Source organism: Tropicimonas aquimaris, from assembly GCF_042676185.1.
Classification (GTDB): domain Bacteria; phylum Pseudomonadota; class Alphaproteobacteria; order Rhodobacterales; family Rhodobacteraceae; genus Tropicimonas; species Tropicimonas aquimaris.
Window position 1 is genome coordinate 504365 of sequence record NZ_JBHTJT010000008.1, and the last position, 56178, is coordinate 560542.

General features: G+C 67.1%; 48 protein-coding genes (1 of these 48 running past the window's edge). 21 read left to right on the plus strand and 27 right to left on the minus strand.

Going from position 1 to position 56178, the window contains the following annotated elements; translation table 11 throughout:
- Positions 1–460: the 3' end of an NAD(P)H-hydrate dehydratase gene (locus tag ACFQ2S_RS08845; RefSeq protein ID WP_386074077.1), read on the plus strand. Its footprint begins 1160 nt before the window's first position; the window shows 460 of its 1620 coding nt (coding positions 1161–1620); the start codon falls outside the window, past its left edge; the stop codon is at positions 458–460.
- 94 nt (positions 461–554) lie between these two features.
- Here ACFQ2S_RS08845 and mazG read toward each other — a convergent pair whose 3' ends face one another.
- Positions 555–1373, minus strand: a complete 819-nt coding sequence (mazG, locus tag ACFQ2S_RS08850; RefSeq protein WP_386074078.1) for a nucleoside triphosphate pyrophosphohydrolase — start codon at positions 1371–1373, stop codon at positions 555–557.
- Positions 1374–1436: 63 nt separating this feature from the next.
- On the opposite strand from mazG, the gene ACFQ2S_RS08855 reads away from it, so the two are divergent.
- A complete protein-coding gene (locus tag ACFQ2S_RS08855) occupies positions 1437–2600 on the plus strand; it encodes a M20 aminoacylase family protein (RefSeq protein ID WP_386074079.1) in 1164 nt (387 codons plus the stop codon).
- Between the two features lie 9 nt (positions 2601–2609).
- Here ACFQ2S_RS08855 and ACFQ2S_RS08860 read toward each other — a convergent pair whose 3' ends face one another.
- Positions 2610–2888, minus strand: coding sequence for a hypothetical protein (locus ACFQ2S_RS08860; protein WP_386074080.1), 279 nt, complete (start codon positions 2886–2888; stop codon positions 2610–2612).
- Between the two features lie 63 nt (positions 2889–2951).
- Here ACFQ2S_RS08860 and prfA point away from each other — a divergent pair, with 63 nt between their 5' ends.
- The 3 genes from prfA to ACFQ2S_RS08875 all read left to right on the plus strand — a co-directional run bounded on the left by prfA (position 2952) and on the right by ACFQ2S_RS08875 (position 5760).
- Positions 2952–4007: a peptide chain release factor 1 gene (gene prfA / locus ACFQ2S_RS08865; protein WP_386074081.1), complete on the plus strand. Its 1056-nt coding sequence runs from the start codon at positions 2952–2954 to the stop codon at positions 4005–4007.
- A complete protein-coding gene (gene prmC / locus ACFQ2S_RS08870) occupies positions 4004–4834 on the plus strand; it encodes a peptide chain release factor N(5)-glutamine methyltransferase (protein ID WP_386074082.1) in 831 nt (276 codons plus the stop codon). The genes prfA and prmC overlap by 4 nt, the downstream gene beginning before the upstream one ends.
- 227 nt (positions 4835–5061) lie before the next feature.
- On the plus strand, positions 5062–5760 hold the full coding sequence (locus ACFQ2S_RS08875; RefSeq protein ID WP_386074083.1) for a DUF4167 domain-containing protein: 699 nt from the start codon (positions 5062–5064) through the stop codon (positions 5758–5760).
- A gap of 55 nt (positions 5761–5815) precedes the next feature.
- Here ACFQ2S_RS08875 and rsmA read toward each other — a convergent pair whose 3' ends face one another.
- The 7 genes from rsmA to ACFQ2S_RS08910 form a co-directional block, all read right to left on the minus strand.
- On the minus strand, positions 5816–6667 hold the full coding sequence (rsmA, locus tag ACFQ2S_RS08880) for a 16S rRNA (adenine(1518)-N(6)/adenine(1519)-N(6))-dimethyltransferase RsmA (protein ID WP_386074084.1): 852 nt from the start codon (positions 6665–6667) through the stop codon (positions 5816–5818).
- Positions 6668–6755: 88 nt separating this feature from the next.
- The gene (gene pdxA / locus ACFQ2S_RS08885; protein ID WP_386074085.1) at positions 6756–7751 is read right to left on the minus strand and encodes a 4-hydroxythreonine-4-phosphate dehydrogenase PdxA; all 996 of its coding nucleotides are present in this window, start codon (positions 7749–7751) and stop codon (positions 6756–6758) included.
- A complete protein-coding gene (locus tag ACFQ2S_RS08890) occupies positions 7751–8971 on the minus strand; it encodes a peptidylprolyl isomerase (RefSeq protein WP_386074086.1) in 1221 nt (406 codons plus the stop codon). The genes pdxA and ACFQ2S_RS08890 overlap by 1 nt, the downstream gene beginning before the upstream one ends.
- A 95-nt stretch (positions 8972–9066) precedes the next feature.
- Positions 9067–11193 carry an LPS-assembly protein LptD gene (locus ACFQ2S_RS08895; protein ID WP_386074087.1) on the minus strand — a complete coding sequence of 709 codons (2127 nt, stop codon included), beginning with the start codon at positions 11191–11193 and terminating at the stop codon, positions 9067–9069.
- A complete protein-coding gene (gene lptG, locus ACFQ2S_RS08900; protein ID WP_386074088.1) occupies positions 11190–12296 on the minus strand; it encodes an LPS export ABC transporter permease LptG in 1107 nt (368 codons plus the stop codon). Before lptG ends, ACFQ2S_RS08895 begins: the two co-directional genes overlap by 4 nt.
- Positions 12293–13423: an LPS export ABC transporter permease LptF gene (lptF, locus tag ACFQ2S_RS08905; protein ID WP_386074089.1), complete on the minus strand. Its 1131-nt coding sequence runs from the start codon at positions 13421–13423 to the stop codon at positions 12293–12295. Before lptF ends, lptG begins: the two co-directional genes overlap by 4 nt.
- A gap of 319 nt (positions 13424–13742) precedes the next feature.
- Entirely contained in the window at positions 13743–14417 is a 675-nt protein-coding gene (locus ACFQ2S_RS08910) for a DUF2270 domain-containing protein (RefSeq protein ID WP_386074090.1), read from the minus strand.
- A gap of 222 nt (positions 14418–14639) precedes the next feature.
- On the opposite strand from ACFQ2S_RS08910, the gene ACFQ2S_RS08915 reads away from it, so the two are divergent.
- Positions 14640–16115, plus strand: a complete 1476-nt coding sequence (locus ACFQ2S_RS08915) for a leucyl aminopeptidase (protein ID WP_386074091.1) — start codon at positions 14640–14642, stop codon at positions 16113–16115.
- A 4-nt stretch (positions 16116–16119) separates the two neighbouring features.
- On the plus strand, positions 16120–16578 hold the full coding sequence (locus ACFQ2S_RS08920; protein WP_386074092.1) for a DNA polymerase III subunit chi: 459 nt from the start codon (positions 16120–16122) through the stop codon (positions 16576–16578).
- Between the two features lie 126 nt (positions 16579–16704).
- Here ACFQ2S_RS08920 and ACFQ2S_RS08925 read toward each other — a convergent pair whose 3' ends face one another.
- The 4 genes from ACFQ2S_RS08925 to ACFQ2S_RS08940 form a co-directional block, all read right to left on the minus strand.
- Complete coding sequence (locus ACFQ2S_RS08925; protein WP_386074093.1) at positions 16705–17184, minus strand: c-type cytochrome; 480 nt, start codon at positions 17182–17184, stop codon at positions 16705–16707.
- A gap of 141 nt (positions 17185–17325) precedes the next feature.
- Positions 17326–17907 (minus strand): retropepsin-like aspartic protease family protein, encoded by a 582-nt coding sequence (locus ACFQ2S_RS08930; protein WP_089231896.1) that lies wholly within the window; start codon positions 17905–17907, stop codon positions 17326–17328.
- Positions 17908–17985: 78 nt separating this feature from the next.
- Complete coding sequence (locus ACFQ2S_RS08935; protein ID WP_386074094.1) at positions 17986–18606, minus strand: MarC family protein; 621 nt, start codon at positions 18604–18606, stop codon at positions 17986–17988.
- Positions 18607–18656: 50 nt separating this feature from the next.
- Positions 18657–20510: an ABC-F family ATP-binding cassette domain-containing protein gene (locus ACFQ2S_RS08940; protein WP_386074095.1), complete on the minus strand. Its 1854-nt coding sequence runs from the start codon at positions 20508–20510 to the stop codon at positions 18657–18659.
- Between the two features lie 185 nt (positions 20511–20695).
- Between ACFQ2S_RS08940 and ndk the strand changes: the two genes are divergently transcribed.
- Positions 20696–21118, plus strand: a complete 423-nt coding sequence (gene ndk / locus ACFQ2S_RS08945; protein WP_089231892.1) for a nucleoside-diphosphate kinase — start codon at positions 20696–20698, stop codon at positions 21116–21118.
- 79 nt (positions 21119–21197) lie between these two features.
- On the opposite strand, the gene ACFQ2S_RS08950 is transcribed toward ndk, so the two are convergent.
- The 4 genes from ACFQ2S_RS08950 to putA all read right to left on the minus strand — a co-directional run bounded on the left by ACFQ2S_RS08950 (position 21198) and on the right by putA (position 26563).
- Entirely contained in the window at positions 21198–21527 is a 330-nt protein-coding gene (locus ACFQ2S_RS08950; RefSeq protein ID WP_386074096.1) for a TfoX/Sxy family DNA transformation protein, read from the minus strand.
- Between the two features lie 65 nt (positions 21528–21592).
- Positions 21593–21745, minus strand: coding sequence for a hypothetical protein (locus tag ACFQ2S_RS08955; RefSeq protein WP_176442777.1), 153 nt, complete (start codon positions 21743–21745; stop codon positions 21593–21595).
- A 150-nt stretch (positions 21746–21895) separates the two neighbouring features.
- Positions 21896–22975: an AbrB family transcriptional regulator gene (locus tag ACFQ2S_RS08960; protein ID WP_386074097.1), complete on the minus strand. Its 1080-nt coding sequence runs from the start codon at positions 22973–22975 to the stop codon at positions 21896–21898.
- A 132-nt stretch (positions 22976–23107) separates the two neighbouring features.
- Positions 23108–26563 carry a bifunctional proline dehydrogenase/L-glutamate gamma-semialdehyde dehydrogenase PutA gene (gene putA, locus ACFQ2S_RS08965; RefSeq protein ID WP_386074098.1) on the minus strand — a complete coding sequence of 1152 codons (3456 nt, stop codon included), beginning with the start codon at positions 26561–26563 and terminating at the stop codon, positions 23108–23110.
- A gap of 124 nt (positions 26564–26687) precedes the next feature.
- On the opposite strand from putA, the gene ACFQ2S_RS08970 reads away from it, so the two are divergent.
- Complete coding sequence (locus ACFQ2S_RS08970) at positions 26688–27152, plus strand: Lrp/AsnC family transcriptional regulator (RefSeq protein ID WP_089231887.1); 465 nt, start codon at positions 26688–26690, stop codon at positions 27150–27152.
- 16 nt (positions 27153–27168) lie between these two features.
- Here ACFQ2S_RS08970 and ACFQ2S_RS08975 read toward each other — a convergent pair whose 3' ends face one another.
- Positions 27169–27519, minus strand: coding sequence for a hypothetical protein (locus tag ACFQ2S_RS08975; RefSeq protein WP_386074099.1), 351 nt, complete (start codon positions 27517–27519; stop codon positions 27169–27171).
- A gap of 407 nt (positions 27520–27926) precedes the next feature.
- On the opposite strand from ACFQ2S_RS08975, the gene ACFQ2S_RS08980 reads away from it, so the two are divergent.
- A complete protein-coding gene (locus ACFQ2S_RS08980) occupies positions 27927–30626 on the plus strand; it encodes a calcium-binding protein (RefSeq protein ID WP_386074100.1) in 2700 nt (899 codons plus the stop codon).
- 10 nt (positions 30627–30636) lie between these two features.
- Here the strand turns inward: ACFQ2S_RS08980 and ACFQ2S_RS08985 are convergent, their stop codons facing one another.
- On the minus strand, positions 30637–31641 hold the full coding sequence (locus tag ACFQ2S_RS08985; RefSeq protein ID WP_386074101.1) for a LacI family DNA-binding transcriptional regulator: 1005 nt from the start codon (positions 31639–31641) through the stop codon (positions 30637–30639).
- A gap of 214 nt (positions 31642–31855) precedes the next feature.
- Here ACFQ2S_RS08985 and ACFQ2S_RS08990 point away from each other — a divergent pair, with 214 nt between their 5' ends.
- The 6 genes from ACFQ2S_RS08990 to ACFQ2S_RS09015 all read left to right on the plus strand — a co-directional run bounded on the left by ACFQ2S_RS08990 (position 31856) and on the right by ACFQ2S_RS09015 (position 37362).
- Positions 31856–32842 carry a tripartite tricarboxylate transporter substrate binding protein gene (locus ACFQ2S_RS08990; protein WP_386074102.1) on the plus strand — a complete coding sequence of 329 codons (987 nt, stop codon included), beginning with the start codon at positions 31856–31858 and terminating at the stop codon, positions 32840–32842.
- Between the two features lie 108 nt (positions 32843–32950).
- On the plus strand, positions 32951–33424 hold the full coding sequence (locus ACFQ2S_RS08995; protein WP_386074103.1) for a tripartite tricarboxylate transporter TctB family protein: 474 nt from the start codon (positions 32951–32953) through the stop codon (positions 33422–33424).
- Positions 33425–33431: 7 nt separating this feature from the next.
- Positions 33432–34946: a tripartite tricarboxylate transporter permease gene (locus tag ACFQ2S_RS09000; protein ID WP_386074104.1), complete on the plus strand. Its 1515-nt coding sequence runs from the start codon at positions 33432–33434 to the stop codon at positions 34944–34946.
- Positions 34943–35734: an HpcH/HpaI aldolase family protein gene (locus tag ACFQ2S_RS09005; protein WP_386074105.1), complete on the plus strand. Its 792-nt coding sequence runs from the start codon at positions 34943–34945 to the stop codon at positions 35732–35734. Before ACFQ2S_RS09000 ends, ACFQ2S_RS09005 begins: the two co-directional genes overlap by 4 nt.
- 27 nt (positions 35735–35761) lie before the next feature.
- Positions 35762–36757, plus strand: a complete 996-nt coding sequence (locus ACFQ2S_RS09010; protein ID WP_386074106.1) for a dihydroxyacetone kinase subunit DhaK — start codon at positions 35762–35764, stop codon at positions 36755–36757.
- Positions 36757–37362, plus strand: a complete 606-nt coding sequence (locus ACFQ2S_RS09015; RefSeq protein ID WP_386074107.1) for a dihydroxyacetone kinase subunit L — start codon at positions 36757–36759, stop codon at positions 37360–37362. Before ACFQ2S_RS09010 ends, ACFQ2S_RS09015 begins: the two co-directional genes overlap by 1 nt.
- Positions 37363–37522: 160 nt before the next feature.
- Here ACFQ2S_RS09015 and ACFQ2S_RS09020 read toward each other — a convergent pair whose 3' ends face one another.
- From ACFQ2S_RS09020 to ACFQ2S_RS09035, 4 genes are all read right to left on the minus strand, one after another.
- Positions 37523–38344 (minus strand): sulfotransferase, encoded by an 822-nt coding sequence (locus tag ACFQ2S_RS09020; protein WP_386074108.1) that lies wholly within the window; start codon positions 38342–38344, stop codon positions 37523–37525.
- Positions 38345–38442: 98 nt separating this feature from the next.
- Positions 38443–41097, minus strand: a complete 2655-nt coding sequence (locus tag ACFQ2S_RS09025) for a glycosyltransferase (RefSeq protein WP_386074109.1) — start codon at positions 41095–41097, stop codon at positions 38443–38445.
- A 16-nt stretch (positions 41098–41113) separates the two neighbouring features.
- Positions 41114–42541 carry a DUF6212 domain-containing protein gene (locus tag ACFQ2S_RS09030; protein WP_386074110.1) on the minus strand — a complete coding sequence of 476 codons (1428 nt, stop codon included), beginning with the start codon at positions 42539–42541 and terminating at the stop codon, positions 41114–41116.
- Between the two features lie 444 nt (positions 42542–42985).
- Positions 42986–43561, minus strand: a complete 576-nt coding sequence (locus tag ACFQ2S_RS09035) for a YcbK family protein (protein ID WP_386074111.1) — start codon at positions 43559–43561, stop codon at positions 42986–42988.
- Positions 43562–43920: 359 nt separating this feature from the next.
- On the opposite strand from ACFQ2S_RS09035, the gene ACFQ2S_RS09040 reads away from it, so the two are divergent.
- The 4 genes from ACFQ2S_RS09040 (at position 43921) to ACFQ2S_RS09055 (ending at position 48245) form a co-directional block, all read left to right on the plus strand.
- Positions 43921–45525, plus strand: a complete 1605-nt coding sequence (locus ACFQ2S_RS09040) for a L,D-transpeptidase family protein (RefSeq protein ID WP_386074112.1) — start codon at positions 43921–43923, stop codon at positions 45523–45525.
- Between the two features lie 119 nt (positions 45526–45644).
- Positions 45645–46736 carry a UDP-3-O-(3-hydroxymyristoyl)glucosamine N-acyltransferase gene (locus tag ACFQ2S_RS09045; protein ID WP_386074113.1) on the plus strand — a complete coding sequence of 364 codons (1092 nt, stop codon included), beginning with the start codon at positions 45645–45647 and terminating at the stop codon, positions 46734–46736.
- Positions 46737–46770: 34 nt separating this feature from the next.
- The gene (locus ACFQ2S_RS09050) at positions 46771–47040 is read left to right on the plus strand and encodes an acyl carrier protein (protein ID WP_386074114.1); all 270 of its coding nucleotides are present in this window, start codon (positions 46771–46773) and stop codon (positions 47038–47040) included.
- On the plus strand, positions 47037–48245 hold the full coding sequence (locus ACFQ2S_RS09055; RefSeq protein WP_386074115.1) for a beta-ketoacyl-[acyl-carrier-protein] synthase family protein: 1209 nt from the start codon (positions 47037–47039) through the stop codon (positions 48243–48245). Before ACFQ2S_RS09050 ends, ACFQ2S_RS09055 begins: the two co-directional genes overlap by 4 nt.
- A gap of 102 nt (positions 48246–48347) precedes the next feature.
- Here ACFQ2S_RS09055 and ACFQ2S_RS09060 read toward each other — a convergent pair whose 3' ends face one another.
- Entirely contained in the window at positions 48348–49046 is a 699-nt protein-coding gene (locus ACFQ2S_RS09060; protein WP_386074116.1) for an invasion associated locus B family protein, read from the minus strand.
- A gap of 519 nt (positions 49047–49565) precedes the next feature.
- On the opposite strand from ACFQ2S_RS09060, the gene ACFQ2S_RS09065 reads away from it, so the two are divergent.
- Positions 49566–51113: a helicase HerA-like domain-containing protein gene (locus tag ACFQ2S_RS09065; RefSeq protein WP_386074117.1), complete on the plus strand. Its 1548-nt coding sequence runs from the start codon at positions 49566–49568 to the stop codon at positions 51111–51113.
- Positions 51114–51659: 546 nt separating this feature from the next.
- Here ACFQ2S_RS09065 and ACFQ2S_RS09070 read toward each other — a convergent pair.
- The 3 genes from ACFQ2S_RS09070 to ACFQ2S_RS09080 all read right to left on the minus strand — a co-directional run bounded on the left by ACFQ2S_RS09070 (position 51660) and on the right by ACFQ2S_RS09080 (position 56110).
- On the minus strand, positions 51660–53300 hold the full coding sequence (locus ACFQ2S_RS09070) for a hypothetical protein (RefSeq protein ID WP_386074118.1): 1641 nt from the start codon (positions 53298–53300) through the stop codon (positions 51660–51662).
- A gap of 186 nt (positions 53301–53486) precedes the next feature.
- Positions 53487–54767 carry a DegT/DnrJ/EryC1/StrS family aminotransferase gene (locus ACFQ2S_RS09075; RefSeq protein WP_386074119.1) on the minus strand — a complete coding sequence of 427 codons (1281 nt, stop codon included), beginning with the start codon at positions 54765–54767 and terminating at the stop codon, positions 53487–53489.
- Between the two features lie 11 nt (positions 54768–54778).
- Positions 54779–56110 carry an ATP-grasp domain-containing protein gene (locus ACFQ2S_RS09080; RefSeq protein ID WP_386074120.1) on the minus strand — a complete coding sequence of 444 codons (1332 nt, stop codon included), beginning with the start codon at positions 56108–56110 and terminating at the stop codon, positions 54779–54781.
- Between the last annotated feature and the right edge of the window lie 68 nt (positions 56111–56178).

Sequence of the window (56178 nt, forward strand, 5' to 3'; positions counted from 1 at the left end):
TGCGCCCTCGCTCTTCGCGCATCTGCACTCACGGGTGATCCTGACCCCGCACACCGGCGAGTTCGCGCGGCTGTTCCCCGATATCTGGGCCAAGCTGACCGAGCCTGCCCTGCACGGCCCGGCCTATTCCAAGGTCGAAGCGACACAGGAGGCGGCGGCGCGGGCGGGCTGCATCGTGCTGCTCAAGGGGCCTGACACCGTCATCGCCGAGCCAGGAGGGCGCACGGTTGTCAGCGCGGCGAGCTATGACCGCGCGGCGCCCTGGCTGGCGACGGCCGGCGCCGGGGACGTGCTGTCGGGCATGATCACCGGGCTGCTGGCGCGGGGAATCTGGCCGGTGACGGCGGCAGAGATTGCGACCTGGCTTCACGTGGAGGCGGCGCGGCGCTTCGGCCCCGGCCTGATCGCGGCAGACTTGCCGGACCTGCTGCCCGCCGTGTTCAGGGACATCGGCGTCTGAAGGGAACCGGAGAGCCGCTTGCCAGATTGCGCGCCTGCGGCGCATTCCTCCCGAGCGCTTCGCGCGGTCTGGCTCCGGTCGAGACCCTTGCGGTTCAGCCCCGGCCGGGCTCGCTCTTTTTTGCCGCGTTCCAGAGCGCGTCCATCTCATCGAGCGTCGCATCGGCCGGCGATGAGCCGGATGCGTGAAGCACGTCCTCCAGGGCATTGAAACGGCGGACGAACTTTTCATTCGTGCGTCGCAGGGCTTGCTCCGGGTCGACGCCCAGATGCCGCGCGAGGTTGGCCAGAACGAACAGCATGTCGCCCATCTCGTCCTCGATCCGGTCGTGCGGCCCGGACGCGGCGGCCTCGGCAAGCTCTTCGGCTTCCTCGCGGATCTTGTCGAGCACCATATCCGCATTGTCCCAATCGAATCCGACCCTTGCGGCGCGTTTTTGAAGCTTGAAGGCGCGCAGGAGCGCCGGCAACCCGAGCGCCACCCCGTCGAGCACACGCGCCTCGCCCTTCTCCTGCCGCTCCCGCGCCTTCTGCACTTCCCAGTCGCGGGTCTGCTGCTCGGCCGACTTGTCCCGGCTCTCATCGCCGAAGACATGCGGGTGGCGGTCGACCATCTTGTCGGAAATGCCGTCGGCGATCTCGGCAAAGGTGAAGCGGCCTTCTTCGGTGCCCATCTGGGCGAAATAGACCACCTGCAGCAGCAGGTCGCCCAGCTCGCCCTTGAGCTCGTCCCAAGCCTCGCGCTCGATCGCGTCGGCGACCTCGTAGGCTTCCTCGATCGTGTAGGGGGCGATGGTCTGCCAGGTCTGTTCGATATCCCAGGGGCAGCCGTTTTCGGGATCGCGCAGGCGCTCCATGATCTCCAGCAGGCGTGGCATTCCGCCCTTGGGGTCGTTGATCAGGGAATCGTGCATGGTCGCGGCTCCTGTCCTGGACTAGGGTCGCCGCGAATTAGGGTGGTTTCGGGAGACATGTCCATGCCGGTTCTCAATCGCATCGCCGGCTATGCCGACGAGATGCAATCCTGGCGGCGCTGGCTGCACCGGAACCCGGAGCTGGGCTTCGAGCTGCCGAAGACCGCGGCATTCGTCGCCGAGCGGCTGCGCGAGATCGGGGTGGACGAGCTGCACGAGGGCATTGCCGGCACCGGCATGGTGGCGTTGATCAAGGGGCAGGGCGATGGCCCGGTTGTCGGGCTCAGAGCCGACATGGACGCGCTTCCGATCGAAGAGGAGACGGGGGCGGAGCATGCCAGCGAGAGCCCGGGGCGGATGCATGCCTGCGGCCATGACGGGCATACGACGATGCTGCTCGGCGCGGCGAAGTACCTTGCCGAGACCCGGCGTTTCGCGGGCACGGTGGCGCTGATCTTTCAGCCGGCCGAAGAGGATGGCGGCGGCGGCCGGGAGATGTGCCGCGAGGGGATCATGGAGCGCTTCGGGATCGGCGAGGTCTATGCGCTGCACACCGCACCCGACATGGAGGCCGGCCGCTTCGCGACGCGCCCGGGGCCGCTGATGGCGGCGGTGGACGATTTCGAGATCACGGTGCGGGGCGTCGGCGGGCACGCCGCCTGGCCGCAGCAGTCGGTGGACCCGGTGGCGGCCTCGGTGCAACTCGTCTCGGCCTTCGACACGATCCTCTCCCGCAACGTTGCGCCGTTGGATACGGTGGTGCTGTCGGTGACCCGGATCAACGCGGGATCGGCCAACAACGTAATCCCCGCACAGGCGGTGATCGGCGGCACGGTGCGCAGCTTTCGCCCGGAGGCGCAGCAGATGGTGCGCCGGCGGATGGAGGAGATCTGCGCCGGGATCGGCGCCGCGATGGGGGTGGAGATCGCGCTCGACTATCGCCCGGAATACCCGGCGACGGTCAACCACGCGGCGCAGACGGAGTTCGCCGCCGAGGTGGCGCGCGAGATTGCCGGCGAGGGCAGGGTGGAGATGACGCGCAACCCCGAGATGGGGGCGGAGGATTTCTCGTTCATGCTGCTTGAGCGGCCCGGCGCGTTCCTGTTCATCGGGCAAGGCGAGGGGCCGATGTGCCACCACCCGGCCTTCGATTTCAACGACGAGATCGCGCCGGTCGGGGCAAGCTTCTTTGCGCGGCTGGTGGAGCGGGCGCTGCCGCTCGAGTGACCGGGGGCCTCATGCCGGGCTTTTGGAGAGCAGCGCGCGGCCAGGGTCGCGCTGTGAGCTGACGCAGCCGTCGCCGGTCTCGCGCCACATCGGGGTGTTGAGAGACATCTCGCAACGGGCGAGAAAGGCGCGGCCGTCGACCGTCAGACAGATGGTCTCGCCCAGCTCCACGCGGGCGCCCTGCCGGTCCGTGCAGTAGCAGTCGATGCCCGTGCCGGCCTCTCCCGGGCCCTCTGCGAGAGCGGGGCCGGCGGCGAGCAGAAGGGGCAGGAGCGGCAGGCTGCGCATCCCGGGATCATACCATATCGCGGCCCCTTGACCAAAGCCGCACAATCCTGCACGCAGCCCGGCATGGTTCCCGAGGAAAGACTTCAAGAGATCACGGCGCGCTTCGAGTTCCTGGAAGCGAAGATGGCCGGGGGTGCCGGGGCGGGCGAGATCGCGCGCCTCGCAAAGGAATATTCCGACCTCAAGCCCGTGGTGGCCGAGATCGCCGCCTGGCGCCAGTGCCGGGCCGATATCGCCGAGGCTGAGGCGATGCTCGCGGACCCCGAGATGAAGGATTTGGCGGAGGAGGAGCTGCCGACCCTGCGCGCCCGCCTGCCGGAGCACGAGAAGGCGCTGCAACTGGCGCTGCTGCCCAAGGACGCCGCCGATGCCCGCCCGGCAATGATCGAGATCCGCCCCGGAACAGGCGGCGAGGAGGCGGCGCTCTTTGCCGGGGACCTGCTTCGGATGTACCAGCGCTTTGCCGAGGCCGAGGGCTGGAAGTTCGAGCTGATCGAGGCGCAGGAGAGCGAACTTGGCGGCATCAAGGAGGCCGTGGCCCATGTGCAGGGCGACGGCGTCTTCGCCCGGCTCAAGTACGAATCCGGCGTCCACCGGGTGCAGCGCGTGCCGGAGACCGAGAGCGGCGGGCGCATCCACACGTCGGCCGCCACCGTGGCGGTACTGCCCGAGGCCGAGGAGGTCGACATCGCTATCCCGGCGAGCGATCTCAGGATCGACACGATGCGCGCCAGCGGCGCCGGCGGCCAGCACGTGAACACCACCGATTCCGCGGTGCGGATCACCCACCTGCCGACCGGCATCGTCGTAACGAGTTCGGAGAAATCCCAGCACCGCAACCGCGAGATCGCCATGCAGGTGCTGCGGGCACGACTCTACGATATGGAGCGCCAGAAGGCCGCCGACGAGCGCGCCGCCGACCGGCGCAGCCAGGTTGGCACGGGTGACCGCTCGGAACGGATTCGCACCTACAACTTCCCGCAGGGCCGCATGACCGATCACCGCATCAACCTGACGCTCTACAAGCTCGACCAGGTGATGCAGGGCGATCTCGGGGACGTGATCGACGCGCTCATCGCCGACGACCAGGCCCGCAAGCTGGCCGAGATGGGCGCGTGAGCGCCACCTTCGCGGAAGTGATCGCGGCGGCAACGGCGCGCCTGCGGGCGGCCGGGGTCGAGACGCCCGAACGCGATGCCCGCAGGCTGGTGGCCTTTGCCGCCGGGATCGGCGCCGACCGTGTGAGCTTGCACCTGCGCGACGCCTTCGAGGCTGGGAAGGAGCTGGAAGCCGCGCTCGCGGCCCGAGAAGAGCGCCGGCCGGTGTCCCACATCGTCGGCGAGCGGCTGTTCTACGGGCGTCCCTTCCGCGTCACCGCCGACGTGCTCGACCCGCGCCCGGAGACCGAGACGCTGGTCGCCGCGGCGCTGGAGGAACCTTTTCATCACGTCCTAGATCTTGGTTCAGGAACCGGCTGTATCCTTCTGACATTGCTTGCGGAACGCCTCGGTTCAACTGGTCTCGGCGTGGATGCCTCGCCGGCCGCGCTCGATGTCGCCCGCAGCAATGCCGCGGCGCTCGGCATCGACGCCGAGTTCCGCCAGTCGGACTGGTTCGGCGCAGTTACCGGGCAATTCGACCTGATCGTCTCCAACCCGCCCTACATCGCCGCGGCGGAGGTGGCGGGCCTTGCACCCGAAACCCGGCTCTGGGAGCCGCGGATGGCGCTGACCGACGAGGCCGACGGCCTTACCGCCTACCGCGCCATCGCTGCCGGAGCGCCGCGGCACCTGAGCCCCGGTGGACGGCTCATGGTCGAGGTCGGCGGCAACCAGGCCGAGGCCGTTGCGGAGATTTTTGGTGCCTTAGGTCTTGAAGACATCGGTTTCCGTGCCGATCTCGATGGACGCGGCAGGGTGGTCATCGGACACGCGGAACGCCCATGAACGTGCCCCAAACGGCACGTTCGGACCCGCAATCGACGCTTTCCGGCTCATCGAGCGGTTTTTGACTTGTCACGGCTTCCGTCGCATGATTAGCAGAATAGGCACGGAACGGCGGCTGACGGCCCCCCGCGCACGAAAGCCATAACAACTCGGACCGACGCGCGGGCGATGAGCCTGCAGCAAGCAACACAAGGTCCGCCCCCGCAACAAGGCGGAACTAGATACACATGAGATCATCCAAGTCACGTTCGCGTTCGAAGTCGAACCGCTCGCGCTCGATGGGAAATATCGTCAACCGGGTCTTCGATTCGTCGGGTCCGGAAGGCAAGGTGCGGGGCACCCCGCAGCAGATCATCGACAAGTACACCCAGCTGGCGCGCGACGCGACGCTGGGCAACGACCGGGTTGCGGCGGAGAACTTCCAGCAGCACGCCGAGCATTACACCCGCATGCTGGGCGAGGCGCAGCGCGAACAGGATGCCCGCCGCGAACAGCAAGAGCAGTCCAACCGCGACCGCCAACGCAACGACGGAAACAATGGAAATGGCGGTGGTGACGGCGGAAACAACGCCGGCAGCCAGCGCCGAGAGGATTCCCGCCCCGACGCGTTCCAGTCCATTGACCAGCCCGATACTGGCGGACCCGACGTGATCGAGGACGAGAGCCAGGGCGCCCCGCAGCCCGATCTCGTGGTGGATGTGCCGCCGGCCAGGAAAGCCGATGCCGCGGTGTTCGATGCCTCGGCCGAAGGCGACGAGGGCAACACGCTCGTCGATACGCCCGAGGCCAAGGCGAAGCCCAAGTCGAAGCCGCGCGCCCCGCGTCCCCGCAAGCGCAAGACCGATGCCCCGGAAGCCGTCTCGTCTCAGGAAGCCCCGGCAGAGGCTCCCGGCGGGCAGGAAAGCTCGACCGAAACCGCGAAGTAAAAGCTCGGCGGCTCGCTATGGGCCGTCGATCGCCGGGCCAGTGTTTCGCTCGGCGTCAGCTTGAGGTGCGCGCGGCCACGCCCCGCGCCAGGGCGGCGAACTGCTCGATCGCGACCTGCTCGGCCCGCTCCGTGGGAGCGATGCCTGCGGCCGCCAGCAACGCCTCCACATCGCCGCCCAGGCCCTTCAGCGAGGACCGCAGCATCTTGCGCCGCTGATTGAATGCCATGCCCACCACACTGGAGAGAACGTCCGGGTCCGCTGGCCAGCGTGGCTCTGGTAGCGGGCGCAGGTGGACGACGGCGGAACTCACCTTGGGGGGCGGGGTGAACGCTTCTGGCGGCAGGCGGAGCGCGATGCGCGCCTCGCAGCGCCACTGCGCCAGCACTGCCAGCCGACCATAGGCCTTGCCGCCGGGCTGCGCCACGATCCGCTCCGCCACTTCCTGCTGGAACATCAGCGTGAGCGAGGCCCAGTAGGGCGGCCATTCCGGCGGCGACAGCCAGCGCGTGAGCAACTCGGTGCCGACATTGTAGGGCAGGTTGGCCACCACGTGGATCGGCGGCGCGAGATGCGCCAGCGCGTCCACCTCCAGCGCATCGCCCTCGATCACCTCGAGCCTCCCGGGATAGGCCGCTGCGACCTCGGCCAGCGCCGGAAGGCAGCGCGCGTCCTTCTCGATCGCCAGAACCCGCCCCGCGCCCTCGGCCAGCAGGCCTCTCGTTAGCCCGCCGGGACCAGGGCCGACTTCCAGAACCGACGCCCCGGACAGATCGCCCGGTATCCGCGCAATCCGCGCGGTCAGGTTGAGATCGAGCAGGAAGTTCTGCCCCAGCGACTTCTTCGCCGCCAGGCCGTGAGTCCGGATCACCTCGCGCAGCGGCGGCAGGCCGTCGAACGCACTCATGGCTGCGGCCCTCTCATATGATTGGAAACAAGCGCGCGGGGCGCAGGCGCTTCCCCCCCGCCGGCCCGGCTGGACTTGGCAGGAATGGTCATGCCTGCGCCCGTGTGCGCGCCATGCGCCCGGCGAGCCGCAGCGCCTCGACGGTGGAGCGGATATCGGCCACGCCCTTGCCGGCGATGTCGAAAGCGGTGCCGTGGTCGGGGGAGGTGCGGATGAAGGGCAGGCCGAGGGTCACGTTCACGCCGCGCGCGAAATCCAGCGTCTTGATCGGGATCAGCGCCTGGTCGTGATACATGCAGATGGCCGCGTCGTACCGCGCCCGGGCCTCGGGGTGGAACATGGTGTCGGCGGGCAGCGGGCCAGCGAGCGAGAGGCCGTCGGACCGCATGTCCTCCAGCATCGGGGCGATCCAGTCGGTCTCCTCGCGGCCCATCGCGCCGCCTTCGCCGGCATGCGGGTTGAGCCCGGCCACCGCCAGACGCGGCGATGCGATTCCGAAATCCCGGCGCAGCGCCGCCTCGGTGATCAGGATCGTCTCGGCCAGCAATTCCGGCGTCAGCTCCCGCGGCACAGCGGAGAGGGGAATGTGGATCGTGGTCGGGACCACCCTCAGAGCCTCGCAGGCCAGCATCATCACCACGCGCTCGACCCCGGCGAGGGCGGCAAGAAACTCGGTATGACCCGGATAGGCAAAGCCGGCGCCGTCCTTGAGCGCCTTCTTGTTGATCGGAGCTGTCACGACGCCGCCCGCTTCACCGGCCTGGGCCAGTTCCACCGCGCGGGCGATCACCGCGATCACCTCGGTGGCATTGGTCGGGTCCGGGCATCCGGGCAGTGCGGCGCCGGGGAAAGGGTGGGGCAACACCGGCAGGGCCTCCGCGGCCACGTCAGCGGCCTCGGCTGGCGTTTCGATCTCGCGCACCGGTGTGCCGGCGGGCAGATGGGCGGGATCGCCGATCCAGGCAAAGGGAAGTTCGGCGCGCAGGCTGTCCCAGGCGCGGGCCGCGATCTCGGGTCCAACGCCGGCGGGCTCGCCGCAGGTCATCACCGGCGGCAGGCCGGCGGAGGCGGCCGGGACCGCCATCACGGGTAGAGAATGATCGCGTCGGCCCGCAATTCGGCCAGGTACCCGTCGCCATAGGCGGCGAGGCGCTGGTTGATCAGCTGGTTGCGCACCCGTTCGCGGTCCGGCTGCTCCTCGAAGACGGGGGTGCGGGCGCAGAGCATGAGCATCGCGAGATTGCCGCCACGGATCAGTGCGGCTGAGGTCTCGCCCGGATCGAGCTTGGCCAGCTCCAGCGCGATGTCGCGGGGAACCTCGCTGGCGGGCAGCGTTTCGAAGGTCAGCCGCTCGGGCGGCTGGCCGAGGTTGATGCCATGGAGGTCGTCGCAGGTGTCGGTGCTGGCGGCGACCCGCGCGGCTTCGGCAAGAGCCGCTTCGGTGAGGCCGCCGGGGATCAAGTAGGTCGCGTATTCCAGGGTCACGTCCTGCGCCTCGGCAACGCCGGTCTCGCGCAGTTCAATCAGCTGGAACAGCGCGATGGCATTGGGCACGTTGATCGGCGTCGTCACTCCGCCCGGCGCAAGGGTCAGGATCTCGCCACGGATTGCCGGCGGCATCTCGGAGAGCGGCATGGCGCGGGGCAGTCGGCCGCCGTTTTCGCGGGTGCGCGAGGCAGAGTATTGGCGCGCTGCAGCGGCGAAGCCACCGATCGATGTGGCATTCTGATAGATGTCGTTGGCAATCTGCTCCGACGTCGCCAGCTCCTCGGGCGTGCGGGCGGGCAGGATGATCTCGGCCAGCGTCGCCTCGGCGCCGCCGCTCTGCGAGGTCAGGGCCAGCGCCCGGTCGATCTCGGCGTCGGTGATCTGGGCGCGCGGGCCAAAGCGCGTGCGCACGACCTCGCGCCAGAGCACGCCGGCGTTCACGAAATCGCGGAACGTCTGCATGTCGACGCCGTTGGCGGCCAGCGAGGACAGGAAGGTCTCGGTGTCCATGTTGGTCCGCTGGGCGAACTCGGCCATGCCCTCTTCGGTCTGTTCGGGTGCGATGGTGATGCCGAGACGGTTTGCGGCATCGGTCCGCAGACGGTCGTCGATCAGGTCGTTGCGGGCGCGTTCGTCGATATCGCCGGTGGCGCGGAACAGCGACAGGATTCGCCTGCGCTGCTCCAGCTCGAAATGCGTGATCGGGCGCTCGTTGACGATGATGACCGGCGAGAACGGGTTGCTGGACTGTGCCTCAGATTGCAACGGGACAAGTGCCAAGCCCGTCACCAAGATCGACCGAAGAATCCGGATCATCGTCCTGCGCTCCCGTTGCTGCCCGCCCGGGTCGCTCTCGAATGCCCGGGTGTCCTTCGCGTTCTATGACAGCGCCACCGCTGCGACAAGCCGATCTAGCCCCGGCAGGCGGAACGCGACGCGCTCGAACGGCCGTCGCCGCTGGTGCCGAAACCGGCCAGCTGGACCTCGAAGGTGTAGTCGGTCGAGGGGTTGAGCTGCTCGGTCGAGGTGAAACGGCGGCGGACCGACAAGTCGAAGGTGGCGCATTCGGTGCTGTAGACGATCCCGACCCGTGCAGAGGCCGAACGGTCCAGTTCGAGGTCGTAGCGGACGTCGGCGGAACTGCTCCAGCGATCGTTGATCTGCCAGTCGCCGTCGATCCGCCATTCGTGGGTGATGTCGTCGCGATCCTCGGCTTCGCTGGGCTCCATCCAGACATAGGTGCTGGCGAAGTCGAGCATGTCGCCGTCCCAGGAGAGGCGAAGCTTGTTCTTGGTGACGTCGTAATCGTCCCCCAGCAGCGCCCGGTTGATCAGGGTCATCCGGTTCGGCAGTTCCAGCCGCACCGCGGTCAGCAGGTCGGACTCGATGCCGTCGAAGGTCTCGTAGCCGCTGAACTGGCCCAGGTCCTCCTGGCGGTAGATGCGGCCGACCGTGGCGCCCAGAGTCCAGCCGGCCTCGTCGTAGCGGGTCCAGCTGATGCCGACGTTGGCCCGCAGGCCGCGCTCCTGCACGTCGTCGGCGGGGAAGCGGGAGAAGGAAAGGAGGTTGCCCTCGTCGAATTCGAGCTGCGTGCTCTCGTCCTGCGGTGTGTCTTCGCCGTCGTCGGGGCTCCAGACAAGCTGAACCACCGGCTCGATCACCTGGCTGGAATGCGCGTCCTGCCGGACCCAGGGCCAGCGCACCTCGACCGCGCCATAGGGCGTCGTCTGGTTGATCGTATCGGGGTAGTTGCTGTCGTCATTGACGATCGTGCGGTCGAAGAAGAGCCGCGCGTCGGCGGTGAACAGCATGCCCACCGGGCCGGACCAGGCGCGGGTCCAGTCGAGCAGGCCGGCGACCCTGCCGACGTCGCGGCCCTCCACATCCACCGATGACCGCCGCTGGTGGCCATGCGCCTCGAGCTGGAAACTGCCGGTACCGCCGACCACCGGAACGTCGTAACGGCGCGTCCAGGTGGCGTCGCCCACAAGGAACGGCTGTGTTTCGTTGTCCTCCGATGAGCGCAGCGAGCGGTAGGCCACCGCCTCGGCCTCGAACAGCCGGTCGCGCCCGACCCTCGACAAGGTCAGCGCGCTGTCGAGCCGGTCCTTGTCGGAATAATCGTAGTCGAGCAGATAGGTGTCGTCGGAGACTGTCTCGATGTCGAACTCGAGTGTGTAGTCATCCGGCAGAGAGAACGCGCCGTCGGCGAACAGATAGGCCCGCCGGCCTTCGGGGCGGATGTCGTCGCGGCTGACCGCGCCGTTCATCTCGATCTCGCCGTTGCGGAAGGCCTGACGGTAGCGCAGCTCCAGCGTTCTGGTCCGGTTTGCCGAGACATAGGGCGTCACGGTCAGGTCCTTGTGGTCGCCGATCCGGAAGAAATAGGGGATCTTGACGCCGAAGCCGAGTTCGTCGGTGGTGCGCAGGCTCGGGGTGAGAAACCCGCTCGCCCGCTCGACCGTCGGATCGGGCAGGCGCAGTTGCGGCAGGTACATCACCGGCACGCCGACAACCTCGAAGACCGCGTCGTCGAAGTAGAGCTGCTTCTCCAGGTCGTCATGCACCACCCGGCGGGCACGGATCTGCCAGAGCGGTACGGGATGCGCGGCGCAGACTTCGCAGGACGAGGCGACGGTCCGGTACAGCTGGGTGTAACGGCCATCCACACGGTCGATCTCGGCGGCGGCGAGCTGCAACTGCTGATCCATGACCACACGCGCCGAGCGCAGCAGGCCGTTGCTCAGGTCGGGCGAAAGCGCGGCGCTGTCGGCCAGTACGATGGTGTTCTCGCCCTGGGTCAGCACGATCGGACCCTCGATCTCCAGCAGGTCGGCGTCCTGGTCATAGATGATCCGGCCGGCCCGAAGGCGGGCGCCGTCGTAAAGCGCCTCGACATTGCCGCTGGCCACCAGCTTGCCATCGGCGGTGATCTCCACGCGGTCGGCGATCAGGGTCGAGACAGGGCTGTCCTCCTGTGCGGCGGCAGGCAGGGCGGTGGACAGCATCAGGGCGAGCAGGGCGGCGCGAAGTCTCATCCGTCCTCCAAGTGCAGCAGAAGGCCGAGGGACATCAGGATCGCGATCGCCGGCGGCGCCCAGGCAGCCAGCGCGATCGGCAGGTCGCCGTTCTGGCCGAGGATCTGGGCGAAGCTGCGGATGAAGAAGGCCGAGAAGCCCATCAGTAGCGCGAAGAGCACCATCAACCCGGTCCGGCCGAAACGGGTATGGCGCATGGTGAATCCGGAGCCGATCATCACCATGGCGGCGAGAAAGAGCGGCAGCGCCAGCTCCATCTGGAACCAGACCCGGTGCAGGCGGGCGGAAAAGCCGGCCTCGTCGAGATTGCGAATGAACCCGGGCAGTTCCCAGATCGGCACCGAGGCCGGCGAGCCGAAGCTGTCGCGGATCTGGTCGAGCGTCAGCGTGGAGGGCAGGAGCAGCGTTTCGTGGAAGGAAGCGCGCAGTTCGGGGTTGTCGACGCCGAGCGGCCAGAGCTTCGCATTGGTCAGCTCCCAAGCGCCCTCGATCAGGGTCGCGCTCTCGGCCTCGGCGCGGCGCACCGCGCCGGTCCGTTCGTCGCCGTCGGGTGCGAAGCCCGTGAAGGTCACTCCGTAGAGAACGGTGCCGTCGAGATTGGCCCGCTGGGCGCGGATCACCGTCTGCCCCTCCGCGCCGCCCTGACGGAGCCAGAGCCCGTCGCGGCTGACCGACAGAACGCTGCCCCCGTCGCCTGAGAATTCCGCCGCCTTGCGCTCGTAGGCGTGCTTGGTGGCCGCCACGATGGGGTTGAGAACTGTCACCCCCAGCACGCCGACCAGCGCCGCCGCGATGGCCGGAGAGATCATCGCCCGGATTGCCGAGCGCCCGGCGGCACGGGTCACCACCAGCTCGGAGGTGCGCGCGAGGCCGAGGAACAGCGCCAGCGTCGCCAGCATCACCACCAGCGGCAGCATCGAGTAGAGCGTCTCGGGCGCGGAGAGCATCGACAGCTCCAGCGCGCCTCCGAAGGACAGCTCGGCGCTGTCGAACCGTCGCATCTGCTCCACCATGTCCAGCAGGATGATGAACATCCCGAAGACGAGGAAGATGCCGCCGAGGATGGTGAGGAACTTGCGGGCGAAATAGAGTTGCAGCTTCATGCCGGCGCCTCCGGCCGGGGAACGCGCTTGAACAGCGCCGGCCGCTTGGCCGCCCAGAGCAGGACGAGTATCATCGCGCTGCCCAGGGCGGTCGGCAGGTAGACCAGCGGCCAGAGCGAGGCATCGCGCCGGGCCATGTCTGCGGTGACGTTCTCCGTCGCCTGCAGCAGGATGATCAGCACCACGGCCAGACCGATCTGCCGCCAGACGCCGAACCGGCTGAAACTCCCCAGCATCAGCGCCGAGAAGCCGATCAGCGCCGCGATCAGCGGATTGAACGGCTGGGCGATGCGCAGGTGGCCCTCGTAGAGGAAGTTGGAGGGTTTCTTGCCGGTGGCCTCGAGCGCGGCCTCGTCGGGGTTGAAGAGGGTCAGCGTGTCATATTCCCGAACGTCACGGCGGTTACGCCCGGCCGATTGCATCAGCGTGCCGACATCGTAGGTGAAGCTGTCGAATGTGGTCACGAGCAGGCGCCGGTCCATCAGGTCGTAGGTCTGGGCGGAGCCGTCGACCATCACCAGCTTGGGACCGCGCTCGTCCTGCACGAGATAGGCGCGGGCCGCGAGGTAGTCGGTCCGCGTGGTCTCGGAGCGCGAATCCGAGAGGAAGACGTCCAGCAACTCGCCCTCGCGGGTAATCTCGCGGATGTAGAAGGTGATGCCGCGCGCCGGGTTGAGAAACTGACCCTCGGTCAGCATCCGGGAGGCGACATTGGCCTCGATCTCGTCGGTGCGCTCGGCAAGATGGGTGCGGCTCGCCGGGACAAGGACATGGACCAGGATCGCCATCAGCAGCGCGACGACCAGCCCGAACATTGCGACGGGGCGGGCCATGCGCCAGGGCGACATGCCGGTGGCCTGCGCGACGACCAACTCGCTCTCGGTGGTCAGCCGGTTGGTGACATAGACCGCGGCGACGAAGGCCGAGATCGGAAGCACCATGCGGATCACGTTGGGCAGGGTATAGAGCGTGAGCGTCAGGAACACACCGGCCGACTGGCCATCGGCCAGGAGCTGGTCGAAGAGTATCACCGCGCGGTTGATCCAGTAGACCGACACCAGCACCAGCGAGAAGAAGCCGAAGAGCACCATGAGCTGGAAAAGGAAATATCGGTCGAATCGCGTCACGCGGCCGGTGCTCCGGATCAATGTTTCGAACCGGCTTAGACGATATTGCCGGACCGGTAAAACCCATCGCGGGGATATGGAGGAAGATTGATGCCTTCCGGAGGGCCGGTCGGCGGGGAGGCGCCGGAGGCCTCCGGCGAGGGCCGCGCGGATTGGCTTTGCCGGAAACGAGGGCGGGGTGCGCCCGCCGGAACTCGATGCTGCCGCATCTCGCCCCGTTGGGCGTGGCGCGCTGCGCGCGCGGCGTCGGGCGGAGAATGGCGCGCGGCAGATCCGCACCCGTGCATTGTGTGCCTCGTCAGGCGTTGGAGGGAAAGGCTCAGCCCAGGGCCCTGCCGCGCCCGCGTTGTGCGCTTCGCTGCGCATCGCGCCGCCCGGTGATCTGCGCGATGACGAGGAAGGCGCCGAGGTAGACGATGCCGATCCCCAGGATCAGTTCACCCGGCAATGGCCCGGTGTCGGCGCGGTCCACGACCTCCCGAAGCGAGGCTGCGGGCACCGGATGAATGATCAGCTTGCCCACATAGGCCATCATCTGCACCGAAAGGATCCAAAGGTAGTTGCGCCGAATCCGGCGTCCCATCGCGGTGAACAGGCTGACGTGGTAGTCGGGGCGCCAGTAATCCTCCGCCAACACCTTCTGCCAGTTCTCCTCGGTGTGCAGGTCGCCGTCGAGCAGCATCGGCGCGTAGAAATGCACCTCGATGTAGCGCGCCCGCGCCCGCCAGACGTTGAAATAGCGATAGCGGCGGGATTCCAGCACCATCAGGGTCCAGATCAGCACCCCCACGAGAAGCAGGGGCAGGGCCGAGGCTTCGGCGCTGGAAAACGAGAGCGAGATTGCGGCACCCAGCGACACCACGGACCAGTTCGTCGTGGTGTCGAGCCGGGTGCGCCATATCGTGCTTCGGTAGACCTCGCCCCGGTAGAGATGCGCGAGCGCCCCGATCTCGGCCTGGGTGAACTCACGTTTCTTCGTTGTCGTCTCCGGCATGGCCCCTCCCAAGGCTTGTCCGCCCGGTCGGCGCCAGCCGCGAACGGCCGATCGACCCGGAACTCCCTGACACCCAGCCTAGTCCGGGCAGCGCTCCCGCGGAACCGTGCGTGTTGAAATAACCGGCGCTTTCGTCGGATGGCGCCCGCTTGGGGCATGCCTGACTGGCGCATTCCGGAGTGCGCAGATAGGAATGGTGCGAACAGATCCGGAGAAAGATTGATGACCCTTGTTCCCGATGTCGAGATTCTCGCCACCGACCTCGACGCCCTGAAGGAGTTTTCCGGCCGTATCACCGTCTTCGTGCCGTCCGACGGCCGGCTGGACGCCGCCGCCCGCCGGGTGAACCGGCTGTGCCGGGGCGCCGTCGTGCGGTTCGCGACGAGCGAGGCTTTTGCGGCGCTGAAGCCGGGCGAGGCCCGCGACATCGCCTATCCCTCCGGCATGGCGGCCGAGGCGGTCCAGGTGGTCAGGCTGGAGCGGACGGCCAGCACCGAGGAGCTGCGCAAGGCGGGGGCGGCGGCCGGCGCGGCGCGCGGCAAGCAGGATGTGCTGGTGCTGGCCAGCGCCCGCAAGCGCACGCAGGAGATCGCGCTCGGCATGATGCTGCGGGCCTATGCCTTCGACGCCTGCAAGTCCGGCGAGGCCGCAAAACCTGCCAGGGGCGTAATGAAGATGATGGTCAACGATCCGGAGCCGGCCGTCCCCGAGATGGAGGCGGTGCGCGCCTTGGCAGAGGGCGTATTCATGACCCGCGACCTCGTCAACCTGCCGGCAAACCTGCTGACCACGACCGAATTCGCCGATCGGCTGGAAGCGCTGCGCGAGCTCGGCGTGGAGGTGGAGGTGCTCGACGAGGCGGCGCTGGCCGATCTCGGCATGACTATGCTGCTGGGCGTCGGGCAGGGCTCGGAAAGCCCCTCCAAGGTCGTGGTGATGCAGTGGAAGGGCGGCGGCGACGAGGCGCCGCTGGCGCTCATCGGTAAGGGCGTGGTGTTCGACACCGGGGGGATCTCGCTCAAGCCCGGCGCCGGCATGGAAGACATGACCATGGACATGGGCGGTGCGGGCGTCGTCGCCGGCGTGATGCGCGCCATCGCCGGCCGCAAGGCCAAGGCCAATGTCGTGGGCCTCGTCGGGCTGGTCGAGAACATGCCCGACGGCAAGGCGCAGCGGCCGGGCGATATTGTCACCTCGATGAAGGGCGATACGGTCGAGGTCATCAACACCGACGCCGAGGGCCGGCTCGTGCTGGGCGACGTCATGTGGTACGCGCAGGAGCGGTTCAATCCGGTAGGCATGATCGACCTCGCCACGCTCACCGGCGCGATCATTGTCTCGCTTGGCCATGACAACGCCGGCGTCTTCTCCAACAACGACGACTTCTGCAATGCCTTCCTCAAGGCCGCGTCGGTCGAGGGCGAGGGCGCCTGGCGTATGCCCCTGGGCGAAAGCTACGCGAGCCTGCTGAAGTCCCAGAAGGCGGACGTGAAGAACGTTGGCACCCGCTGGGGCGGCGCGATCACCGCGGCGGAATTCCTGCACCGGTTCGTCAAGAACGACACGCCCTGGATCCACCTGGACATCGCCGGCGTGGCCCAGCCCGCCGCCGCGCCCCCGCTGGCGCCCAAGGGGGCCTCGGGCTGGGGCGTGCTGGCGCTCGACCGGCTGATCCGCAACGGCTACGAGGCCGTATGACCCGATGGGGCAGGCGCTCTTCTACCACCTGACGCGGAACCCGCTGGAGGTCACGCTGACGATGCTGCTGGAGAAGTCGCGGGAGCGCGGCTGGCGTGTCGTCGTGCGCGGGACCGATACGGACCGTCTGCGCTGGCTGGACGAGAAGCTCTGGCTGGGGCCGGAGGAGGGGTTCCTGCCACACGGGCTGGCGGGCGGTCCGCACGATGCCGACCAGCCGGTGCTGCTGACCAGCGACACCGCGATCGCCAACGGGGCCACTTGCCTCATGGCGATCGACGGCGCCCCGGTGGGCGCCGACGAAGTCGCCGAGCTGGAGCGGGCCTGCATCCTCTTTGACGGGCGCAACGAGGCGGCGGTGCAGCACGCCCGCGGCCAGTGGAAGGTGCTGACCGAAGCCGGGGCCTCGGCGCAGTATTGGTCCGAAGAGGGCGGTCGCTGGGAGAAGAAAGCCGAACGCTGAGCGGCGCCCGGGTGCCGGTCATCAGGAAACCCCGCCGGGGTGTCCCCCGGCGGGGCCACTCACCCAAGGAGCCGAAGCTCCCCCCCACCGCTTAACTCTTGCCGCTTCCGGCCTGTGCCAGTGCGCCTATTTCTGGATCGACTCCAGATAGAGCGCCAGCGACAGCATCCGTCCGCGCACGATGGTTTCCGCGCCGAACGGGCCGGCATCCTCGCCGATGGCCGAGCGGAACAGGTCGCCCCAGGCGGGCATTTCACCCGACGCCGCGAGCGCCTCGCGGTCGGTCAGCCGGAAGCCGGTGCCCCAGACAGGGGTTTCGTCCCCATGGCCGCGCACGCCGCTGCGGCCGTCGATGATGTGGATCACCTCCAGCATCGGGAAGACGCCGCCATTGCGCTCGGCCAGCGTGGTCAGGTCCGGAACCTCGACGTTGAGGTATTTCGCGACCTCGCCGCCGCCATGGGCGTCAACGCCGTGGCAGCTTGCACATGCACCAAGGTACTCGGCCCGGCCGCTCTGGTTCTCTTGGCCCCAGGCGGCCCCCGCGGCAAGGGCGACAACGGCCGCTGCCGCCAGCATGGTCTTCATGGTCCTGATCTGTGACATCGCTCCCTCCTCGTTGCGGGAGCGCCACCGAACGCGCCAGGAGTGCCGCGTCGGGACTCCCTATCTTATCATAGGCCATCCCGGACGGCCCGCGCCATGATGCCTGTCAAAGCGGAGAGGACAGATTGCAGTTTCCGGGCCTTAGCGGGTGAGAATCATCTTGCCGCCGCCGAAGGTGACCTCGGCGAAACGGTTCAGATAGGCCATGCCGAGCAGCGATCCCTGCATCTCGCCGCCGTTCACCACCGCCGCGACGTTGGTGTCCCGGATGTCGCCGAGCGCGACCTCCTCCAGACGCACCCGCGCCGTCTGAACCCGCCCGTTGGCGGTGTTGGCGGTGCCCAGATAGGGGAGGCTGTCGGTCTCGATGCCCACGCGCTCGGCATCCTTCTGGCTCAGCACGATGTCGGTGGCGCCGGTGTCCACGACGAACTGCACCGGCGTGCCGTTGACCTGCAGCACCATGTGGAAATGCCCGTCATTGCCCATCGGAACCTCGACTCGCCCTTGCTCGGAAAAGACCGCCTGCTGCGGCAGGAGCGTGTTGCGCAGGTCGCCCCAGAGCCCGTAGGCGACGATGACGCCGATGAAGATCAGCGCCCAGAGACCGGCCTGGCGCAGGCTGCGTCCGATCGACTGCCGGTTCGACAGGAAGAAATACCCGGCGATCACGCTGCCGAGCAGCATGAGATAGATCAGCGATGCGGTCTGGTCGGCGCTCATGGCCTCTCCCTCGACTGGCGGCTCCGAAGGAACATGTAGGGGGCAGGAGGCCCCGCCGCCAGCCCCGAGGGTTCTCGCTCAGGCGGGCAGCAGGGAGGCCCCGCGCAGGCCGTCGAGCACGAACTGCACCGAGAGCGCCGCGAGCAGCATCCCCAGCAGCCGGGTGGCGACGACCGTGCCGGTCCGCCCCAGAAGCCGCTCCAGCAGGCCGGCCGCGCGGAACATCACCATGACGACGGCCAGAACCGCGACCATGACCACGAACACGCCAGCGACCTGCACCGTGCCGTCGGCCTGGCCCACCAGCAGGATCATCGTGGTGATCGCCCCGGGGCCTGAGACCAGCGGAATCGCCAACGGGAAGACCGAGGGATCGGGGCGGTCGTCCTCTTCGGCGGTATGATCGCGCCGCGCGGTACGGCGCTCGAATAGCATGTCGAGCGCGGTCAGGAACAGCAGGATCCCGCCGGCGATCCGGAAGGCGGGAAAGGAGATCCCCACGAAATCCAGCACCGTCTCGCCCGCGAGGCCGAACAGCGTCAGCAGGCCCAGAGAGATCACGATCGCCCGCCGCGCGATGGCGTTGCGGGTCTCCTTGCTCATGCCCTGGGTCAGCGCCAGGAACACGGGCGCCAGCCCGATCGGATCGATGATCACGAAGAGCGTCACGAAGGCGCTGATGAAGAAGGTCAGGTCCATTCCGTTTCCTTAGGCCGAACCGCCGCGCAGGTCACGCCCCTTGCCACGGGTCAGGCGCCCACCGATTGCGCCGCTTCGAGCCGCTCGGCCGCGTCCATCCAGAGCGCTTCGGCCCGCTCCATCGCTTCCTCGACCTCGGCGAATTTCTTCTGCCAGAGGTCGAGCCGGTCGCGGTTGGCCTCGTCATAGACCGACGGATCGGCCAGTCGCTCGGCCAGCGTCTCGCGCATTTCCGACAGTTTTTCAACGCGCTGCTCGCATTTCCTGAGGTCGGACCTCAGTTCCAGGATCGCCGCCTGGCTGGGCCGCTTGGGCTTGGTCTCGTCCTTCGGCTTCTCCGGCCGGTCGCGCTCCAGCAGCATCGCCCGGTAGGCGTCCAGGTCGTCGTCGAAAGGCGCCACCCGGCCACCGGACACCAGCCAGAGCCGGTCGGCCACGTGGCTCAGCAGGTGCAGGTCGTGGCTGACAAGGATCACTGCCCCGGAATAGGCGGTGAGGGCCTCCACCAGCGCCTCGCGGCTCTCGATGTCGAGGTGGTTGGTCGGTTCGTCGAGGATCAGCAGGTGCGGCGCGTCCAGCGTGGCCAGCATCAGGCTGAGCCGCGCCTTCTGGCCGCCCGAGAGGCGTCCGACCGTGGTGTCGGCCTGCTCCGCACCGATGCCGAAGCCGCCGAGCCGCGCCCGCAGCTTCGCCGGCGCCTCGTCTGGCCGGAGCCGTCGCAGATGCTCCAGCGGCGTCTCGTCGACGTAGAGTTCATCAACCTGGTGCTGCGCGAAATAGCCGACGCGCAGCTTGCCAGACCGGGTGATCCGGCCCTTCTGCGCCTCGAGCCGTCCGGCAAGGAACTTCGACAGCGTCGACTTGCCCTCGCCGTTGCGTCCCAGCAGCGCGATCCGGTCGTCCTGGTCGATCCGCAGCGACAGGCGCGACAGCACCGTTGTCTCGCCATACCCCACCGCCGCGCCCTCGGTGGCGATGATCGGGGGCGGCAGCTCCTCCGGCTCGGGAAAGGTGAAACGGCGCAGCGCGGCTTCCTGCGGCGTCGAGATCGGTTTCATCCGCGCGATCATCTTCAGCCGCGACTGCGCCTGCCGCGCCTTGTCGGCCTTGTAGCGGAACCGGTCGACATAGCTTTGCAGATGCGCCCGTCGGGCCTCCTGCTTGCGCGCTTCGCTCTCCGCCGCCGCCAGCCGCGCCGCGCGGGTCTCGGCAAAGGTGTCGTAGGGGCCCTGGTAGAGCGTGAGCTTGCGGTCCTCCAGGTGAAGGATCGCACCCACCGAGCGGTTCAGCAGCGCCCGGTCGTGGCTGACGATCAGCACCGTGTGGGGATAGCGCGTGAGATAGGTCTCCAGCCAGAGCGCGCCCTCGAGGTCGAGATAGTTGGTCGGCTCGTCGAGCAGCAGGAGGTCGGGCTGGGAAAACAGCACCGCAGCCAGCGCAACGCGCATCCGCCAGCCGCCCGAGAAGGCGGAGCAGGGCATTGCCTGCTCCTCGGGCTCGAAACCGAGGCCGCGCAGGATCGAACTGGCGCGCGCCTCCGCCGACCAGGCGTCGATATCGGCAAGTCGGGTCTGCACTTCGGCGATGCGCGCGGCGTCGGTCGCAGTCTCCGCCTCGGCCATCAGCGCCGCGCGCTCGGTGTCGGCCGCCAGCACAGTGTCGAGCAGCGAAACCTCGTTGCCCGGCACCTCCTGCGACACGCCGCCGATGCGCGCGCCGCGCGGCACCTCGATGCTGCCGGTCTCCAGTGTCAGCTCGCCCCGTATCAGGCGGAAGAGCGTGGTCTTGCCGGTTCCGTTGCGCCCCACCACACCCACCTTGTGGCCGGTCGGGATCACGGCGGTTGCATGCTCGATGAGCGGCCGTCCTTCGACGGAATAGGAGATGTCGGTGAGCTTCAGCATGGTCACGCCTCTGCCCGAGCGCGGAGGCACTGTCAACGCGGCCGGCGCTCACCCTCGCCATTCTCCCTGGTCAAATACCCCGGGGTCCGGGGCAGCGCCCCGGTCCCGCCCGCCAGGTCTTTTCAACCCCGCCCGCCCATGCTACGGCCCGCGCAACTTTCAAAGCTGCCGACAGGAGACATCCCATGGCCATCGAACGCACCCTCTCCATCATCAAGCCGGACGCCACCAAGCGGAACCTGACCGGCAAGATCAACGCCAAGTTCGAGGATGCCGGCCTGCGCATCGTCGCCCAGAAGCGCATCCACCTGACCAAGGATCAGGCCGGCGTGTTCTATGCCGTTCACAAGGAGCGCCCGTTCTTCGACGAGCTGACCTCCTTCATGGCCTCCGAGCCGGTCGTGGTGCAGGTGCTGGAAGGCGAGAACGCGATCGCGAAGAACCGCGAAGTCATGGGCGCCACCAACCCCGCCGAAGCGGCCGCCGGCACCATCCGCGCCGAGTTCGCGGAATCGGTCGGCGAGAACTCGGTCCACGGCTCCGACGCCCCGGAAACCGCCGCTGTCGAGATCGCCTATTTCTTCTCGGGCCTCGAACTGGTCGGCTGACCCTTTCGATCCTCACGCCCGGCGTGATCAGGCCGCTCCCTTCCCGGGGTGCGGCCTTTTTCGTCGTCGATGTGCGGGGTCAGCGGTGCCGGCCGACGCCAATCTCGTCGAGGATGCGTTCGATCCCGTGGTCGGGGCTGGTCGTCACGCTGGCGACGATGGCGTCGAAACGGACGCGGAGCGCCTCCTTCTCGGCGCCCTTGCAATCGTTCCATGGGCGGCCGTGCAGCCCCATCTCGATCACGTAATAGCCGATGAAGTGGGGACGGGTGCCGGTCATCAGCAGCCGTCGGTAGGTTTCATCCGCGCCGAGCGCTCGCAACTCCTCGGCCGAGTTGATCCCGGCGCGGGCACAGGCGGTCTCCATCGCTGGACCGAGGTTGCGTATGCTGGACACGGGCTCTGACATGGCGCAACCCTACTTGCCCGGCGGGGCCGGGCAAGAGGAAGCTGATGTCTGCCGGCGCTCCGGGTTCAGATGCTGGCGAAGTCGGTGAAGACGTAGAGCGGATGACGCCCCGGTTCGGGGGCGGGAGAGGCCTGTTCGGTGCGCGGTGCACGGCGCTTGCGCGTCTCGGGCGGCCGTTCCGGCGCCGTCTTGGAGGCGGGGATCTGGTGGTCGTTCATTGTTCTGCTCGCTTTGTTGCGGTCTCCCGGACGACCGGTGCCGCGTTTGTTGTCCGAAAATCTCAACACCGAAACCTGACGCAGGGGTAGCGAAATCGCTTCCGCGCCTCGATCCGCCAATGAAAGTTGGCAGATCTGCAACGCGGGAGGTCAGCCGTCGCCGTCCTCCGGCGGGGAGCCACCGAGGCGCGCGCCGAAGGTCCGGAATGCCAGGGGCATCCCGAAAACGACCATCACGATGCGCGCGATATGCATGGTCGAGACGAAGGCCACGTCCTGCCCCATGGCGAGCGCCAGCAGCGACATCTCGGTCAGGCCGCCCGGCGAATAGGCCAGCACGCCCTCGGCCAGCGACGTGCCGGTCAGGGGGCCGAGAAGCGCCGCGAAGAGCGTGGTGACGCAGAGCAGGATCAGCGTCGCGCCGAGCCCGAGCGCCATGTCGCGCCCCATCTCGCGCGGCTTCACGCCGATGAACCGGCAGCCGAGGATGGTGCCGATGGTAATCTGGCTGGCGATCACCAGGATCGAGGGCGGCGGCAGCGTGACGATCTCCGTCAGGTGGGCGGCGGCGCTGAGCAGGCCGGGGCCGAAGAGCTGCGGTGCCGGAAGGCGCAGCGGCTTTGCCAGTAGGGCGCCGAGGATGGCGCAGCCGCCCAGCACCGCCCAGTCCTTGAGCGCAAGGTCGCCGAGGCCGACCCAGGTCTGCGCCCCCCGGGCGGCCCGGATGTCGAGCACCAGCGCATAGACCAGCGCGATGATCGAGATCACGAGGAAGACCCGCAGCGCGTGTGCGAGTGCGATGCGCCGCTCGTCCCCGCCAGACGCGCCGCCGAGGATCACCATCTCGTTCAACCCGCCGGGCGCGGCGCAGAAGAAGGCGTCGACCGGACGATATCCGCCGACACGGCGGTAGAAGGCAAAGCTGGCGCCGGTCGCCACGGCGAGAAAGGCGGGCAGCAGGATCAAGGTGCCGGTCCAGTTGGCCATGTGGCCGAGCATTTCCGGGTGAAAGCCCGAGCCGAGCATCACGCCGATGATCGGCACCACGACGCCGCGCGCCGGCACAGGGCCGTGCAGGGGCGCGCCCGCCAGCGCGGCCAGCCCGCAGCCGAGCATCGGGCCCAGCATCCAGGGCAGCGGCAGGCCCACCCGCGCGGCAAGGCCGCCCGAGAGAATGCCGATGATGGCAGCCAGCGCGATCCGCGGCCAGAGAGAGGAGGGTAATGTCATGTGCGCGTCTTCTCCGCCCCCATGGCACGGCGCGGCGGCACAGGCAAGAAGGGGCCTGTCTGCCCCCTCCGTCCCGGGACAGAGGGCCCGGGACTCCCCACGAGGAGGCTTGGAAAACGGCGAGGTTGAGGGCTACTGAGAGGCGGCCGCCAGGAGTGCCGCGTTTCCGCCCGATGCCGTTGTGTCGACGCAGACATGCCGTTCGAGTTGGAACGGGGCGGTTTCGCCTGAGCCCGTGACCAGCGGCAGGATCGGGCCCGTGCGGGCCGCCAACGCCTTGCGCAGGTCTCTCGCGGTCTCCGCGTCGCCCCACCAGAGAGCGGCGGAGAAGCCGTCGAGTTCCGTGAGCGCCGCGGGAGTGAGGGCGCCCGTCACCTCGACCGGCGTGGCACCGGCGGCGCGGACCTCCGCGGCCTGGGCGGCAACCGCCTCCGCTCCCGGTCCGAGGCAGAGGACGGGCGCGCGGGGCAGGGTGGAGAGACGGTTGGATTCGCCGGTCGGGCCGGGCAACTCGTGACGCGCGATCGGGGCCTTCGCCTTTGCGGCGGCGGCGAGCGCGTTGCGGATCAATGCCAGCTCCGCTGTTCCCTGTTGTCCACCCGCGGCCGTTTCCGGCGAGTGCGGGGCGGTGAAATGGGGCAGATACTCCGGCCCGCCCGCCTTGGGGCCGGTCCCGGAGAGACCTTCACCTCCAAAGGGCTGGGAGCCGACCACGGCGCCGATCTGGTTGCGGTTGACATAGATGTTGCCGGCCGCGACCCGGTCCACCACGGCCTGCACCCGGTCGTCGATCCGCGTATGCAGGCCGAAGGTGAGCCCGTATCCGGTGGCGTTGATCCGGTCGATCACTGCGTCCAGTTCCTCGGCGCGGAAGGTGGCGACATGCAACACCGGGCCAAAGATCTCGCGCTCCAATGCCTCGATCCCGGAGACCCGGAGCACCGCAGGGCCGGTGAAGAGGCCAGTCGCGGGAACCTTGAGCCGGTGGATCAGCCGGCCTTCGTCCTTTGCCTTTGCCACATGGGCCTCGATCGTGGCGCGCGCCTCGGCGTCGATCACCGGGCCGAGGTCGGTGGAGAGATCCCAGGGATTGCCGGGGCGCAGGCATTCCATCGCGCCTTCGAGCATCTCCAGCAGGTCCTCGGCGATGTCTTCCTGCACGTAGAGGCAGCGCAGGGCGGAGCAGCGCTGGCCGGCGGACTGGAAGGCCGATGCCAGGACGTCGCGTACCGCCTGCTCCGGCAGGGCCGTGCTGTCGACGATCATCGCGTTCAGCCCGCCGGTCTCGGCGATCAGCGGCGCCGATGGCGCGAGACTGGCGGCCATGGAGCGGTTGATGATCTGCGCGGTGTCGGTGCCGCCGGTGAAGCAGACGCCGCCGATCCGCGGATCCGAGGTGAGCGCCGCGCCCACGGTCTCACCGCGGCCGGGCAGGAGCTGCAGCGCGGTTCCCGGCACCCCGGCCTCGTGCAGCAGGCGCACGGCGGCGGCGGCGATCAGCGGGGTTTGCTCGGCAGGCTTGGCGATCACCGCGTTGCCGGCGGCGAGTGCTGCGGAGAGTTGGCCGGTGAAGATCGCGAGCGGGAAGTTCCACGGGCTGATGCAGGCGAAGGTGCCGCGGGCGGGCCGCTCGAGCCCGGCGATCCCGCTGGCGTAGTAGCGCAGGAAGTCCACCGCCTCGCGCAGCTCGCCCACCGCATCGGGCAGGGTCTTGCCGGCCTCGCGGGCGGCAAGTGCGAAGAACAGGCCGAAGTTCTCCTCGTAGAGCGCGGCGGCGCGGCGGAGGACGGCGGCGCGTTCGGCCGGCGAGGCATCCCACGGCCGGGCGGCCTCCAGTGCGGCCTCGATCAGCTCGGCCGGCGTCTCGACCACATGGCCGACGATGTCGGAAGGATCGGCCGGGTTCAGGATCTCCAGCCCGTCGCCGTCATAGCCCTGTCCGGCGACGATCGGCCCGGCGCGGAAGCGGGCCTCGCGTTGCGGGGCGCGAGCGGCGTCGATCTCGGCCAGATCCTCCGGCGCGGTCAGATCCCAGCCGCGGGCGTTGCGGCGGTCGGCGCCGAAGATCTCGGCCGGCAGGATCACCGGGGTCGGCTTCGCCAGCGCCGCCGCTGCGGCGTCGAAGGGATCGGCCGCGACGGTGGTGGCGGGCACAGCCTCGTCGACGATCTGGTTGACGAAGGAGGAGTTGGCGCCGTTCTCCAGCAGGCGGCGCACCAGATAGGCCAGCAGGTCGCGGTGCGCGCCGACGGGGGCGTAGATCCGGCAGCGGGTGCCCTCGCGGTCCTTGACGATCTGGTGCAGCCGCTCTCCCATGCCATGCAGGCGCTGGAACTCGAAGCTGTCGCGGTCCTGCGCCATGTGCAGGATCGCCGCGGCGGAATGCGCGTTGTGAGTGGCGAACTGCGGGTAGACGCGGCTGGTGGCGGCCAGCAGCTTGCGGGCGCAGGCGATGTAGCTCACGTCGGTCAGCGGCTTGCGGGTGAAGACGGGGAAGCCCTTGAGCCCCAAAACCTGCGCGCGCTTGATTTCGGCGTCCCAGTAGGCGCCCTTGACCAGCCGCACGGTGAAACGGCGGTCGAGCTCTTCGGCCAGCGCCACGATCCAGTCGATGGCGGCTGTCGCGCGCGGTCCATAGGCCTGGATCACCGTCCCGAAACCGTCCCAGTCGGCCAGCGCCGGGTCGCGGGCGACCGCTTCGAAGACGTCGAGGGTCAGCTCCAGCCGGTCGGCTTCCTCTGCGTCGATGGTCAGGCCCATGTCGGCATGTTTGCAGGCCACCGCGATGTCGCGGATGCGCGGGACCAGCTCCTTCATCACCCGGTCGCGCTGGCTCACCTCGAAGCGGGGGTGCAGGGCGGAAAGCTTGACCGAGATTCCCGGATTGGAGCGGATGTCCTCCGACTTCGCCGCGGGCGCGATGTTCTTGACCGCCGTCAGGTAGGCGGCGTGGTAGCGCAGCGCGTCGGCCTCGGTCCGCGCGGCCTCGCCAAGCATGTCGTAGGAGTAGCCATAGCCCTTGGCTTCCATCTTCGCAGCCCGTTTCAGCGCGGAATCGATGGTCTCTCCCAACACGAACTGGTTGCCCATCTGGCGCATCGCCTGACCGACGGCGGTGCGGATCACCGGCTCTCCCAGCCGGCGCACGGCGCCGCGCAGGGTACCGGCCAGCCCCGGATGATCGCTGTCGAGTACCTTGCCGGTGAGCAGAAGGCCCCAAGTCGAGGCGTTGACCAGCATGGAGGCGGACTTGCGCATGTGCCGGTTCCAGTCCGACGGCGCGATCTTGTCCTCGATCAGCGCGTCGATCGTGGCGGCGTCCGGCACGCGCAGCAGCGCCTCGGCCAGGCACATCAGCGCGATGCCCTCGTCGGTGGAGAGCCCGTACTGGGCAAGGAACATCTCCATCAGGCCCGGGTCGTCCGACTTCCGGATCGCCTCCACGATGCCCGCGGCGTCTGTTCCGATGGCGCCGCGCGCCTCGGGGGAGAGATCCGCGATGGCGGTCAGGTCCCGGAGGCAGGCAGCCTCGTCGGGCAGGTGGAGGGCGCGAAGGCGCGCGCGGGCAGTGTCGGGCGTCTGGGTCATGATCATGCCTGTAAGTGGAGCTCGGGAAATGATATGCGCTCCGGGGCGGTCTGATTTCCCTATGTTCGCCATCTGGCGGTCGATAGGATCGAAATGGAGTTCAGAAGCAGGAGAATTGCCCGCTGTGACTCGGAGCAACCAGCCCCTCGATTCCTTCGATCACGCCATCCTCGATGTCGTGTCCGCCGAGGGCCGTATCCCGGTGACCGATCTTGCGCGTCGGATCGGGCTCTCGAAGTCGCCGACCCAGGCGCGGCTCAAGCGGCTTGAGGCGGAAGGCGTGATCACCGGCTACCAGGCGATGCTGGACCCGATCCGCCTTGGCCGGGCCCATGTGGCCTTTGTCGAGGTGCGCCTGACAGACACCCGCGAAAAGGCGCTGGCCGAGTTCAAGCGCGTGGTCCGCACGATCCCGGAGGTGGAGCAATGCCACCTGATCGCCGGCAATTTCGATTACCTGCTCAAGGTGCGCACCTCCGATATCGTGAGCTACCGGCAGGTTCTGGCCGAGAAGCTCTCGGCCCTGCCGCACGTCGCCAGCACCTCGACCTATGTCGCCATGGAGGCGGTGAAGGAAGGGCAGTTCTGAGCGGTGGACGGGCCGATCAACGCCCGGTGCAGCGGCGCAGGATCGGCGCGATCTCTTCGGACAGGCGCTCCGGGAAGATGCCGAGCGTGGCGCCGTCCGGCGCATAGAGCACGGTGCCGCCGTTGTGCTCGATGGTGCCGTTGCGATACCAGCCGGCGGGCGGGCCGGCAAAGACCATCAGGTCCATCCGCCATCCGTCGGGCGTCGGCCGGGTGTCGTAGCGCAGGGGCAGCCGCTCCAGCCGAGGTGCGATGCAGGCGAAGGTGGCGTTGGGCGCGCGAGACGTCACCGCGACAGGCACATCCGGCGCCGGCCCGCAGGCGGCCAGGGCAGGCAGTGTCAGAAGGAGGGAATGGCGCGGTTTCATGGGGCCGAGACTACGCCGTTAACGTTTCGTTAGCATCGATTTCCTTGGCAAATGGTTAACGCCGCGCGTTGGCGCCTGAGTGGGCTGGTCGCCGTTGCAGACGATCACAGGCAGCGCGACGCCCGGGGCGGACCTGCTGATCAATGTTACCGGGCTTGCAACCCTTTCGGTGCAGGCACCCCGTGAGGATCGGCCCTCATTGTATTGAAAAGTATAAAACAAATCATACTCAGGATTCGATCCAGACAGATCTTCTCCGAGAGATTGATGCAAATCTAAACGAAGTTCCACATTGCGGCCACGCTTCGTTAAGCGGGGACCAAGCCCGCGGGCGTCCTGATCGAGGGGAGTTCAGGACGCCGGCGAACCGCCGTCGGCGCCTCCGGTACAGGACACGAGGCCGCCCGATGACCACACGTATTGAATTCCAATCCGATTCCCCCCTTGGCCATGTCGACGACGCCATGTTCGGCGGTAATTTCCTGATCGACCGCGACCGCATGGACGCCGGCACCTATGACGAGGCGATCCGCGAGCTCGGGCTGACCAACATCCGTTATCCCGGCGGTTCGATCACCGAATGGTATTTCGACATCAACGACCCCGACCGGACTAGCATCTGGGATCCGATGCGCGGCGAGACGCGCGAGTTGCTGCCGCTCTCGACCTTCCTCGCGCAGGCCGGTGCTGCGGGCGTCGGGGTCAACCTGGTGATCCCGACCGGGTCGCTGCTGGACGAGGGCAAGCTCGGCAGCCGGTATCCGTCAGACGCCGCCTTTGCCGACGTGAAGGCCTATGTCGCTGACGTGTTGGCGGGCAAATACGGTGATGCCGAGATCGTGGGGATCGAGATCGGCAACGAATACTGGCTCTCTGGCGAGATGACCGACGCCGAATACGCCCGGATCGCCAGCGTGATCGCGGAGGCCGCGCAGGAGGCCATCGACGACTTCGCCGCATCTGGAGATGGCCCCCGCGGCTGGCAGGAGCCAGAGATCGCCGTGCAGATCGGTCAGTACGGCCGCTATTCCACCGATCCCGGCCACCTGCAGAACGACGTCATCATGGAAGGGCTGAGCGACGCGGCCGTCGCCGCCATCGATGCGGTCGTGGCGCATTACTACACCTGGGGCAGCTACGAGGAGCTGGCGAATTTCGGTTATTACTTCGGGAGGCAGCAGAGCTGGCTGGAGGACGCGCGCTTTGCCGGGATCGAATACCACATCACGGAGTGGAACACCGCCAACGGGCGGACGGAGGATACGGGCCTTAAGCAGGCCTCGGCGTTGCTGTGGATGTTCTCCGAGATGGTGGAGCAGGGGGTGGACGCGGCCTATGTCTGGCCGGTTCAGCAGTACCACAGCACCAACTTGGCCGGGAACGAGGGGGATCTGGGGCTCTCGCTTGCGGGCGAGGCGTTCCGGCTGCTGTCGGACAGCGTGAAGGGGATGGACCTTATCGCCCGCGAAGGCGGCACCACGGGCGATGTCCATGTCTACAGCAAGGGCGCGGAGACGGTGGTGTTCATCGCTTCCCGCGCCGAGGCGGCGGAGAAATTCGTGCTCGACCTCGAGTCGCTCGGTCTCGACGGCCAGTTCTACTGGATGACCGAACTCGGGGCGGACGGGTCGGCGGACGAGGTGGGCGCGACGCCGGTGCTGACGATCAGCGCCGGGGAGGAGAACGCCGCCGCGCAGCAGGGGTTTACAGTCGGGTCCTATGGCGTTCTGCGTGTCACTTTCCTTGACGACATCCGCACCGGAACGGATGCCGACCGGCCCGACGCCTACACTGGCAGCGAGAGGGCGGACATCCTGAAGGGCTCGGGGAGTGCCGACAGGCTTCTGGGCCTGGGCGGCGCCGACCGGATCCACGGCGGCGCCGGCGCCGACTGGATCGAGGGCGGTGCGGGCGACGACACGATCGACGGCGGCAACCAGAACGACCGGATCGACGCCGGCACGGGCGATGATCTCGTCCTCGGCGGGAACGGCCGCGACCTGGTGTTCCTCGGAGCCGGAAACGACGTGTTTCAGGATAATTCCCAGAGCGGCACCTTCGGGGCGGACACGGTGATGGGCGGCGCGGGCAACGACATGCTGGTCGGTCGCGCCGGGGACGACACGCTGATCGGCGGAGCGGATGCCGATACGGTCTTTGGCGGTAATGGCGCGGACGAGTTGCAGGGAAGCCGGGGCAACGATGCGCTCTATGGCGGCGGTGGAGCGGACAGCCTCGATGGCGGCGCGGGAAGCGACCTGCTGCAAGGCGAGGCGGGCAACGATGTGTTGTCCGGCGGGCAGGGCAACGATCAGATCTTCGGCGGCCGCGGCGACGACGAGATCGACGCCGGCGACGGGCATGATGTGGTCGAGGGCGGCAACGGTGCAGACTCGGTCCGGCTCGGCGACGGGGACGACCTGTTCCGTGACACCGGAGAGACCGGCGCGGCCGGCTCCGACAGCGTCTGGGGCGAGGCGGGAAATGACACGCTGACGGGGCAGGGCGGCGACGACTGGCTCTCCGGCGGGAGCGGGGACGACCGGCTCTCGGGCGGTGTCGGCAACGACACCCTTGACGGCGGCATCGGGGACGATCTCGCGTGGGGCGGCGCGGGTGAGGATGTGCTGCTCGGGGGTGGCGGGGCCGACAGGCTGCGTGGCGGCGACGGGGCAGACCGGCTGGACGGGGGCGAAGGGAACGACGACCTCAAGGGGGATCGCGGCAACGATATCCTGATCGGCAGGGCCGGCGACGATTACCTCGACGGATGGTCCGGCAACGACGACCTCTCGGGCGGCGCCGGCAACGACCGCCTGATCGGGGCGCGTGGCAATGATATTCTGAACGGCGGCCGGGGCGATGACCGGCTGACCGGAGGGGCGGGGGCCGATACCTTTGTCTTCGCCGCCGACGACGGCGCCGATACGCTCGTGGGCTTCGAGGAAATGGACGTGATCTGCATCACCGCCGAAGGGGTCGGCTACAAGGATCTCGAGATCACCTTTCAGACCGACGACCGCGCCATCATCGGCTTCGCCGGCACGGAAATCACGATCACCGGCCTCGGTGCCGATCTCGACGCCAGCGATTTCGTGTTCAGCTGAACGGCGCGACTTATGGGGCCGGGCCGGTCGTGCCGCGGAAGACCAGTCGCGGCGCGATCACCCGGGAAACTGGCGTCGCGAAGGGCGCGTCGATCCGTTGCAGCAGAAGTTCCGCAGCGGTGCGGCCGATCATCCGCTTACGCACATGCACCGTCGAGAGGGCCGGTTCGAAATAGGCGGTCTCCTCGATGTCATCGTGCCCGATGATCGAGATGTCCCGCCCGACCTCGAGGCCGCGTTCCCGGCAGGCGGAGACCGCGCCGAGCGCGAGCAGGTCCCCGAAGCAGAGCACGCCGGTCACCTCGGGCGCCGCATCGAGGATCTGGATCATCGCGCGGCGGCCGGCCTCCAACGTCGTATGCGACGTCGGCAGGACGAGCGTGGGGTCGATCGGCAGGCCGGCCTCCCGTAAGCCGGTCTTAAAGCCTTCGAACCGCCCTCGGGCGGTGCTGGTGTCCTGACCGCCGCCGATCCAGCCGATCTTGCTATGGCCCAGCTGCACAAGCGCGTGCACCGCCATCCGAATTCCGAGCGGATCGTCGTTCACGACCTGATCGAAACTCTCGTCGTCGAGCCCGCGCGACATCAGAACCGTCGGGAACTGCGGCCCGACCACCTCGCGCAGCGCCTCGGCGCGCGTACCCGCCACAGGGGACAGCACGAGTCCGTTGGAGCCCTGTTCCAGCATCCGGCGAATGAAGCTGGCCTGAACCTCCTCTTCCTCATGCGCATTGCAGAGCAGCACCAGTCGGTCGCTTTCCCGTAGCGCTTCCTCGATGCTGGTAACAAATTCCGCGAAGACCGGGTTTCGCAGATCGTTGACGCAGACCGAGACGGTGTCATTTGTGCCGGTCCGCAGGTTGGCCGCGTGGCGGTTGTATATGTATCCCAGCTCGCTCGCGATCCGCTTGATCTCGGCGCGTTTATCTTCGGAAATTCTCGGGCTGTCACGCAGCGCGAGCGAGACCGCGGACACGGAAACGCCTGCGGTGGCGGCGACGGTCTTGAGTGTCACGCGGGGCGTCATCCTGCACTCCTCCCTTTGGTTTTCCCGTCGGACGGTGCCACCCGGGGGCGACGGATCGTCTCGGTCAGGGCCGTGAGTCCAGTGTTGCTCAATCGATTGACTAATGCTACCGTTCTTTTATTCGGACGTGCAGGGAGACCCGTGGAGGACGGGACCGCGCGCCGGAAACAGCACATAACAGTGTGAATCTTGGGAGGATTCCATGACGACGACCCACCTGACCAGACTTCTGGGCGCCACGGCCCTCGGATTCGGCGCCGTGCTCGCGACCCAGGCTGCGGCCGAGTGCGACTGGAAGCCCGAACGCGCCGTGACCTACATCGTGCCCTGGGGGGCCGGTGGCGGCACCGATGCCAACTCGCGGATGCTTGCCAGCCTGCTGAGCCAGGAATTCGGTGTGCCGTTCAACGTGGTCAACCGCACCGGCGGCAACGGGGTGACCGGCCATTCGGCAATCGCCCGCGCCGAGCCCGATGGCTATACCGTCGGCGCCGTGACGGTCGAGATCAACACGATGCACTGGGTGGGTCTGACCGACCTTACCCACGAGGACATCACCCCAATCGCGCTGGTGGACGTGGTGCCGGCCGGCTTCACCGTGAAGGCCGACAGCGAATTCGGCTCCGTGACGGAAGTGCTTGAATACGCCAAGGCGAACCCGGGCGAGTTGACCGCATCCGGCACCTCGCAGGGCGGCATCTGGCACCTGGCGCTGGCCGGCCTGCTCAACGCCGAGGGGATGGATCCTCAGGCTATCCGCTGGATCCCCTCGCAAGGCGCGGGGCCGGCGATGCAGGAACTGATGGCCGGTGGCGTCGACGTGGTAACCGTGGCGCAATCCGAAGCAAAGACGCTCATCGAACAGGGTGAACTGAAGGGCCTGGGCTACATGCACACCGAGCGCATGGCCGCGCTGCCGGACATCCCAACGACGGCCGAGGAACTGGCCTCCGGCTGGACGCTTGCGGCCAACATCACCATCTCCGGACCCGGCGGCATGGATCCCGAGATCGCCTGCTCCTACGAGAAGGCGGCGCTCAAGGTGATGGGGACCCAGGAATGGGCCGACTTCAAGGCCAGCCGGGGCGCCGATGTGGTGCTGATGGGCAGCGAGGACCTGGCGGCCCTGATGGTCAAGAACGACCAGGCGCTCGGCGACACGATCAAGGCGATCGGCATGGCGAACTGACGGCCATTCGCGCCGGCTGATGCCATTCCGCAAAGTCCGGGGCAGCGCCTCCCCCCCCAAAACAGCTGCCCCGGACACCATCTCGAACCGCACGTCGAGAGTTGACCCATGATGAACAAAGATGTCGCCACGGGCGCCGTTCTGGCAGCCTTCGGGGCTTGGCTTGTCCTTGAGGCACGCACCTTTCCCACGCTCGCGGGCATGACGCACGGCCCGGGGCTCTTTCCAAGCATCGCCGGCAGCGGCCTGATAATCTGCGGTCTGCTGATCCTCGCCACGGGGCTCGTCAAGCGCGCCGCGTCGGTCCCCGTGGCCGAGCCGAGTCCACCGATGTCCCGGCAGGCCTGGATCAACACCGGCGCGGTGCTGGCCAGCGTGGTGTTCTTCGCGCTGTTTCTCAACAAGCTCGGATTTCACCTCGTCGCCTTCCCGATGCTGCTGGTGCTGTTGATCCTGTTCGGGATCAACTGGTTCAAATCGATCCTGCTGGCCGTGGGTGTCACCGCGCTGGTGCACCTGATCTTCTACTCCTTCCTGCACGTCCCGCTGCCCTGGGGCCTGCTCGAACCGATCGCGTGGTAGGCCCGACATGACCCCAGATGTCTTAATGACCGTCCTGGCGCCCGAAAACCTCGCCATCATCGCCATCGCCACCTTCTATGGCTGCTTCGTAGGCGCCGTGCCCGGGCTGACCGCCACAATGGCTGTGGCGCTCCTCGTGCCCTTCACGTTCTTCCTCGATCCGATCCCCGCGATCAGCGCCATCGTCGCCACCACGACCACCGCGATCTTCGCCGGTGACGTCTCGGGGACGTTGTTGAGGATTCCGGGTACACCGGCTTCGGCGGCCTATGTCGACGACGCGCACCGGCTGTCGCAGGAGGGCCACGCTCGAACCTCCCTGTTCGTTTCGCTCTTCACCGCGGCGGTGGGCGGCGTGGTCGGCGTGCTGATCCTGATGCTGATCGCGCCGCAGCTCGCGCGCATTGCGATCAGCTTTTCAAGTTTCGAGACTTTCTGGCTGGCCTGCCTCGGCCTGACCTGTGCGATCTTCGTCGGCGGCGGTACGGTGCCCAAGAGCTTCGCCAGCCTGTGTATCGGCCTCGCCGTCGCCTCGGTCGGCATCGACGTGGCAGTGGGCCATCCGCGCTATACCTTCGGCGTGCCGGACCTGCTCGACGGGATCAGCTTCATCCCGGCGATGATCGGGATCTTCGCCTTCTCCGAGGTGTTGCGCACGGTGCAGAACCTCGAGAAACCCAAGGAAGCCGTGACCCAGATCACCGAGAAGGTCGGCCGCGCGCTGGCCGGCGCCTTCCGCATCGTCGTCCGCTTTCCGGGGACGCTTGCGCGTTCCTCAGTGCTGGGCACGCTCGTGGGTGCCTTGCCGGGGGCAGGGGCCGATATCGCGGCCTGGATCTCCTATGCTCTGGCGCGGCGGTTCTCCAAGACCCCCGAGAAGTTCGGCAAGGGCAGCTACGAGGGCATTGCGGCGGGCGGGTCGTCGAACAACGCCGCCATCGGCGGGGCATGGACGCCGGCGCTGGTCTTCGGCATCCCCGGCGACAGCGTCACCGCCATCGCGATCGGGGTGCTGCTGCTCAAGGGCATGACCCCCGGGCCGCGGATCTTCGTCGATCAGCCGGAGTTGACCTCGGCGCTCTTCGGCTCGTTCCTCGTCGCCAACATTATCATGGTGCCGGTCGGGATCCTCGCGATCCTCGCCTCCACCTACATCCTGAAGGTCCCGCGAGCGGTCATGGCGCCGGTGATCCTGCTGTTCTCGCTGGTCGGCGCCTTCGCCATTGCCGGCACCGTCACCGCGGTCTGGATCGTGCTCGCGCTCGGTCTGGTCGGCTATCTGATGGAGCAGAACGGCATCCCGCTCGCGCCCGCGATCCTCGGGATCGTGCTCGGCAAAATCATCGAGGACAACTTCATGATTTCGATGATCAAGGCGCAGGGCGACTTCATGGGCTTCTTCGACAGGCAATACTCGCTTGTTCTCGGCATCCTCACGCTCGGCCTCTGGGGTCTTCTGATCCTGCGGACCGTGCGCGAGGTGCTGCGGGCGGGAAGAACACGGAAAGGGGTTTCCAGATGACGTCGAGAAACTGGCTGCGTCAGCAGCTCTCCGAAGGGCGCACCGTCCGGGCGATCTGGCAGGAGCTTGCCTCGCCCACGCTGGCCGAGGCCGCTATCTGGGCGGGCTGGGACTGCGTGCTGATCGACAACGAGCACGGTCAGGGCGACCTTGCGTCGACGGTCCAGATGGTGCGCGCGGTCGAGGCCGCGGGCGGCCATTACATCGTGCGCGTGCCCTGGAACGACCAGGTCTATCTCAAGCGGATCCTCGACCTCGGGATCCACACGATCATGGTGCCGATGGTCAACGACCGCGCCGCTGCCGAGGCCGCCGTCGCCGCCTGTCGCTATCCGGGCAAGGGAGCGCGGGGCTATGCCGCGCCGATCGTGCGGGCCTCGCATTACGGGGCGCGACCCCAGTACGTCAGCGAGTCCACCGACGAGCTGTTCCTGCTGGCGCAGATCGAACATCGCGAGGCTGTTCCGAACATCGCAGAAATCGCCGCGGTCGAGGGGATCGACATGCTGTTTCTCGGCCCGCACGACCTCGCCGGCTCCATCGGCAAGCTCGAGCGGCTCACCGAGGAAGAGGTCGAGGCCTACGTCGGCGAGACGGAGGCGGCGATCCGCGCGACGGGCAAACCGATGGGCACCGTCGGCCGGCCGCTCCGGACCTATGGAGAGCTGCAGACCCGTGGCCATTCTCTGATCGTGGGGCCGAGCGACATCGGTCTCTACGCGGAGGCCGTGCGGGAGGCGGGCCAGGAGATGGACAGACAGCTCTCCGCCGCGGGCGACGCGGCGTGACCGGTCGCTGAAAAAGGAAATGGTGACATGAAGAAGATCCTCAATTCACCCGACAGCTACGTGGACGAGATGCTGGAGGGCCTCTGCGCCGCGCATCCCGAGTTCTATGCCCAGCCGGAGCCCCGCGTGATCGTGCGCGCGGGCGGCAAAACACCCGGCAAGGTCGGCATCGTGACCGGAGGCGGCTCCGGCCACCTGCCGGTCTTCACCGGCTATGTCGGCAAGGGCCTGCTCGACGGCTGCGCCATCGGCAACGTCTTTGCCTCGCCCTCGGCCGAGCAGATGGCGGCGACCATGCGGCATGCCGATGCCGGCGCCGGCGTGCTGCGGCTCTACGGGAATTACGGCGGCGACGTCATGAACTTCGACATGGCCGGCGAGATGGTGGAGATGGAGGACGACATCGCCTCCACCACCGTCCTGCTGGCCGACGACGTGGCCTCCGCCGGGCCGGAAGAGGCCGAGAAGCGCCGCGGCGTGGCGGGCATGGTCTATGCCTTCAAGATCGCGGGCGCAAAGGCCGAGCAGATGGCGAGCCTCGAGGAGGTGACGGCGGTGGCGCAGAAGGCGGCGGACGCCTGCCGCTCTATCGGCATGGCGCTCTCGCCATGCACCGTGCCGCAAGCCGGCAAGCCCACCTTCGAGATCGGCGAGACCGAGATGGAGATGGGCATGGGCATCCACGGCGAGCCCGGCATCTGGCGCGACGAATTGAAGCCCGCCGACGAGATCGTCGACGAGATGATGGAGCGCCTGCTGGCCGACATGCCGCTGGGGCAGGGAGATCGCTGTTCGATCCTCGTCAACAGTCTCGGCGCGACGCCGCCCGAGGAGCTCTACATCATGTTCCGCCATGCCAAGGCCGTACTCGACGGCAAGGGCGTGGAGATAGTGATGCCGCTGGTGGGCCGCTACGCGACCTCGATGGAGATGGCGGGCGCAACGATCACGCTTTGCAAGCTTGACGACGAGTTGGAAGCGCTGCTCAAGGCGCCCAGTGACTGCGCGTTCTGGAGGGTCTGATGGCAGAGTTCACCACGGCCAGCCTGCGCGCCGCCACGAAGCGGATCGCCGATCACGCCGAAAGCGTGGCGGCGATGCTCAACGAGGCCGATGGCCGCCTTGGCGACGGCGATCTGGGCATCACCGTCTCCAAGGGCTGGCGCGAGATCGCCGACAATGCCGAGGGCCTTCCCGCCGATCTGGGGAAGGCCTTCATGGAATGCGCCAAGTGCTTCCAGCGAGTCTCGTCCTCGTCCTACGGCACGCTCGTCGCAACGGGCTTCATGTCGGCCGCCAAGGCCTGCAAGGGGCGCGAGGCCGTGCCCTTCGCCGAGGTATCCGACCTGCTTGCCGGCGCCTGCGAGGCGATGATGGCGCGCGGCAAGGGCAACCTGGGCGATAAATGCGTTCTCGACAGCATGGATGCGATGGCTCGCGCGACCGCGGGGCTCGACGAGCCCGGGGCGCTTCAGGCGGCGGCGGAGGCAGCCGCGGCCGAGACCGTAGAAGCATTCACGCCGCAGCAGAACAAGCTCGGCCGGGCCCGGATGTTCGGCGAAAAATCCGCCGGCATCGCCGACCCCGGACAGGTTGCGGCGCTGGAGATGGTCCGCGCACTTGCCTGAACCCTGCGAGGATCGTGCGGGGTGTCCGCGAATGCCCCGCGCATCAGGCTCCTTCCCCGGAGGTCGGCCTGTGCGGAGGTCGGGCTTCAGTCTACGGGGCGGGAGGGGCCGGGCGCCGCCGGAGCGGCGTGCGCCCGCGCCCTAAACGGCACCGCCATTATCAGGCGCCCGCGCTGTCCATAGCGCGCGAGCGCAGGCTGGCGTATTCCGCCATCGCCTCTTCACGGAACTCGGAATCCTCGATCGACCCCCATTCCTCTTCGCGCGAGAACCCCTTGGCGGCCTTCTCCTGAAGCGCGCCGCCGGGATCGCTCTGAACATGCACGCCCTCGGTCGGCACATGAAGCTGGCCGAAGGCCTTCATCATCCTGTCTGAGAAAGGCACGCCGACGCGTTCCATCATCCGCCGCATCTGAGGCTCGGGGTCGGCCACGAGCTGGTCGTAGAGCATGATATGCCGCAGCCCGGCGTGCTGGTGGCCGATGATCTTGTACATGATGTACTGCGCCCGCCAGAGCGCCAGGTCCTTGCCGCCCCAGAATTTCTTGGAACTGAGAAAGACGTCGTTGGGATGCCGGATGATCGTGAACTTGCGCGCCTGCGGGAACGAGGTGTTGAAGACCATCCAGTACCATTTGGCAAAGGCGTCCCAGTCCTTGCTCGAAAAGTCCCACATGATGCGGGGGGTGCCGATGGGCTTCATCATCCAGTGTTCACGCTCGGACGGATAGATGGTCAGAAAGGCCTTGCGGACCAGCGCGCCGGCGTCGCGGCCGTAAATGTCTGGGTTCTCGACCTTGCCGTAGCGGGTGAGCCCCGACACCTGCTCGAGCGCGCGCCATGTGGTGAACACCATGTTGCCGGCCTCCCCGACGCAATCCATGTCCCCCCGCGCCGCGAACGCCTTGAACAGGAGCGAGGTGCCGGAGCGGCCGTGGGCGATCAGCGAGACCGGTGCCTTGATGTTCTGAATATTGGGCACTGTTCCTATCCTTCTCGGCGGTTTGGGACCTCGCCGGTTGTTCCATCGCTAAGCCGTGGGGCCGGCGATTTCAACCGGGGCGGCGGGGGCGGCGCGGATCACCTGCCCGCTGCGAGTACCGCCTCGCTCGCGTCCGGCGCATCGGCTTTACGCCGGGGCGCAATGATGCGTTCAAGCCCGGCGTGAAGTGGTGCGGTCGCGGATCGCCAGTCCCGATCCCGCATGTCGTTTCGGGCCCGATCCGACAGTCTCCGCAGAAGCGCGCGGTCCGCCGACAGCCGGGCGAGCGCCTCGACGCAGTCGCGCGACGCGGTTTCGACGTTCAGAAGCACGCCGTTCTCGCCATCCATCAGGACCTCGGAGACGGCTCCCACATCGGTCGCCACGGTCACCACGCCGGAGCGCATCGCTTCGAGGATGGTCAGCGGCAAGCCCTCGTAGGACGAGAGCAGAACCATGACATCGGCCCAGGCGAAGGCGTCGAGCAAGTCCTCGGCCTCGGTGAGGGGCGGTTCCAGCAGGTCTTCCATGTAGCCGGGCAGGGGCGGTGCGTCCGAGCCGATCACCGATTTGCCTACCACGCGCCAGTCGATGGCCATCCCGCGCTGCCGGGTGTCGATCACGCATTGCGACAGCTTGTCGATGCCCTTCTGCCGGTCCAGCCGTCCGAGGAAGATCACCCGGAGCGGGTCCGCATCGCCGCGCGCGTTGCGTGCATCCTGATCGACGGCGAGCCGGGCCGGATCGGCCGGGAAACTCGGCGCATTGGGGACAGGCAGGATCTTCTCCGAAGGGACGCCCATCGCGTGGCACCAGTCGCCGAGCCGGTGTGAGCAGGGCAGGAACAGGTCGTAGGCATGTTCGTAGGCGAGCCCGAGATAGGTGTTGCCCAGCGATCGGCCAAAGGGCGACAGCTCGTTGAGGTGCAGCGAGTTCGCGGTCACGACGCCGAGTCGCCTGAGCTGACCCATGATGCCGCCGATGGCCCCGCCATGACAGTTGATCACAACGTCGAGCCAGCCCATGAGCCCCAGGGCGGGGCCGTGGTTGCCGCCTGTCGCCCAATCCGGCACGTCGGTCCCGAAATAGGTCTGTGCGCCCGCTTTCCAGAGCGTGAAATCCGCTGCGGAGAGAAAGTTCACGCTCTCGAAGGTGCTCTGCCATTCGCGGGAGATCGCGCCCTCGTTCGCATCCACGATGAAGAGATGCGGCGCCCAGCCGTGGCTGCGCAGGCCCGCGGCCATGTTCAAGGCGACCTTCTCGACCCCGCCGAACTCGACGAGCGGCAGGATCAGCCCGACATGGCGCCGGCCGTCTGGCGCCTTTGGGTACACCGGCGCGCCGCCGAAGGGCGCTCGCACCAGATGGTGAGCCTGTGATCGAAGCTGGATATCGCCAACCCGCCATTCCCAGGTGCAGAAGGCGGCTTCGCGGTAGCGCGAGCCGTGCAGGCGGCCAAACAACGCGCGCATGTCCCGGGCGACAAGACCGCGCGCTTCGGAGTTTCCTGCGCCCAATGCTTCGCCGGGCAGTCGCAGATCGAGGGTCGTTCCGTTCATCCGCGCGGCCGGATCGGCGGGGACAGGCCCGTCCGGCCCGCCTTCCGTCAGGAATTCGAGCAGCCAGTCCGAGCGGACCACCAGCAGATCGGCCGTATCCGGCAGGCCGTGAGCCGTCGTGCGCTCTGTGAACTCGAACCGGCTGTCGGCGTTGCTCAAGAGCGAGAGCGAGGCAACGCCGCTTCGCTCCGCCATCCACTCCAGTTTCCACAAGGCCCAACGCAGCACGCCGGCCTGCTCGAGAGCCGTCATCACACCGCTGCGTGTCAGAACCACGAAGGGCGGGAAGTGAAACCGCGTGGGGGCGATGCGTCGCCGCCAGATCATCTGTTCGAAGCTCTCGAGCGAGACATTACGGATAGTCTCGGCCAATGGGTCGACAGCGAGGCGCACCCCATCGGTATCTGCCATGAGGATCGCAAATCGGGGACATTCAGCCTGTTCCAGGGCCAGCAGGCTCTGGGGGTCGTACAGGTCTCGGTGCTTGTGGCGCATCGTGCCGCGGATCATCTCGGCATCGCGCGCCGAGTTGGCCAGCATGCTCTCGGGCCGCTTGCGATACTGGAAGCCGAAATCCTCGAGGTTTCGCCCTCGAAATCCGGCACATCCCGCGCTCAGGAAGAAATCCCAATCCTCGAAGCCGAGCTTGAAGTCGGTGTCGAAAAAGATTCCGGCGTCGAACACCCGGCGATGGATCAGGCTGCCCGCTTCTGAGATGTTCATGCCGGTATGGACCAGCTGGGAATAGTCGCCGCCATAGTCTCCGGCGAATTCCAGCCCGATCATGTCGATGTTGGGATAGATCCAATCGGCCTCGGGATGGGCGTCGAGCGCGGCCATGGTGCGTGCCAGTGCGTCTGGCCGAAGTTTGTTGTCCGCATCGAGCATGTAGAGCGCCTCGACACCGGGAAAGGCCTTCATGGCGTGGCGGATGCCGTGATTGCGGGCATCGCTCAGCCCGCCATTGGGCTTGCGCAGATATGTGATGCGGTCCGGGCAGGCCAGCGCGTAATCGCTGCAGACGGCCTCTGTCTCGGCATGCGGGCAGCCGTCGTTGACCAGAAAGACATGGATGCCGAACCCCGCCCTCTGGTCGAGCACCGATTGCACGGCCTCTGCCAGCAGCACCGAATGCCGAAAGATCGGCACGATCACCGCGATACGAGGTGCGAGATGGGGGCAGGGCGTCGTCATCTCCAACTCCGGGCTCTTAGGCATTGGCGCGTATGCTGAAGACGCAGCAGCGCAGATCCTCGGGGAGGACGGCTTGGCTGTCGCCGGGGGCGTACGGCAGGCGGGTCACGACGCAGATGTCGTTCGGCGTGTCGAGCGGTGCATCGAGAAAGAGCTGTATCTCCGCCCATCGCGCGACCGGCAGCGGCACCCAATCGGTCATGGTGCAGGCCGCCAACGCCGCCGCGTCGATCGGGCCGGTGCGGCTCGGGTCGGCGGGCAGGATCGCAAGCGCGTATTCAACGGTCGGGCCGGCCTCGGCCTTGGTCTCCACGCCACAGACGATTTGCTGCATGCCTGGCACGGCTGCGCCGGCAATCCGCGCGATCGAAGGCCCCGCGGCCGTCGGCGTGACGGTCAGCCCTCCGAGGGCATCTGAATAGGCCACCCTTCCGTGAAGGGAGCCGTTTTCCGCGTCGCGCAGGGCCTGCGTCGGCACGATCCACCGGCGCGGATGGATGATCCGGTCGATCCGGGCGCCGGCGGCGTGGGGCAGGCTGGTGCCTGCGACACAGGACCAGCCAGCAGTGGCCAGGACCGCCTCCTGCGGAACGCTGTTTCGGGTTGCCTGGAAGCGGGGATCGGGGTGCCCGATGGTCTGGGAGAGTTTTAAAGGGCTGTCGCCCTGCCACTGCGCGCGCAGGATCACTGTCTGGCGATCCGTATCGAGGCTCACGCCACGAGACAGCCGCAGCCAGCCCTCATGGATCTCGGCGGCCGGTATGGTCCATTCGGCAACGATCTCGCCGCTTTCCTGAAGTTCCAGCGACAGGTCCAGGCGCCCGTCCGTGTCGCCCGGACGCTCCGCAACCGATATTGCGACGTCCGATAGCCCGGCGGAAGACATCGGCAGCCGCTGCTCGACCCTGTCCTTGTTCTGCAGGGTGATCGGTGGTCGGGCGCTGATCGGTTCGAGTTGAAAGGCGAGCGTTCGCGCCGGCCCACCGGTGTTGTAGACATAGGTTTCGAGACGGCTGAAGGCGGTTTGGGTCGCATCGTGGACGGTTCGCAGCGCCGCGAGATCGCGTTGAAGCTGGACGTTGCGCGCAGCCTGGGTGGCGCGGCCATCCGCAAGGGTCGCAACGAGCCACCTTAGGATCGCCGTTTGCGGCGCGTCATGCGGCTGCGGCAGGTCCAACCTGGCCGGCAGCTCGGTTCCGAAGTGCGCACTCCAGGCGTCGGCGAGGGTGTCAGCTTCTTCGGCCGCCTCGGGGCTCAGGATCAGCATTCCCACCATCTGCGCATAGGCCTGCGCTGCCGCCAGCGGGATGCCGGCCAGCCGCGCGGTCGGCGCCCCTGTCTCATCCACCGACAGTACGGCAACCGGGAGAGGAAAATCGATTTGCTCGGTGCGATGGGAGTCTGACGGGGCAATTGCGATGAATGGCCCGTTGGGCTGCTGCATTGTCGAAACTTTCTGGCTTCCGGATCTTCCTGGACCCTGTCCGTTGGGACGGGGCAGGTGTCCAGCCACTTTCTTGACGGTGCCATGCTCCTGGTCAAGTGGTGAGGGGAACAATCGCGCGCCGGAAGCCAGGTTGTTGCAGAGCGGGACGCGATGCGCCGGGGCGAGCCCTTTTTTTGGGGGGGGCTGAATGCGTTTTGGAGCATGACGCGAGCGCGCGTCCACCGGTCCACGATGTCGTTGCTGAGTCCGGTTCCATGGCTCGGATGTGGGTGGTCCGAAAGTGGTTTGCGCAGAAGGCCTGGATATCTCCATTCCGGAACCAAGAGCAGGAACCGCGCAGTTGGCGGGGCCGTTCTGCAACGCACAATGGCCCCGCCCGCCGTTAGCGGTCGAAGCCTTTACATAGGCGGGACAGCGCCCGTCAGGGCGTCGATGTGGTGTTCAGCCGTTCCACTGGCGGACGACGCCGCAGTCCATGTGAACGAAGTTGGAGCCGCGATAGACTCCCACGCCACCGGCTTGGCAGGCCTGCGCGGCTTTCGCCATCTGGTAGATCGAGCGATTTCCGATACGCAGGTCGGCGGCCTGACCCTTCATGTGAAGGGAGTTCTTGGCAACGCCGCCGGAGCGGGACCGGAGCATCGCGTTGGTCGCGGGCGACCGGTAACCGGACAGGAGCATGTAGGGCTCCGACGTGTCCATCAGGTTGTGCGACGCGGCCATGATGTCGATCGTGCGAGTGTCGATCGTGCGGACCTCGTTGCGACGCCAGTCGCGCATGAATGCGTTGATTTCGTTGAGTGCGTCTTTGATGTAGTCGCCCTCGATCCAGTAGATCGTGTCCATGGTCTCGCCGGTACGACCGTTGTACATCTTCAGGCGCCGCACATCACCGCCTCCACGAAGAAATCCGGCCGCGCCCGCGTAGGTCGGTGCCGCCGTTATGGCTGTTGCTGCGAATGCTTTGAGAACGCCACGTCTTGAGAGCCCCCTGGGGGTGCTGTCGCCATCGGTCATAGGTTTGCCTGTCCCGTTTGCCTGTCGTCTGTCCGCATTTTTGCGGTTTTTCTCCACACCTCATCCCCAGGTGTGCAAGTGTGATGCCACAAAGCGATTCTCCATCCAAGTGCACAATTGGCGCAACGGCTGAATTTGGCCGAAAGTAGGCAGAAACTTGCTTAGAAACGCCTAACGCGGGAACATTTTTCGAACTTCGGGCAATGCCGGCTTTTGTTGCACTGCAGCGTCGCGCGTAGGCCACACCCGCGGCCGGCAGTCGGGTAGCCGGCAATTCCACGTGGACACCGCCGGGCGCCGTGCGAGAATGGGTGTCACGAAACGACGCGAAACTTTTGTTACCATTAAAGGGATTTGCCATGCCGTTCGCGGTCACCCGCCGTTCGTTCTCCACCTGCCTCATGACCCTCTCCGCGATCGCGCTCATCGGGCTGGCGGAGCCTGTCCAGGCGCAGGTGACCGCGTTCAAGCAGGCGGTGGCGGAAGCGTCGTTTGGCAACGAGGCTGTGGCCACCTTCTACCGGACCCGCGGCTATGCGCCGATCTTCACCGGCGAGCAGGATGGCACGCGCCGCGCGGCCCTGCTGGCGGCGCTGGAGACTTCCGATATCCACGGCCTGCCGGCAGGCCGCTACGATCCGGAGACGCTCAAGGCCGCCTTCGCCGCCGCCGAGACGGCGCGGGACCGGGGGCGGGCGGAAGTGCTGGCGGCCAAGATGTTCCTGCAGTTCAGCACGGATATCCAGACCGGGGCCATGACCCCCGGAAAGATCGACAGCGAGATCGTGCGCCAGGTGCCGCGCCGCGATCCGGTGCTGCAGTTGCAAGCCTTTGCGAAGTCCTCTCCCCAGGGTTTCATGAAGGCGCTGCCGCCCCGCACCCAGCAATACAACGCGCTCCTGGCCGAGAAGCTGCGGCTGGAGGCGACGCTAGGCCATGGCGGCTGGGGCCCGAAGGTTTCGGCGGGCAAGCTCGAGCCCGGGCAATCCGGCGATCAGGTCGTCGCCCTGCGGAACCGGCTGATCGCGATGGGCTACATGAAGCGCTCCGCCAGCGGTTCCTTCGACAGGACGCTGCAGAAAGCGGTTCAGCAGTTCCAGATCGAGCACGGCCTGGAACCCGACGGCGTTGCTGGCCCGGCGACGCTGGCCGAGATCAACATCGAGCCGCAACAGCGCCTGAGCCAGGTGATCGTGGCAATGGAGCGCGAACGCTGGAGCAACGTGCCGCTTGGTGAGCGCCATATCTTGGTAAATATCACCGAGTATACCGCCCGCATCATCGACAACGGCAAGGAGACCTTCTCGACCCGCGTCGTGGTCGGCAGCGACCAGTCGGGCCGGCGCACGCCGGAGTTCTCCGACGTGATGGAGTACATGGTCATCAACCCGACCTGGAACGTTCCGCGTTCCATCGCGACCAAGGAATACCTGCCGCTGCTGAAGAAGAACCCCAATGCGGTGAGCCACCTCCGGGTCGTCGACTCCCGTGGCAGGACGGTGAGCCGCGGCAGCGTCAACTTCGCGCAATACACGGCTTCTTCCTTCCCGTTCAGCCTCAAGCAGCCGCCGTCGCAGAGCAACGCGCTCGGGCTGGTGAAGTTCATGTTCCCGAACCCGTACAATATCTATCTGCACGACACGCCGTCGAAGAACCTCTTCGCCCGTGACCAACGGGCCTTCTCTCACGGCTGCGTGCGGCTCGCGGAGCCTTTCGAGTTCGCCTATGCGCTGCTGGCGCGCCAGACCTCGGATCCCGAAGGGCTGTTCCATGCGCGGCTCAACTCCGGCTCTGAAACCCGGGTCAACCTCGAGGAGCCGGTGCCTGTGCACCTGCAATACCGCACCGCTTTTGCCACGGCGAAGGGTAGGATCAGCTACCGTCCCGACATCTATGGCCGGGATGCCCGGATCTGGGCGGCGATGCAGGCGGCTGGCGTGAAACTCGGCGACGCCGGGAGTTGACGTGGCGGGGCCGCCGCGCCCCTTCGCCCGCTCATGCGCACAGGCCCGGGCAATCGGCGGTTGCGGGCTTTCCCCGCTATGCACTATTGCTCGGCCCTGAAGTCGAGCAGGGGGATCCCATGGCCTATACCATCGAGCAGATCGCGCAGGCGCTGGCCGCGCGGGCCGAAGGCGACGTGACGCTGGCGATCGACCACGCGGCAGAGCCTGCCGATGCCGGGCCGGGCGACCTCGCCATCGCGATGGCGCCGGCCTATGCCGAACGGTTGAAGGACGGTCGGGCGCGGGCGGCGATGCTCTGGGCCGACGCCGACTGGCGGGCGATGGGGCTCGACGCGGCGGTGCTGATCGAGCGGCCCCGCTATGCGCTCTCGGGCCTCACCCGGCTGCTCGATGCCGGCCCGGGCGTCGAGGTCGGCATTCACCGCACCGCCGTGATTGAGCCCACCGCGCGGATTGGCGCGGATTCCGCTATCGGCCCGTTCGTGGTGATCGGCCGCGACGTCGTGATCGGCGAGGGCGCCAGGATTGCCGCCCATGTGAGCATCGGCGAAGGGTCGGTGATCGGCCCCGAGGCGGTGATCCATGCCGGGGTTCGCATCGGACGAAACGTCCGGATCGGTGCGCGTTTCACGGCACAGCCCGGCGCGGTGATCGGCGGGGACGGGTTCTCCTTCGTCTCGCCGCAGGCTTCCGGCATGGAGCAGGCGCGCGGCGCGATGAGCGACGAGGTGCGGAACACGGGCCACAGCTGGGTCAAGATCCACTCCCTTGGCGGGGTGGAGATCGGCGACGACGTGGAGGTCGGCTCCAACGCCACGATCGATGCGGGCACGATCCGGGCGACACGCATCGGACGGGGCACCAAGATCGACAACCTCGTGATGATCGGCCACAACGTGATCACCGGCGAGGACTGCCTGTTCTGCGGCCATTCCGGGGTTGCCGGCTCTACGGTCGTTGGCGACCGGGTGGTGATGGCCGGTCAGTCCGGGCTCGCGGACAATATCACGGTGGGCTCGGACGTGGTGATCTCGGCCGGTACCAAGGTGCTTTCGAACGTGCCGTCGGGGCGGGTGATGATGGGTTATCCGGCGACGAAGATGTCGCTGCAGGTCGAGAGCTACAAGGCGCTGCGCCGTCTGCCGCGCCTGTTCCGTGAGGTCGCGGAGGTGCGAAAGGTTCTTTCCAAGGTAGACCGCACGAACTAAATGTGCCGGTCAAAGAGAGCAGGGAGCTGGCAAGATGGCTGACAGCATCAGGGACCGGGTGATCGCGATCATCGCCGAGCAGGCGGTGCTGGAGCCGTCCGACGTCAAGATGGACGCGACTCTGGAGGATCTCGGCATCGACAGCCTCGGCCTGGTGGAGAGCATCTTCGCAATCGAGGAGGCCTTCGACATCTCCGTGCCCTTCAATGCCAACGAGCCCGAGAAAAGCGATTTCGACATCTCCTCCGTCGCTGCGATCGTCGCGGCGGTCGAAGGGTTGATCGCGGAGCAGACCGCCTCGTGAAGCGCGTCGTCATTACCGGCCAGGGCACGATCAATGCCCTGGGATCGAACGTTGCCGAGACCTGGGAGGCAATGCGCGAGGGACGGTGCGGTATCGGTCCGCTCGAGGTGCGCGATGTCGAACGGCTGGCGATCCAGATCGGCGGGCAGGTGCGCGGCTATGATCCCGATGCCGTGTTCAACCGCCAGCAGATCGTTCTCTACGATCGGTTCACCCAGTTCACGCTGCTCTCCGCCCGCGAGGCGATCGCGCAGGCGGGGCTGACCTTCGTCGGCGATCTCGCGGCGCGCACCGGGGTCGTGCTCGGCAATTCCGGCGGTGGCATGAACACGCTCGACGAGAATTACCGCTCGGTCTACGAGGACGGCAAGAACCGCGTGCATCCCTTCGTGGTACCGAAGCTGATGAACAACGCCGCCGCGAGCCACGTCTCGATGGAATTCAACCTCAAGGGCCCGACCTTCACGGTCTCCACGGCCTGCGCTTCCTCGAACCACGCGATGGGGCAGGCGTTCCAGCTGATCCGCTGCGGGATGGCCGAGGTGATGATCACCGGCGGCTCGGAATCCATGCTCTGTTTCGGCGGGGTGAAAGCCTGGGAAGGGCTGCGGGTGATGTCCAAGGACGCCTGCCGCCCGTTCTCTGCCAATCGCAACGGCATGGTGCAGGGCGAAGGCGCGGCGGTTTTCGTCTTCGAGGAATACGAGCACGCGAAGAAGCGTGGCGCGGACATCATCGCCGAGGTGATCGGCTTCGCCATGACCTCGGATGCGGCAGACATCGTGATGCCCTCCAAGCAGGGCGCTGCCCGAACCATCGTCGGGGCCATGCGCGACGCGAAGGTCAATTCCGACGAGGTGGGCTACATCAACGCCCACGGCACCGGGACGGCCGCCAACGACAAGACGGAATGCGCCGCGGTGGCCGATGCGCTCGGACATCATGCGAACGACCTGATGATCTCCTCGACCAAGTCGATGCACGGCCACCTGATCGGCGGCACCGGCGCGGTGGAACTGCTCGCCTGCACCATGGCGCTGCGCGAGGGCGTGATCGCGCCGACCATCGGCTACGAGGAGCCGGACCCGGAATGCGCGCTCGATGTGGTTCCCAACGTGGCCCGCGACGCGGAGGTCGACGTGGTCCTGTCCAACGCCTTCGCCTTTGGCGGCCTCAACGCGGTGCTGGCGCTGCGCAAGGTCTGAGGCGCTGTCGGGCATCTTTCCGGATAGCATGACGCTCGAATGAAAACGCCGCCCGGCGAGGGCGGCGTTCGAGATGTCGGATCTGACAGGCGCAGGCCGAGATCAGTTGGCGTTCCCGTTCTGCTGCTCGGCAGTGGCCTTCTCGACCGCGGCCGAGTTCAGCGCGTTGAGTTCGGTAATCGTGCTGAAACCGGCCGTGAAGCCCGTGAGCGACAGGCCGAGGGCCACTGTCTGATCCGGCGCCACCAGCGGGACGATGGCAAGGCTTGCAGCATTGCCGCGCTTGAAGCGCTCGACGTCCTCCTGGGAGAACCCGACGCGGGCCACGCAGCCGCGCTCGGTGCAGAAATTGAACGGGTACTTGCGCCCGGCGCCGCCATCGACCGAGAGCGTGACCTGACCGGTCAACAGGGTCTCGAGCGGCGTCACGATGGTCGCCCCTGCAGCGACCTGGCCGCCGCGGTCGAGGTTGACCAGTTCGATCGTGGACACGGCGTTGCCGGCCTCGTCGCGCAGGACCTGGTGCAACGCGCACGGGTCCGCTTCGAGTGGGGTGCGAATGCAGCGGATTTCCCAGTCGCCCGAGACGTCATGGATGTATGTCTGGCCGAATTCGCTCTCGGTCGCCACCGGCTCACCCATGCTGAGGCCCAGATCGCTGCCTTCGGTCTGCTCCGCCGTCTCGGCGGGGGCCGCATCGGCCGGGGCGTCAGTGGCGGCGTCCTGCGCGAGAGCGGGTATTGCGGCAAGCAATGCAGCCAGCGCCAGGGCGGAAAGACGGGTCTGAAGGATATTGGTCATGTGTGAACTTCGCTTTACGGCTCGAGTTTTGTCCTGCTTCTTTGGCGCCGGATGTAACATGCGGCGTCTCGAGTGTCAGGTGGGAAAGTTGGCCGGGCCATGGTGTGGGGGTGGGTCGGTTGCGGAACCTTGCCGACCCGCGCGCCGTCTGTCTCCACGTAGGGCGGGAAACCGGCGACGGCAAAAAAGGGCCCCTGAGGACCCTTTTCCGGGGCGAACCCCAAACGCATTTTTGCGCTTTTTCTTTACTCCCTGTCGGACGGGCCGACTTGACGGGGGTGACGCTATGATCATTGAAAATGGTGGTCAACAGACAAATTCCGCTTAGACGGTATTTTGATCGATCATGGCGCCCATTCCGATAGTTGATGAAAGAAATGGCGGTGCAGGGAGCGCGATCAGCCCGTCATCTAGTGGGGCAACGCCGGGTGGATCTGTATGCCGTGGAACACCTCGGCTATGGCAAATGCCGGTTAACAGTGTATTTTTCGGTGAAGCTGGCAGGCAGGAGGGCAGGCGATGGATCGGATATTCGTGGGCGGAGGCGGCGAGGGCTACGGCACCGCACAGGACCTGCTGCTCCGCTACGGCAACCGGCACGGGTTGATCGCCGGGGCCACCGGAACCGGCAAGACCGTTACGCTGCAAATCCTGACCGAGGGATTCTCCGCTGCCGGGGTGCCGGTGTTCCTGTCGGATGTGAAGGGCGACCTCAGCGGGCTCGCGGCGGCCGGATCGGCCGAGGCGGGCACACACGCCCCCTTTACCGAGCGGGCCTCGACCATCGGGCTCCTGGATTATGCCTACCAGGCCTTCCCCGTCACCTTCTGGGATCTTTTCGGCGAGAGCGGCCACCCGGTGCGCACCACGGTCGAGGAGATGGGGCCGCTGCTATTGTCGCGGCTGATGGAACTGACCGAGGTTCAGGAGGGCATTCTCAACATCGCCTTCCGGGTGGCCGACGAACAAGGCTGGCCGCTGCTGGACCTGAAGGACCTGCAATCTCTGCTCGTCTGGCTGGGCGAGAACCGCAACGACCTGTCGCTGCGCTATGGAAATATCTCCACCGCTTCGGTGGGCGCGATCCAGCGCCGGCTTCTGGTGCTGGAAACGGAAGGCGGCGCGCAGTTCTTCGGCGAGCCGGCGCTGGCGCTGGACGACCTGTTCCTGACAGACGAGGCCGGGCGCGGGCGGGTCAACATCCTCGCGGCCGACAAGCTGATCGCCTCGCCACGGCTCTATGCGACCTTCCTGCTCTGGCTCCTGAGCGAGCTGTTCGAAAGCCTGCCTGAGGTGGGCGATCCGGATAAGCCGAAGCTCGTGTTCTTTTTCGACGAGGCGCACCTGCTCTTCGACGATGCGCCCAAGGCGCTGGTCGACAAGGTCGAGCAGGTGGCGCGCCTGATCCGCTCAAAGGGCGTGGGCGTATATTTCGTGACCCAGAACCCGGATGACGTGCCCGAAGACGTGCTTGGCCAGCTTGGCAACCGGGTGCAGCACGCGCTGCGTGCCTTCACGGCGCGCGACCGGCGGGCGTTGAAACAGGCCGCCGAGACCTACCGCGACAACCCCGCTTTCGACATCGAACAGGCGATCCGCGAAGTCGGCACCGGTGAGGCGGTGACCTCGTTCCTGGTGAAGAAGGGGATGCCGGGCATCGCGGAGCGGACCCTGATCCGGCCACCGTCCTCGCAGCTCGGCCCGATCGCGCCTGACCTCCGCAAGCAGGTGATGGCGGCGTCGCCGGTGGCGGGCCGCTACGACACCACGCTGGACCGGGAAAGCGCGTTCGAGATGCTGAAGGCACGGACCGAGGCCGCGGCCGCCGAGGCGGAGGCAGCGGAGAAGGCGCAAGATGATCTGTCGGTGGCCATGCGGGAATACAATTCCGCCCGCCGCTACTCCGGCACCCGGGTCGGGCGCTCCACCTCCACGTCCAGCAGCCGATTTTCGCGGAGCGACAGCGTGGCCGAAGCCTTCGCCAAGAGCTTCGCCCGTCAGCTGGGGACGAAGTCGGGGCAGGCCGTGGTCCGCGGCATCCTGGGTGGCTTGTTCAAGGGGCGGTAAGCGCGCGGCCAGGTGTCGGAGCAAAGCACGCCACTCTCGCGGCCTTTGGGAGGCCTCAGGCCTTCCCGGAGCCAGCTGGGCGCTTGGCGTTGCAGCGCCGTCCCAATCAGGGTTGTCCGGCGTCCCTCCTGCAGCCCTTGGGCACGTCCGACGTCGAAGCCGTCCAACGGGGCGCCGGGATCAGGTTCCTTGCCAGGTGCCGCGAAACCGAAAGCTTGATCCCCGCGCGGTCACCAGCAGGCGCCGCAACCGCGAGGAGGTCGAGAACAACTCGGCAGTCAACACGTTGGAGATGGCACTCCAGCGATCTGAGATGCCCATCGGGCCACAGGACCGGGCGCTGTATTCCCCCGCCAGCCGTCGCGATATGTCCGACCATTAGGTGAACCGGCTGCTGGCCCGGGTCGCAGGCCTACCCGTCTTCGCTGTCCTTGCGGTGATACTCCCGGGGCGTGCAATGGGCCCGAACACGCGCTTTCGAACCGGATTTCCGCCGGTACGCCCAGCGGGCTTCTCCGTCGCGGGTGCTTGCCACCCCTTTGGCGGTCAGGCCGCCGCGGCCTTTCGGCAATAGCAGGACGCACGGATCGGGACTGTGGCCCGCGCGGCGGCCTGGTCCAGTTGCTGCCGGATATGGGCGGCTTCGACCCGCTCGCCACGTCGCACGAGGCATTCATGGAGGCCGTGCAGGCTCCAGACATTCCTCGGGTGCTGGCAGGCGCGCGGCAGCGTCTGGTCGAGACCGAGATCGGCCCGGTAAACGGCTTCCGCTTCCGCGTATTGCCCGGCGTCTATCAGCAGGGCCCCGAGGGCGTGGCGGGTTGGCTGCATCCAGCCCCACGGCTCGTCGTAGATGAGCGAGTCGTCGAGGTCCACCGAGCGCCGCAAGTGGGCGAGACCTTCTTCCACCCGTCCGGCCTTATAGGCGACCTCGCCATCCATCATCGCCTCGCCGATCAGCAGAACGTCCTCGCAGGTGTTGTTGAAGACCAACCAATCCTCGGGAACCGCTTTCCGGGCCGCCACTGCAAGCTCGCGTTCGGCTGCCGCCTCCTCGTGCCGCCCGAGATTGGCGAGCGCGATGGTCCGGGCCTGGTGCATGGCGGCGGTCGTGTAGCAATAGAGCTCCCGATCCTCGGGGAACGGCTCGTCGAGCACGGCCTGCCACTGGCCGAAGCGGATCATGACGTGGATTTTCTTGCCGTAGAAGCTCTCGAAGAGCTCCGGCATGAAGCGCACGACCTCGTCCGGCAGCATCCGCATCAATTCCTCTGAGGCTGCGAGCGCCACCTCGGGCTGGCCGAGAAACATCGCCCCATAGGCTTCGAAATGGACGTTGTGAATGCGGTAGACGGTGTAGAAATTCTGTGCGCCGGCATAAGCTTCGTAGGCGCGGTCGACGGCAGCTGCGCGGCGGTTCCGGGAGATCACGTTCTGGTAGTCGCCGCAGAGCAGGTCGATATGGGTCGCCATGTGGACGAGGTGGCCGCTGGCGGGCACAAGGTCGACCAGACGGTCGCCGTGTCGCAGCGCGACTTCCGGGGTCGGCGACATTTCCATCAGGTGAATGTACATGTGCAGCAGGCCGGGGTGGTTCCAGGCGTCGGGATGTTCGCCGAAGGCGCGTTCCAGCGCGTCTTTGGCACGTTCGGTCGTCGCGCCCTCAGCAGGTTTGCCCGTCTTGAGACTCCATAGCAGCCAGGGCGTCCGGTTCATGTGGGCTTCCGCATAGATCGAAACGACATCACGATCGTCGGGGTGGGCGGCATAGACCTTCTCCATCGCTTCGGAGAAGTCGTCGTTCCACGGATCGTAATCCTCGATTGCGGGGTCGGTGGGGAAGCGTTCCGCCAGAGCGGCGATCAGATCATTCTCCACCGCCGAGAGACTTTCGCGCAGCGCCGTGGCCTCAGAGAGCGCCTTGTGGGCCCGGTCCAAGGTGGCCACGCGTTCTTCCGCGTCGAAGAATTCCCAAGGCTTGTTGTAATTGGGGCCGATTGCATAGGCGACGCCCCAATGCGCCATGCCACAGTCCGGATCTGCCGCGATGGCCCGCTCGAAACAGGCGGCGGCTTCCTCGTGGTTGTAGCCATAGAGCCAGACAATCCCCTGGTTGAAAGCGTCCTGTGCCTCGGGGGACGTGGTGGTAACCGGGCGGGCATAGGTGCCCAGATCGAAATGCGTCATGGCCTCTCCTCGGGGTGGGGAGTTGAAATGCGGACACCGCGACCAGTGGTGAAGGAAACAAATTTACCAGGGCAGGGTATCACATCGGGCTGTTTTCGTCAGTGTCCGGCGGCTGCCGCGCGGGGCGCGCACCTGCAGAGGGCGAGGCTCGGGATGCGCCTGGCCCGATCCGGGGGGCAAGGGAAGCTAGGCCGGCGCGGCGATTTCGGTGTGCCGGTGCGCCGTTGCAAAGGCGCGGATCGCGTCGATCGTTCTCTCGATCTCGCTCTTCGGATAGCCGGGGTAGATCGGAAGCAGCACGGTACGCGCGGCAATCTTCTGGGTGTTCGGGCAGTCCCCGTGGAACTCGGCGAAGGCCTGCGTCGCCGCGAGGTTGTGGTAGTATTGCGCTCGCACGTCACGGCCGCTCGCCAGCATGTGGCGCATGAAGGCGTCGCGTCCGTCGAGCTGGACAGGGTAGCTGAGATAGGTGTTGCGCCCGTCGTCGTTCATCGGCGGAAGCCGCAGCCATTCGAGGTCGGACAGCCCGTCATGGTAGAGTTTCGCGTGCTCCACCCGGCGCTGACGGTCGGGCTCGATCGAGGGGAGTTGCATCAGGGCAAGACGCGCCTGCATTGGCGACATCCGGCGCTGGTAGTGCTCCGGAATTTCGTCGCGCCGCTCGATGTAGGATTCCGCGGCAATCGCGCGGTCGACCATCCCGGTTTCCTTTCGCGCATCCAGCCGGACGAGGGGGAAAGTCACGCCCTGAAAGATCAGCGGGGCGGTCATGATGTCGAGCAGCACGGTGGTCGCGGCGCGTCTGACAAGCCGGCCGAGCGGTTCGAAGTCGAAGACGCTCAGGCGGTCGCGCGCCTGTTCGAACAACGCGTCGTTCGACGTGACCAGCATGCCGCCGAAGATGGTGTTGACGTTCTTTGCCCGGCTGAAGCTGAAGATCGCCGCCGCACCGAAGCTTCCCACGGCGCGACCGCCGATCCGCGCGCCCAGCGATTGCGCGCAATCCTCGACAACCGGGACCCCGCGTTCCGTACAGATATCGAGGATCGCTTCGATGTCACAGGAGAGACCGTGGATATGGGTGGCCAGAACTGCCCCTGTCCTTGGGCTCAGGGCCGCGCGCACGGCCTCCGGGCTCAGGTTGCCTGTACTCGGATCGACATCGGCGAACACCGGCACGCCACCGGCCGCCAGCACCATGTTGACCACGTCGTAGATCGTGTAGGGCGACAGCACGACTTCCTGACCGGGGGCGATCATTTCCGACAGCGCGAGATAGATGCCGACGCGTCCTTGCGGCAGGCACAGCGCGTGCCGGGTGCCCTGCATCCGGGCGAAGGCGGCTTCCAGTCGCTGCAGATCCTCCTCGCCCCGATGCGCGCCAAGGCTCAGCGCGTCGGCGACGATGCGTCCGTAGATCGCCGGTGCGCCGTAGGTTCTGGAGCGGGGATAAGGAGAGAGGTGCATCCGTGCCTCCCCTATACGGGCCGTTTGACGCTGCCGGGCCGAACAAGCCGCTTGAATGACAGCGATCCGTGGGCGGACAGGATCTTCGAGGTCCAGATGAGCGAGGGAAGCGGGTCCTTTCGGAAGTACTGGTAGTATGGGCTGTAGCGGCGTTCTCCCGTCTCGCGGTAAGGGCCCCTGTAGTCATCCCAAATCTGACGGAAGGAGTCTTGCGGAAGCGGGTTTTCGGCCGTGCTCCGGCCGAGACGGCGGATCTTGTAGACGCCGTAATCAAAACTGTCGCAGCCGAAGGCGATGGTGTCCTCGATCGGTTTCAGCAGCCGGATTCCGGCCGGCACCTGTGGCACCGACTCGACCGGCTCGCCACGGGCAATCCGCAGCGCGATCAGCGGTTCGTTGATGCCGATTTCGGTGCGCAACCACAGATGGACGCCGAGCCGCGGGTTGATCTCGAGGATCTTGGGCACCCCGTCGCGTTCGTCGACCTTGGCCTGAATGGTGAGGCTTCCCCACCAGCCGATGTGTTTGGCAAGAGCGGCTGCCTGGTCGGCATAGGCATGGCGGTGGGCGGTCCGGAAGGCGCTGCGTCCGGCATGGGACGGCCGGCTGAGGCGTTCCCGCGCATTCACCGGCGTCAGGCAGGACAGCACGCGTCCCGCCTTGTCGACAACGGTGTAGAAACTCAGTGTTTCCGAGCCAGGGATGAACTCCTGGACGATCGGCGCGCCATGGACCTCCCGGAGCTCCTGCACCCGTTTCAGGAGTTCATCGGCGTCCCAGTGGAAGGACATGCCGCGACCACCATTGGTGAAGCGCAGTTTCACGACCCAGGGCGGTGGAAGCTCTGCGACGGCCTCACGCACTGCCGCATCGTCGGTGGCGAGGTAGGTCCGCGGGTGGGGAAAGCCGCTCTCCGCCGCGGCCTGCACCGTGTCGTACTTGTCGAGCGGGCGTCTGACGACCTCGTAATCGGGGACCGGAACGGTGACGCCGATCCTGGCGAGCCGGTCCCGATTCTTGGAAAAAACGTAGACCCAAGCGTCGTTTGTGGGAAAAACCGTGTCGATCCGCTCGGTCTGGCAGATCTCCTCGATCCTCTGGATGAAGGCTTCTTCCCGATCCGTGTTCTCCGGTCCGATCCGGCCATGGAACCAGTCGTCCTCCGGGTCAGGCACCTCGTAACGGCGGTCGACGAGACGGGAATAGGCGGCGTGACAGGTCGGCCAGACCCCGAGCGGACGCTTCCCGGAGGTGGTTGCAACGACATGTTCTGCATGAGGCCTGAGCGCCCGCAATGTCGCGTAGGCCTGAGCAACCCGGCAATTCGTTACCATCAAACGCATTGCAATCCCTTTTGGGCCCTTGCCCGCTACTCTGCACCGGTCCTTTGCCAGCGTGCCAGACCGAAAGG

Bases quoted from the DNA above. Each gene is read 5' to 3' on its own strand.
- mazG (WP_386074078.1), bottom strand. From the start codon at position 1,373: ATGCACGATTCCCTGATCAACGACCCCAAGGGCGGAATGCCACGCCTG.
- ACFQ2S_RS08855 (WP_386074079.1), top strand. From the start codon at position 1,437: ATGCCGGTTCTCAATCGCATCGCCGGCTATGCCGACGAGATGCAATCC.
- ACFQ2S_RS08860 (WP_386074080.1), bottom strand. From the start codon at position 2,888: ATGCGCAGCCTGCCGCTCCTGCCCCTTCTGCTCGCCGCCGGCCCCGCT.
- prfA (WP_386074081.1), top strand. From the start codon at position 2,952: ATGGTTCCCGAGGAAAGACTTCAAGAGATCACGGCGCGCTTCGAGTTC.
- ACFQ2S_RS08875 (WP_386074083.1), top strand. From the start codon at position 5,062: ATGAGATCATCCAAGTCACGTTCGCGTTCGAAGTCGAACCGCTCGCGC.
- rsmA (WP_386074084.1), bottom strand. From the start codon at position 6,667: ATGAGTGCGTTCGACGGCCTGCCGCCGCTGCGCGAGGTGATCCGGACT.
- pdxA (WP_386074085.1), bottom strand. From the start codon at position 7,751: ATGGCGGTCCCGGCCGCCTCCGCCGGCCTGCCGCCGGTGATGACCTGC.
- ACFQ2S_RS08890 (WP_386074086.1), bottom strand. From the start codon at position 8,971: ATGATCCGGATTCTTCGGTCGATCTTGGTGACGGGCTTGGCACTTGTC.
- ACFQ2S_RS08895 (WP_386074087.1), bottom strand. From the start codon at position 11,193: ATGAGACTTCGCGCCGCCCTGCTCGCCCTGATGCTGTCCACCGCCCTG.
- lptG (WP_386074088.1), bottom strand. From the start codon at position 12,296: ATGAAGCTGCAACTCTATTTCGCCCGCAAGTTCCTCACCATCCTCGGC.
- ACFQ2S_RS08910 (WP_386074090.1), bottom strand. From the start codon at position 14,417: ATGCCGGAGACGACAACGAAGAAACGTGAGTTCACCCAGGCCGAGATC.
- ACFQ2S_RS08915 (WP_386074091.1), top strand. From the start codon at position 14,640: ATGACCCTTGTTCCCGATGTCGAGATTCTCGCCACCGACCTCGACGCC.
- ACFQ2S_RS08920 (WP_386074092.1), top strand. From the start codon at position 16,120: ATGGGGCAGGCGCTCTTCTACCACCTGACGCGGAACCCGCTGGAGGTC.
- ACFQ2S_RS08925 (WP_386074093.1), bottom strand. From the start codon at position 17,184: ATGTCACAGATCAGGACCATGAAGACCATGCTGGCGGCAGCGGCCGTT.
- ACFQ2S_RS08930 (WP_089231896.1), bottom strand. From the start codon at position 17,907: ATGAGCGCCGACCAGACCGCATCGCTGATCTATCTCATGCTGCTCGGC.
- ACFQ2S_RS08935 (WP_386074094.1), bottom strand. From the start codon at position 18,606: ATGGACCTGACCTTCTTCATCAGCGCCTTCGTGACGCTCTTCGTGATC.
- ACFQ2S_RS08940 (WP_386074095.1), bottom strand. From the start codon at position 20,510: ATGCTGAAGCTCACCGACATCTCCTATTCCGTCGAAGGACGGCCGCTC.
- ndk (WP_089231892.1), top strand. From the start codon at position 20,696: ATGGCCATCGAACGCACCCTCTCCATCATCAAGCCGGACGCCACCAAG.
- ACFQ2S_RS08950 (WP_386074096.1), bottom strand. From the start codon at position 21,527: ATGTCAGAGCCCGTGTCCAGCATACGCAACCTCGGTCCAGCGATGGAG.
- ACFQ2S_RS08955 (WP_176442777.1), bottom strand. From the start codon at position 21,745: ATGAACGACCACCAGATCCCCGCCTCCAAGACGGCGCCGGAACGGCCG.
- ACFQ2S_RS08960 (WP_386074097.1), bottom strand. From the start codon at position 22,975: ATGACATTACCCTCCTCTCTCTGGCCGCGGATCGCGCTGGCTGCCATC.
- putA (WP_386074098.1), bottom strand. From the start codon at position 26,563: ATGACCCAGACGCCCGACACTGCCCGCGCGCGCCTTCGCGCCCTCCAC.
- ACFQ2S_RS08975 (WP_386074099.1), bottom strand. From the start codon at position 27,519: ATGAAACCGCGCCATTCCCTCCTTCTGACACTGCCTGCCCTGGCCGCC.
- ACFQ2S_RS08980 (WP_386074100.1), top strand. From the start codon at position 27,927: ATGACCACACGTATTGAATTCCAATCCGATTCCCCCCTTGGCCATGTC.
- ACFQ2S_RS08990 (WP_386074102.1), top strand. From the start codon at position 31,856: ATGACGACGACCCACCTGACCAGACTTCTGGGCGCCACGGCCCTCGGA.
- ACFQ2S_RS08995 (WP_386074103.1), top strand. From the start codon at position 32,951: ATGATGAACAAAGATGTCGCCACGGGCGCCGTTCTGGCAGCCTTCGGG.
- ACFQ2S_RS09000 (WP_386074104.1), top strand. From the start codon at position 33,432: ATGACCCCAGATGTCTTAATGACCGTCCTGGCGCCCGAAAACCTCGCC.
- ACFQ2S_RS09005 (WP_386074105.1), top strand. From the start codon at position 34,943: ATGACGTCGAGAAACTGGCTGCGTCAGCAGCTCTCCGAAGGGCGCACC.
- ACFQ2S_RS09010 (WP_386074106.1), top strand. From the start codon at position 35,762: ATGAAGAAGATCCTCAATTCACCCGACAGCTACGTGGACGAGATGCTG.
- ACFQ2S_RS09015 (WP_386074107.1), top strand. From the start codon at position 36,757: ATGGCAGAGTTCACCACGGCCAGCCTGCGCGCCGCCACGAAGCGGATC.
- ACFQ2S_RS09025 (WP_386074109.1), bottom strand. From the start codon at position 41,097: ATGACGACGCCCTGCCCCCATCTCGCACCTCGTATCGCGGTGATCGTG.
- ACFQ2S_RS09030 (WP_386074110.1), bottom strand. From the start codon at position 42,541: ATGCAGCAGCCCAACGGGCCATTCATCGCAATTGCCCCGTCAGACTCC.
- ACFQ2S_RS09035 (WP_386074111.1), bottom strand. From the start codon at position 43,561: ATGACCGATGGCGACAGCACCCCCAGGGGGCTCTCAAGACGTGGCGTT.
- ACFQ2S_RS09040 (WP_386074112.1), top strand. From the start codon at position 43,921: ATGCCGTTCGCGGTCACCCGCCGTTCGTTCTCCACCTGCCTCATGACC.
- ACFQ2S_RS09045 (WP_386074113.1), top strand. From the start codon at position 45,645: ATGGCCTATACCATCGAGCAGATCGCGCAGGCGCTGGCCGCGCGGGCC.
- ACFQ2S_RS09050 (WP_386074114.1), top strand. From the start codon at position 46,771: ATGGCTGACAGCATCAGGGACCGGGTGATCGCGATCATCGCCGAGCAG.
- ACFQ2S_RS09060 (WP_386074116.1), bottom strand. From the start codon at position 49,046: ATGACCAATATCCTTCAGACCCGTCTTTCCGCCCTGGCGCTGGCTGCA.
- ACFQ2S_RS09065 (WP_386074117.1), top strand. From the start codon at position 49,566: ATGGATCGGATATTCGTGGGCGGAGGCGGCGAGGGCTACGGCACCGCA.
- ACFQ2S_RS09070 (WP_386074118.1), bottom strand. From the start codon at position 53,300: ATGACGCATTTCGATCTGGGCACCTATGCCCGCCCGGTTACCACCACG.
- ACFQ2S_RS09075 (WP_386074119.1), bottom strand. From the start codon at position 54,767: ATGCACCTCTCTCCTTATCCCCGCTCCAGAACCTACGGCGCACCGGCG.
- ACFQ2S_RS09080 (WP_386074120.1), bottom strand. From the start codon at position 56,110: ATGCGTTTGATGGTAACGAATTGCCGGGTTGCTCAGGCCTACGCGACA.